Origin of the sequence: Coleofasciculus sp. FACHB-1120, from assembly GCF_014698845.1 — a bacterium.
Taxonomy (GTDB): Bacteria; Cyanobacteriota; Cyanobacteriia; order Cyanobacteriales; family FACHB-T130; genus FACHB-T130.
Map to the genome: position 1 here is coordinate 403,701 of NZ_JACJTV010000001.1, position 57,671 is coordinate 461,371.

Genomic DNA, 57,671 nt, shown 5'->3' on the forward strand with positions numbered 1-57,671 from the left:
ACTAACATCAGCAAAACTATCGGCAATGACTTGCTGCTTTTGTTGTAAACGCTCAGCAATTGGCTTTGGTAATATATTTAGTAAGAGTTTTTCTGTTTGTTCTTGAGCAAGCTTTCGCGCTGTAATATCAGAAACAGTTCCCTCGTAATAGAGAAGTTTATTTTTGGAATCGCAGACTGAACGGGCATTCTCAGAAATCCAAATAATTGTCCCATCCCGGCGGTAAACTTGAGACTCAAATCCCATGACAGCATGATTAGATTCCATTGCTTCTATAAATTCACGTCGTCGGTTTAAGTCAACATAAAGTTGCTGTTCAACATTTTTAATACTGGTTGTTAGTTCTTCTGGAGATTCATAACCATAAATCTTCGCTAGTGCTAAATTAGCGCTCAAATAACGCCCGCAAGGTGTTGTCTGATAAATGCCTTCTACTGCATTTTCAACGATGCTGTGATAGCGTTCTTGAGTAATTCTGAGAATTTCTTCAGTTTGCTTGTGATCGATTAAAGGGCCTAATTGGGTAGCTACCGCGGTCACTAAATTAATTGTATGTGAATTAATCGGAACCGAACCTTTTTTATAGAAAACCAGAATAGCTAATACTCGTTCGTTCAGAATAATGGGAACTCCAAAAGCAGATGCTGAACTAGCAGCTCTTTTTTCCTTATTTAGAATCAATGAATCTTTGGAATGTGAATCTTTGAAGGCTAGAATATCTTCTTCCCATTCTGGCTTTTTGAAAACAAAGATTTTCCCTGGCAAGCCAAGATTAGCTGCCAAGATAACTGTTCTACTTTGGTTTTTAAAATCCAAGAAACTAGAGTGGCTAGAGTACCAATTTTGACTGCATTCTAAGATATTTTTATCTTCGGCGGGCAACCAAGCTTCGCCATAATCCCATTGAATTGTCATCCCAACTAAGTGCAATACAGTCTGTAACACCGAATGAACGTCTTTTTTGCGGCTAATCGCTTGAGTGGTTACGAGTAAAAGACGGAGTTCAACTTCTGCTTGTCGCCGGGATTCTAGGTGTTTTTGCAGTAGCTTATTTTGCTCTGTCAGTTGCATTTTTAGTTCTCGAATCCGTAACTGATTCTCGATTCGAGCTAACACTTCTAAACGTTCAAAAGGTTTTGTAATATAGTCAACACCACCAACTTTAAAAGCGTTTATTTTGTTAACTGTTTGATCTAAAGCACTAATGAAGATAACCGGGATGTCGCGAGTTTTCTCTGAAGCTTTTAGATGTTGACAAACTTCATATCCATTCATGTCTGGCATATTAACATCGAGCAAAATCAAATCGGGAGGATTTGAATTGCAAGCGTTGATGGCGAGTTGACCGTTGGGTGCAACTCGCACTTTGTAATCTTGTTCAGATAATATGTGAAACAGCAGTTTTAAATTTACAGGATTATCATCAACTGCTAGGATATTAGGTCTAGCGATAGGTGATTCCATTATGATTATAAAGGCTCTACAGATTTAATCAAGGTTAACAGTTGCTCGAATTGGTATTGATTAGCTAATGCCATTAAAGCTTTTGACAAAACTTCATTTTGGGGATGCACCTGCTCAATCAGTGCAGTGATAATTTCCAAATCCCCTTCAACAAGAGCTTGATATAATTTTCTCAACCAATCCTTAGGTAAATCAGCCAGTTCGGCAGTATTTAAGGCTGGCGATTCTAGCGAGTCTTTTTCAGATGCATCACTAAGTTTCTCATAATTAAAGGAGACATTCAAATGTTTTTGGACAGCATTAAAAATATCTGCTTCTCGAAAAGGTTTACGGATAAAGTCATCGCAACCAGCTTCAATAGCAGATGCTTTATCTTCATTTAAGGAACTGGCAGTCAGAGCAATAATGATGGTACGAGAATTGGGTAGTTTATTCTGGAATGAAGGTTTCTGATGCTCCCACTTTCTAATCTGTTTAGTAGCTTCATAGCCGTCCAAGATTGGCATTTGTATATCCATCCAAACTAAATGAGGTGAATTACGTTCCCAGATTTCTAATGCCTCTTTTCCATTACAAGCTTCTAGTAATTCAAAACCAAGGGGCTGGAGAAGTTTGAGCAGCAGTTGGCGATTAGAATCGCTATCATCTGCAATCAGCATTTGATAGTGAGGTTGCTGGGACGCGAGTGCAATAACGCGGTGGTTTTGGAGGGGTATTGCAATCTCGCTGGGAGCAATAATATTTGCTTGAATGTTAAATTTAAATGTTGTTCCTTTTGCAAATAAAGCACTTGTATCGTCATTGAATTCCCTGATAGGGGTTCCGGGGGTGAAAGCTTTGCCGCCACTGATGAGGGTCATTTCACCTCCCATTAAATGGACAAATTGACGGCTAATTGTCAATCCTAAGCCAGTTCCTTCTTGCACTTGTTCCCCGGCAGACGTTTGCACGAAAGGTTTAAATACTTTGTCGAGTTCGTCATAAGCAATACCGGCTCCCGTATCGGAAACTTCAAAGATAATTGAGGAAAGGGGAGAGACAGAAGATGAGTCGGAATTTCTTATCCCCAGTTTCACTTTAACTAATACCGTTCCGGAAGCAGTAAATTTAACGGCGTTACCTAGCAGATTAATCAACACCTGACGCAATTTGACTTCATCTGTGCGGAGGTATTGGGGAATATCGACAGCACAGTCAAATTTTAGGTTTAAACCCTTTTCTCTAGCTTTCAAAGAAAACATCGCTTCGACATCCTTTAGCAAGCTGTAGAGGTCGAAGTTATTTTCATTCAGCGTCATGCATCCAGCTTCAATTTTGGAGAGGTCAAGGACTTGGTTTATCAGGGTCAACAGATGTTCTCCACTGCGACGAATGATAGTGAGATTTTCTTGCTGTTCTGTTGAAAGATTGGGGGCACGACTCATGAGGTGGGAAAAGCCTAAGATGGCGTTGAGGGGGGTTCGGAGTTCGTGACTCATGTTGGCGAGAAAGATGCTTTTGGCGCGGTTAGCAGCCTCAGCGGCTTTTTTGGCTCGTTCAAGTTCAGCTTCTACTCTTTTACGAGTGGTAATATCGACTCCGATTCCTAAAACGCAGACTTTATCGCTTGCAGGTGGATGCAGAGGAATTTTTTGCCACTGAAACCATTTATCCTGGTTATTTGCGGCTGTCACTTTTTCTTCGGGAACGAATAAGGCTTGACCTGTTTCAATGATAGAGCGGGTTTCTTGGAGGAGATGCTCAACATCCTCTAAGAATGGATGGAAGTCTACATCCCGTTTACCCATCAGTTCTTCTACAGTCGTGTTGTAGAGCTTGGCAGCAGCTTTGTTAAGCAGCACAAACCGTCCTTCCGAGTCTTTTACAAAAATGGTGTTGGGGTCATTGTCAATTACCTTTCGCAGGAACTCTTGTTGCTGCCGGAGAGCTTCTTCAGCAATTTTGCGATCGCTAATATCCAGAAGTACGCCCCGCCAAATTATGCTGCCATTAGCTTGAGATTCCGGACGAGAGCTGGCTGCTAGCCAACGAGTAATACCATCTGGGTGGAGATAGCGCCACTCATAATAGAAAGGCATTAAATTATTGAGGCTAATCTCTAAAGCGGCGTTGTAACCAGGGAGGTCTTCTGAGTGGTATCGCTCTAGTAGGAGAGATAAATTCCCCATCACCGCTTGAGCGGAAATCCCTAATAGTTCGCTACACCCTTCACTGATGTAGTCTAGAAAATGTCTGCCGTCGGCCGAGTAAGTGTAGGTGAAAACCGCGCCAGGAAGGTTATTGGCAAGGCTCCGCAAGCGAGCTTCGTTTTCCCGGAAAGCTTCTTCTATACGTTTGCGATCGCTAATATCGATAGCATGACCGACGACTCGAAGTGCTTGTCCGTCTGCATCTCGCACGACTACCCCATAATCCAAAATATGATTGTAGCCATCTTCTCGGTGATGGAACCGATATTCAAGCATATAATCATCTTCACTAGCGATCGCCTCACAAAACGTGAGCGAAACCTGCTGCAAATCCCCCGGATGGACGCGCTCAACCCACCAGTCACCCGTTAGTCCGGCTTCTTCGGGATGGTATCCGCTAGTTTCATAGAGTCCCTGCGTCCGCAGAACAATATTCTGCTTCAGATCCCAGTCGTAAACATATCCTTTAATTGCCGATGCCGCTAGCTGAAAACGTTCGTTGCTCTCTTTGAGCGCTTGCTCTGTCCGTTTGCGCTCGGTGATGTCAATCGCCACACCTCCGACAAGGCGTTCTCCAGAGAGGTTCTCCAGGGGAAACTTGTACACGAGGAAATCCCCGATTGTGCCGTCCGATCTGGGAGCTTGTTCGATCGCCTCTACTGACTGATTCGTTTGGATGACTTTCCGAATGTTTTCCAGATACTGTTGCGCGAATTCATCACGATAAAGCTGTGTAAGCGTTTTTCCAACTACATAGTCTTCTGGGATTTGGAGTATCTGGCGGTAGGTTTTGCTGAAGAAAACAATTCGCCCATATTCATCCGTGATCCAAGAAGCCGCTGGGCTGTTATCCATGAACGCATGAAACCGGGCTTCGCTTTCTTTTAATGCGAATTCTGCCTGTTTGCGAGCCGTAATATTCGCGAATGAAGATACCACTGCATACGGCAGAGATTCGCCAGCCCGAAAGAGAGGTTGGGCGTTAACAGAAATCCAGGTTAAGCTACCATCTGGCTTATAAACTCCCATCACTACATCAGAGCAAGGTTCGCCAGTTCGTAGTGTCACCATTGCTGGGTGTTCCTCCCCTAGAAAGGGTGAACCATCTTCACGAATGGTTTGCCAGCTGGGATCGAGGGAAGTTCGTCCCATCATTTGCTCGCGAGACAAGCCGAGAATTCGTTTAGCACTAGCGTTACAGGTATGGATAACCCCGTTGGCATCCTGCAAAACAATACCTTCTGCCATCGTTGTCACGACTGAACGATAGCGTTCTTCGCTTTCCTCTAAAGCAGCCGTGAAACGCTGGCGTTCTGTGATATCCCGCACGATACAAACCACTTCATCAGCACCACTTTTGACGATGCGTGCCTCGTAGTTGTGAATGCCATCGGGTTCTTCCACGTCGTATTCGTAGGTTTGTCGCTCTCCAGTTTCAACTGCTACCCGAAAATGCTCCAGCAGATCATTTTTAACCTGTTCGGGCATCGGTAAATCCCGTAAGTTTCTGCCAATTAAAGCTTCAGGCAGCATCTGCAAGGCTTCTTCGCCTGGTTTTACGTCTAAATAAGTGCCGTCTATCCGGTGCCGGAACATTGCATCGGGAATCGCGCTCAAAAGCGCCTGCATTCGTTCTTCATTCTGATGCAAGGCTGCTTCTACCTGCTTGCGTTCGGCAATCTCCTGTTCTAGCTGGGCATTGGTTTGGGCTAGTTTAGCAGTGCGCTCTTGTACTTGGCTTTCTAAAGTACGGTTGTAGTCGGCAAGCAGATGTTCTGCTTGCTTACGCCAGGTGATGTCAACGAGCAAGCCATCCCAAATAATATCGCCGTTGGGTTGTTTTTCTGGGCGGGAAGTGGCTTGCACCCATTTCAAGTGACTAGAAGGCGAGGTAATTCGACCTTCCCAGTACCAAGGCTGCAAGTCTCTAGCAGAAACCAAAATGGTTTCATTTAGCAAAGGCAGGTCATCGGGATGCACCGCATCCCAGGCAAGTTGAGGATTTTGGACGATCGCTTCTGGTTCATATCCATAGATTTCACGAGTGCCGGAACTCATGTAAGTAAACTTATGGCTACCGTCTGGATGGAGGATGTATCGGAAAATTACACCCGGTACATTTTCTGCAAGATGGCGAAACTTCGCTTCACTTTCCCGCAGCGCGGCTTCTGCTTGTTTGCGATCCCAGTTGGCTATGTGTTGGTATTCCAGGCTGCGATAAGCGATCAGCGCAACCGCAGAGCCAGTCATGCCGATTAGCGGGGCAACAACGGGTAGCCACCAGCTTGCTAAAAAAGCGAGGTAACTGCCACCCGTCAGAATTCCCCCGATTAGGCAAATGCTAACCCCATAAACGATCCATCTAGCAACAACATGATGTTTAAAGGGTTTGAAGCGAAGTAACGTCCAACTCACTCCACTGCCAATCAAACACCAAACCAAAATCCATAAGGCTTCTTTTGGTTCAGACCAAACCTGGATGAAAGGACGACCCTCTAAAGCAGCACTCAAAATTTGACTGGTTAAATTGGCATGAATGACTACGCCCGGTAATCGTTTGGGAGTTGCAAAGAGACTACTACTATAAGGGGTGAAGGAAAGGTCATTGAAGCTAGAGCCGATTGCGCCGATTAAGACAATGCGATCGCGTAAAAGATTCGGCGGGATGCGGTTCTCTAGAACATCCGTCATCGATACCGTGGAGAAATTTTCTAACATCCCCCGGTAGTTCAACAAAATCTGGTACCCACCAGAATTGGCACGAACGTAACCGCCTTCATTTCCCGTAAATGGGGCAAATACAGCTTTACCTAATCGCAATTTCTTGCCACCAGCGCTCTGGAGGGTAATCTTTTCTTTTTCCAGATACATTAAAGCCAGCTTTGCGCCTAAGCCCAGGTGGGTTTTACCATCAGATGTTTTGATAGACAGCAACCCTCGACGGACTTTGCCATCTGCATCTAACACCAAATCGGCGAGTCCCACTTGGTTCAGACGATTCAACGTTGGGGGTGGGGCAACTGCATCTCCTACCGCTTTTTCGACACCCACTAGGTTAGGCGTAGATTCAAATACTTTAACCAGTGCTTGATGACCAGGAGGGACTGGCAAATCTCGGTAAATATCTAAGCCAATGGCTCTGGGTTGCTGAACTTTCAGTTTTGCGATCGCTTCAGCTAACAGAGCATCAGAAATTGGCCATCGTCCGACCTTTTCAATATCTGATTCATCAATACTAATAATTACAATCCGCGGATCAATGGGTTCGCGAGGTCGCCAGCGAAAAAATTGATCCAATATAGCCAAATCAAATATTTGCAGTAAGCCTAAATAACTTGTAGTAATGACTGTGCCAGCCACAATCGGAGCTGTAATCAGCAGCCCGCGCCATTGGCGAATTTGCTTTTTAAGTTTTTGCACCATTAATTTATTAGCATCAAAAATAAGGGGAAGGGGAAAAGGAAAATGCTTCTTCTTTCCCCATTCCCCTTATGTATTCTGGCAATTGATTGATGCTTGAATTTAATTCGGCAGCATCCGACTCAACTCGCCTGTTTTCCGAGCTAAGTATATTTACTTAACTAATTCAATCCTTCTGTGCCCTACTCTTAAATCCTCAAAACGTTAGATTTTCCCATACCCTAGTTTAAAAGTGGCTTTGTAGCGATCGCTTGTAGCCCAATCGAATTTAACAATTCCTGCCATGTTGAAGCCAAGGTTGCTTCACTCGGCTCTAAGCGTCTAGCTTCAGCTAAACTCGCTACAGTATCGAACCAAATCCCATGTTTTCCATACAGAGCAGCACGCTCTAGTAGAGGTTGATTCTGGATCTGGCTCATTACCTCAGAGCTGAGTTGAACTCGTCGAATTTCTCCTTGTACCCCTGGGCTACCGGGTCTGAGTCCTTGCTCGCCAATGATAATAAAAGTCCACCGATACTTCTTTTCAATTTCTAGAGGTGGCGCATTACCCGGAAGTTTGAAACTAAGAACGCCTTCTTGACTCGAAATCGGAATTTTTGCTTGGTAATGAAAATTGTTATTTTCGTCTACTAATCCAAAAAATATTTCCTTAGCAGAAGTCGGAGGTACATAAACTAAGAATGTTGGATGCTCTGCTACTGTTAACTTACTTGTAGCGATTGGCACCAGCGGAGTCACACACCCACCTATAGCGATTACCGCTTGAGGACATTCATCACCACGAGATGCACCTCCTGCCGTGTCATCTGGTTGTCCACTTCCTGGAGGCTCAAAGGTTACGCGACCTATCGAAATATCAGCTAGAGTCTGAGATTGACTAGCCGACTCGGTTTGGGCGCTCACTTTAGTGAAAAAGCTAGGAGTAATAATCAGTCCTAGTGATAAAAAAAATGCGACTAACGTTTGAGTGGTAAAAGATTTTTGCTGTGCCATTTTCTTACATCCAAAAAAAAGATTTTACTGAATTTACACTTAATTATTACTGTAAAAACACGTAGATTACTTCAGTACAAATACCTGGTCGTTGTAAGAAGTTCCTCGGAGAACAGTAATCATGTTGGTTTATGGACTTTTAGCGTTTCTATCGCAAGCTGAGGATAGAAATAAGCGGCTAAAGGGTTCGTGAATGCAATATTCCGGACAACTCTTACGAAGTCCGGAATCTGAACCGATGGCTCACAGCTCTAATAAAATTGCTATCAATAGGTTCGATTAGTAGAAATACGCAATAGTTTTCGCTGCGTAGAGGCAAGGTTTATCGTGTCTCTATAATCTATCCTGTTTAAGAAATCATCTTATCCAAACCGTTTTGCGCTTGCAAGATTACCTGTGGATAACTCTCTGTTAGCCTTATAAAAAACAGAATCTCCGAAAATCGCCAAGTTAGTAGACCAAAACTCCTACCTATTTAAAGCCAACTTCCTACTAAAATGAAAGATGACCAGTAAAAAGGATGAGCATATTTTGGCTGTTTAAGCAGAGTTATCTGTGCCCGACGAAGAGCTTTAACTTTGCTTTCTCCTTGTAAGAGTTGCTGGTAAAATTCGCTCATTAGCTTAGCAGTGGATTCATCTTGGACTGACCAAAGAGTTGCTAAGGTACTGCGTGCGCCAGATCGCACGGCTACTCCTGCTAATCCTAAGACCGCTCTTTTATCGCCAGTTGCAGTTTGGCAAGCACTCAGAACTAATAGTTCAATTGAATTAAAATTACTCGAATCTCTAGAACGTAATAAATTTTCAAACTTTGTGACATTAATCCTGCTATTCCACGTCAGAATAAATGTAGAGGCTGAGCTAGAACTAAACTGACCATGAGTAGCTAGATGAACAATCGGAAAAGAATTTTTATTCAGATAGTTCTCTAGGTTTGCTTCGGTAAAATTCTGATTTAGAAATACTTTAGACGGCATTTCAGACGCGATTTGACTGACTTCAATGCCTACTCCTGGCAATGCTGCAAAACCTTGCCGAGCTTCAGTAATTCCACCTGCTAAAATTTTGGTTCGCTTTTGGGCAAGTAACTGACTTAACGACGCACTTCCCGCTTGTGGTACAACCAACTGTAAACCCGGAGACACAACAATATTGTACTTTTCAATGAGATATTGTTTGCCATCGTACAGCGCTGCCATTGGTAAATTTCGCAGCGAACCGTCTAGCACAAATACTAAAGTGGCGATATTACTTTTGGTTAATTCTGTTTCAGCAGGTTGGATTAACCAGCTATAAACTTGTTGAGACAGGAGCAAACGAGATTCACTTGAAAAAAATAGATTCAGAGATTCTAATAATTGCTCTAGCGTTTTTTCTACATCATTTTGCAGTAACTGAGTCGTGTAATGGCTGAGAGGTTTTCCGGGTAAAGATAAGATTACCTCTAAACGATTCGACAAAATAATCGGGTAGATGACTGCTGCTTGAGGATCGAGTTGATCAATTTGCTGGGGTTGAACATCTAAACAAGCTTCTCGGAAAAAATTATCTAATTCTGCTAGATGTAGCGCTTCAATGACTTCGCGAGCTTGTTTGATGTTTGTTTGACTGGGATTAGATTCTAATAGTAACTCCACCAACTCACGGTAAATGGGTTCGACGTTTTCGCGGAATGAAAGTTGAACGTCGGGATTAAGCGCAATCAAGTCGCTGCGGAGGGATTGTAAGGTATTAACAGCTTTGGTGTAAGCAGCGATCGCATTCGGAATATCGCCTTGCTGTTTGAGCAGTTTGCCGAGTTGTCCTTCCCAACGAGCCACAATACTATAAGCATTAATTTCTTGCGCGATCGCCAGTGCTTGTCTTGTCAAATCCTCAGCGGGTTCCCACTGCTGCGTTTGTTCGTAAAGGTATCCCAGTTGACCCAGTGCGTAAGATTCAGCACGGGAGTCTTTCAGCATTCTCGCTTGTTCGACAGCTTTTGCGAGTATTTGGGCAATTTCTTGAGAATTGACCATTTGCGATCGCTCTTTGGGATCTCTCAATTTCATGAGAGATCCAGCTAAGTTAACTCGACCGTAGACAGCGGCGCGGCTAGGTAAGATACTCTCTAATTGAGACTGGATTTGGGGTAATAATGCTTGGGCTGCGGCTGATTGTTCAGTTTCTACTAGAAGACTTAATCGGTTCAGTTGGGCTTTTATAACTAAAGGTTTGGGAGAATTTTCTACTATATTTTGATAGATTTCTAGCGCTTCCTTCGGTTTTTGTAAGGCTCTAAGAGTATTTGCCAAACTAAATAAACTGGAGTTAATCTCTAAAGGAAGGTTTAGCCTTTGAGCGAGAGACAAACTTTGTTCTAAAACCTCCTGAGACTGAGTTAAATCTCCGACGACTTGCAAGGTAACTCCCAAACTTCGCAATCCTGATACTTTAAGCGAGGAATCCGGCAAACTTTGCAACTGAGTTTTTAATTGTTCTAAGTTTGTCTTAGCCTGTCGGTAGAGGCCTAATGTTTGCAAAGCTTGAGCTTGATTTATCAAACTGCCCAATTTTCCAACGTTATCACCTGCCGCAGCGTAAGCTTTTTCAGCTTGTTTCCATGTATCTAAAGCCGCTTCAGTTTGCCCCATTGCTAGCTGGAGACTGCCTTGAGTATTTAAAACTTGGGCAAGAGTGGCTGCATCGGGTTGGGTTTGCAAGAAGTTGAGACTTTGAGCGATCGCGTTTTTCGCTTGCTCCCATTGTCCCAATTCTTGATAAGCGTTCGACAGATAGCTTAAAACGAGGGCAACGTGGAGGCGATCGCCCCGCGCCTCAAGGTTTTCGAGCGCTTGTTGCCAGAACGCGATCGCTTCATCAAATCGTCCTGCTTCATAAAGGGTTCTACCTTGTTCTAATACAAAGGCATCATCCTGAATTTTAAATTCTGAACGAGCATCAGAATCGGGAATATTTTTTGAAATAGAGACCGATGGTGAATCAGAATCAGAAAATTTAGGATGAGTCTGTGCTAGCGCTGGAAAAACAGTTGTTACCAAAAATAGTGTCAGCAAGGCTAGCCAAATCCAGTAATAAATTTTTTTTAAGAACCAACGAATTGTTAACATTAAAAATTTGGCAAAAATCAATGATTGTTCATATTTTTCTGATTTCATCTGCGGTTAAAAAAATCAAAAACCTTCTTATAAGAATTCTCTAACGATCTAAGGTTATTTTTAAGATTTAATGAGCCGCAAATAACGCTAAAGAAGAGAGAGGAAGATTTCCTAAATGATTGAAGATTGCTATTTTATTTATAAACGCTGCAACTAGCAATTTTATCCCAAGAACTTTGAGCCATACCATTGATAGATTTTGCGACTAACTCTACCTCACCATCAGAGTTTTTTACCCATCCAGTTGCTTCGACCATTGGAGTACGTGCAGAGGCAATCTTGGGAATGGGTGCGGGTACAGAGGCATTACCCCCGCGGGGACGTAAATCCCGCCAAACGGTACTTCCTAATAAAGTTTCATTGGGGTCTGCGGGCAAACCGCCGCGTCCGGTGACAACAAAACTATTACCCCTGGAAGCCGAACAACCTTGGGCAATTTGATCGCTAATGTCAGTTAAATTTTCTGGCAATGCGACCAACCCAGTAGAAGGGCTAACATCGGCAGTATTGATTTGGACACTGCCGCTAAACTGCATTCCAAGACTAGAAGTAGCAGTAATGTCACTTTCTGAAGTAGTTTGGCTACGAAATGTTGTTCCAAAAATGCCGCTAGCATCAATTCTTACTTGACCCCCAAAGCTTTGTTGAGCATTTGCAGTAATATCGCTATTTTCTAAAGCGACCAACGTTTTTGTCTTAATAATGATGTTGCCACCATTGGTACTGATATCATTATTGACGATCGTCTGACCCGTATCAAACAGGATGATGTTACTGGCATCAGTAGTAATTAGGCTGTTGCGTCGCAATCGCAAATCTTGGGATTCAATCGTAATATTTCCCTGTTCAGCCTGCCGCTGAGTTGCTCTAATACTTGAGTTATTATCTAGCTCAACTGTGGCAGCGCGAATATTAATGTTACCAGCATTTCCTTTCCCAAAATTAGCAACATTAATTGTTGCCCGATCCCGAAAGCTTAATCTGTCAGCAATTACGGTTACATTGCCAGCATTTCCTGTCAGAGGCGGTGGAGAACTTTCAAGATTGCTTAAGCTAGTCCGGGCATAAAAACCACTACCAATTCCCCCGGTTGCAGAAGTTCCTCGTATTTGTACTTGATTGGCTCGAACTATTATATTGCCACTTTGACCTGCGCCAAAGGTAGACACAGAAATAACCGCTCCATTTTCAAGGGATAGTTGTTTAGCATCAATAATGACATCACCGCCAACTCCAGTTGAGGCACCAGTAGGATTAGAAAAAATCCCCGTCAGACGCCCTCCATTCGCGGAAAGACCCCCCAGTTGCATATCCCTCGCTTGCACTCGTAAAGCACCAGAATTCCCAGAACTATTAGTTCCCATACCAATAGATGCTCCATCTCGCAGCAGCAACCGATTGGTTGTAATTGTTAAATCGCCGCCTTTTCCCTCACCATTCGTCTGAACAAAAAAGCCGCTACCGATTCTACCATCCGCTGTTCTACCAATCAGTTCCACCGTATCCAAAGCATTGATGCTGGCGCTTCTCCCCGGTTGAGATCCTTCGGTGAGGGATACGATGAGCGAACCTTGTTCTAGTTTCAGATTTCGGCTTTGTATCTGAAACGAACCTCCCTGTGCGCCGCTGCTATCCACTGAAGCCGCACCCGATAAATTAATATTTCCTAATTCTGCAAGTTGTTGTTCATTGTTGAAGCTGATTTGTTCGCTGCTGACTTGCATTGCCAATGAGCCACGAGTAACCGACCAAAGTTCAATTGCTCCAGACTCTGCCCTTAAATTACCGCCATCTAAGGCGATTTCTCTCCCGACTAAAGCTAAAGTTTTACCAGGTTTCACCGCTAGACCATCGGTTTTCGTATTCGGTTCTAGTCCGCCTGTCTGTCCGAACCTGAAATTGTGTCCCGATCCTTGAATGCGAATGATTCCTGCATTTGAATCGTTAAATTGTAAGCCTATTGGAATATTCATCGTTAGCAATGGGGGAGCGCTGGGATTGGTCGCGCTGAACTCAGTTTCATTGCTAAATTGAATGCTGTTAGCAGTCGAGGCGAGGAAGGAACCACCTATATTGAGGGCGGCATTTTGACCAAAAATAATGCCCTTGGGATTGAGTAGAAATAAATTAGCTGTACCGTTAGCTCGAATCAATCCATCAATATAAGAAAGATTGCCACCTGTAACGCGACTGAAGATATTTTGAGTGTCCAGCGTATTCTTAAAGAAAGCTTCAGTGTTTATGGGAATGGAAAATTCTGTAAAGCTATGAAATAGATTGCCGCCTATTTGCGTGCCGCCCTCAATGCGGATGGCGTTGCCTTCTGGGATAGCAATGGTATTATTTGGTAGCGTAGCATCCGGAATAATTTGTGCTAAGGTGCGACTAGAATTATTTAACCATAAAAGGAAAATCGTACCCATAACCCAGAGTAACCGACCAGGCTGGCTCACAGTTTTTAAACTCAAAGGTAGCGTTTGTCTACAGTATACGCGATGTACAACTTTCCCCAGGAAAAATCTCAACTTATGATTACAGAAAAAAATTGATTGTACTAGCAAAAGAGGTTATAAAAAGAGTTTTCAGACAACATTGTATCGGCTTCTTCTGCCTTAACGACCTATTTAAAAAAGTGATTTGTTATCAATGATTGCAAAAACGAGAATTTGGGCATAAATCTTCAAGCCGTGTTAATTAAAGGCTATATAGCTTTATAAAACATTTTTTCTAGTCAATAATTTGATGGTTAACTTATGTATAAATGTAGATTTAACCTCTGTTATAAAATGGGCTAAGGAGTAGCTCTTATACAGGCGTATTACGATTGAAAATGCCTAAGTGCGTCCCGGATATAAGAGCTATCGCCAGCGAGCCGAGATTACACAATTGCTCGTAGAAGCTTGTCATCAGCCCCAAGGCACTGTTGCTACGGTTAGAGTAGCCGCTGGCGCTGACAATTGCCCTGTACTAACGACTGTATCGCCAAGTAACCTGGCTGGCTGAGTCTCTGTGAACGTGAAGTCTAGATCCCGGCTTCTCTAAAGTCGGGGATCTGAAGCGCTGCCATCTCACAACTCAAATAGGATTGCTATACCTGATCGGCTGAAAGATTACCGCCAGCGATGTCGAAGCGAACCGAAGGTCATCCTTTGAAAACATCGCCCTTCTGTGTAATATGGGTGCCAGACCCATTTATGCCGTTACAAGGGAAGAAGTAAAACAAAAAAACTGCTGGATTCTAGTTACTTGTTGGCTTTGTTCGGAGTTTCAAGAGATAGCTAATTTTATGTATAGATGATTCTATATACTTTAACAGTAGGGAAAATTTATCTAGAATAATTTTTTTACTGGGAAGCTCACGATTACTTAGATAATCAGCTATCCTAGTTCAACCTTCATGTCAACCAAAATTTAGTTTCCTCAACATTTGAATTTACCATGAGCGCTAATCTGAAAGAATTTTTGGAAGCCTGTGAAAATTTAGGAACACTCCGCCTAATTGTTACTAGCAGCGCTGCTGTTTTGGAAGTACGCGGTCCACTTACCAAGCTGTTTTATGCAGAATTGCCTAAAGGTAAGTACGCTAATATGCACACCGATATATTCGAGTTTCATCTGAATATGGATGCTATCAAGCAGGTAAAATTTGAGACGGGCGAATCAAAACGGGGCAACTTTACTACCTATGCAATTCGCTTTCTGGATGAGAAAAATGAACCCGCCTTGAGTGCATTTCTCCAGTGGGGCAAACCGGGAGAATACGAACCAGGACAAGTAGAAGCATGGCAGTCTCTTCAGGAGAAATATGGAGAAGTGTGGGAACCAGTACCCGTTGACTCGGTGTAGCCGAAATGCTTGAAAACCCGGTAAATTGAGGAGCTTTCTGTGTTTAAGAGCTATCTAAACCTACAAACAAACCCACGCTTACCGTGATGCTACGAGTCTTTTGGGGTTGTTTCCTAATTTTGGGGTTGCTGCTATGGGGAGGAGAAGCGCAGGCGGGGGTTTTGGCTGACCGTTTGGCGCAGTTTCCTGACTGGGACAGTAAACCACCCGTCAGCGCCGCGAAGGGTGACTTAGTTTATCCTGACTGGATGGAAGGTACTTGGAACGTCACTAGTACGTTAGTGGATTTAGTGGCACCTTTAGCACCAGAAATTGTGACGCCTGGGTTTGAAAGCAATCGCTCCCAGCTGAATCAGCCAGTTAGTTTCCCAGTGCGATTCAAAAATCAAGACGCGATAACTGTCTCTACAAAAGGCGAAAATCAGCCGGTAGTGGCAGATCGGGCGTTTAATGGGTTGAGTATCGGGAAGGCATATTTGGGCGATCGCGCGATCCTCTCGGTCAAAGTCGATCCCAATTCTCCAAATCGTCAGGTGACTTTATTGCGAGGCGATCGCCAGCTAGTCTCAATTGTCACGAGTCGAGGCACCGAAACACTCGCCCCAGATCGCTTTATTGCCACAGAAGTGTCTCAGCAAGTTTTTCGCGGTACGCCTCAGCCGTATTTCAATATCGTAGAAACTACAACTGCTTATCACCGGATTCGTTCATCCATTGAAGCCGATCAAGTAACAGCAATTTACCTCTCGCCTCAAGATCCAGACTATTTCAAAGCCGTCGATCAACCCGTCGCACTTTATCGCTACCAACTACAACTTTTGCCAGTTGAATAGCCAGACCAGAGAAATCGCGTCTCTACGAGATTTCAGGCGTGGGTACATGGGTAGACGACTCCACAAGCAAGCTAGATAATTTCTCGCTTAATCTAGCCCTACTTCTTTGCTTTCGAGAAGTCCGCACCTAATATAAAGTAAAAAACCGTGGGAGTTGAAGTTCCACGGCTTCTGAAGGAGTCTTATCTTAAAACAATCTTATTCGGCAACAACTTGTAGAAAAGGGCTGGTAACAGTTTTTGTAACCGAATTTCCTAACGAGTAGAAGTCGCGGTTATATAGACAAAACCCGGATGATGCGCGGGTTTTAATTTCATGAGTCCGCGATGGGGAACTGAGTTTATATAGCCGCGATCTAATCGCCAAGGCAGGCGTCCCCAGAATTTACATCCGTTCCACATACCGCTTCAACTCCCGTGCCATCCGCTTGATGCCTTGCTGCTCATCATCCCGAATGAAGGGCATAAATACACGAGTCAGCACCCCTGAGAACGTGTTGCGGTGGAAGTATTTAGTTCGTCCAATGCCAATCTCCTGCAACTCGAAGACATACTCATTCTTAAAGCCAGGAATCGAGGAAACCCAAGCGAGGCAAAGTCCAGGCTGTATTCTAGTAATCAACGGCTGAAACTCTGTTTCCTCCTCGCCTGGTACGCGCCGCACAGAGAGTAAAACCTCTTCCCCCTGTTTAAATGGCACCGTTGGATCGAGGTCAAATAAAAAAGTGTTCCACTTATACCACTTTTCTTTTTTCAACAGAACCTGCCAAACTTCCTGCTTAGGAGCATTAATTTCAATTTCGGTATAGAGACTCGCCATTATTGCGGCAGCTAATCCGGTAGTGTAACTGGGTACAATTGGAAACTTGCAGCTCCTTTAGGCTAGGAGCGAACAATTTTGGATTTTGGAGGCAAGGATTTTAGATTCCCAATCCAAAATCTATCATCTTAAATCTAAAATCCTTAGTCAGCATGGTCAACCTAACACCCAACTCTAGCTTCAGTTTAACGATTCGCCTCCAGATTCCCAATCGCACTGGGATGTTAGCAAGCATCACCACTGCGATCGCTAGTGTCGGCGGTAACATAGGTCAAATTAGTTTAATCGAGCGGACTCGCAACATCGTGGTGCGAGAAATCACCGTTGATGCCGCCAGTACCGAACACACCGAACAAATCGTGCAAGCCGTGAAAGGATTGCCAGATGTCAAGGTGATTGATGTCTACGACTGCACCTTTAACTTGCACCGCGGCGGCAAAATCATGATGCAGAGTAAGATTCCGCTGAAAAGTCAAGCCGATTTAGCAATGGCTTACACTCCCGGCGTCGGTCGCATCTGTATGGCGATCGCAAATAATCCCGAACAGGTTCACACCCTCACAATTAAACAAAACACGGTTGCGATTGTTACCGATGGCAGTGCCGTACTGGGATTGGGCAACTTGGGCGCAGCCGCATCGTTGCCGGTAATGGAAGGCAAAGCGATGTTATTTAAAGAATTTGCCGGGATTGATGCCTTTCCGATTTGCCTGGAGACCCAAGACACGGAGGAAATTATCCGCACGGTAAAAAATATTGCCCCAGTCTTTGGCGGCGTTAACTTGGAAGATATTGCCGCCCCCCGTTGTTTCGAGATTGAAGCGCGACTGCGGCAGGAACTCGATATTCCGGTGTTTCATGACGATCAACATGGCACCGCAATTGTTAGCCTTGCGGCATTAATTAACGCCCTCAAGTTAGTGAAAAAATCCTTAGCGGATGTCCGAATTGTGATTAATGGCGCGGGTGCTGCTGGGGTTGCGATCGCTCGTTTGCTCAAGAAAGCGGGTGCCCAATCCATCTGGATGTGCGATTCCAAAGGCATCCTCTCTAGCCAACGCGCCGACCTCACCCCGGAAAAGCGAGAATTTGCTGTTGAAGCCAGCGGTAACTTGGCAGATGCCATGCAGCAAGCTGATGTCTTCTTAGGCGTCAGTGCGCCGGGAGTTGTAACGCCGGAAATGGTGCGTTCGATGGCAAAAGATCCGATTGTCTTTGCAATGGCGAATCCCATTCCTGAAATTCAGCCGGAATTAGTCACAGACGATGTCGCGGTCATGGCAACCGGACGCAGCGACTACCCGAATCAAATTAACAACGTCCTCGCCTTCCCCGGCGTTTTTCGTGGGGCGCTCGATTGTCGTGCAGAGACTATTACGACCACGATGTATCTAGAAGCCGCTTACGCGATCGCTTCTTTAGTCAAACCCTCCGACCTCGACCGGGAAAACATCATTCCCTCCGTGTTCGACCCGCGCGTTGTCAATGCCGTCGCCGGTGCCGTGCAAGCCGCCGCCCGTCAAGAGGGCATCGCCCGCCACTAAGCGAGAAAAGCATCTGGTTCCAGGCACAATCTATCGCGTCTGGAGTCGGGAAGTGGGGAAGCGACCAACGTCGAGTCCCCATTTTCATTTTTGAAATAGTTTGCTCTACAGATAGAGTTTCAATTTTCTAGATATTGGAAGAATGGGGGGAAATACTGCGTTCTTGCTAGGGAATAATGAGCTTTAGTTTCTTTGACCTCTTCTGGGTATTTCTGGCTGTCAGCTCGATTTTGCCCGCCTTCCAACAACGCCGCTTGGCTTTTCAGCGAGTGCAAGCTTTGCGGAATTTCGAGCGATCGCGCAATAGTCGAGTGATTTTGCTAATTCACCGGCAAGAATCGATTAGTTTCTTAGGAATTCCCATCTCGCGCTACATTAGCATTGAAGATTCAGAACAGGTGCTACGGGCAATTCGCCTCACACCTCCCGAAGTTCCCATCGATCTAATCTTGCATACCCCAGGTGGTTTGGTGCTGGCAACCGAGCAGATTGCCAGAGCATTGATTCGCCACCCTTCTAAAGTCACCGTGTTTGTACCCCACTACGCCATGAGCGGCGGCACCATGTTAGCTTTAGCATCTGATGAAATCGTCATGGATGCCAACGCCGTCTTAGGCCCAGTCGATCCCCAGTTGGGAAATATGGCAGCGGCGAGTGTCCTCAAAGTCCTCGAACAGAAGCCGATTAGCGAAATCGACGACAACACGATCATCATGGCAGACCTCTCGCGCAAAGCAATGGATCAGGTGCAGCGGTTTGTCCGAACCCTCTTGAAAGACAATATTCCCCAACCGAAAATTGCTCCCGAAAACATTGAACGGATTGTGGACGCGATCACTACAGGGCGCGTCACCCATGACTATCCGATTACGGTCGAAGAAGCCACAGAGCTGGGTATGCCGATAACGGTAGGGCTGCCAATGTCAATCTATAACCTGATGGATTTCTATCCGCAGCCCCAAGGCGGACGTCCTAGCGTGCAGTACATTCCCATGCCCTACGAACGTCCCCCAGTTTTACCCCCAGCTCCTAAGGGCAGACCCATCCCAGAGAATGCTAAGTCTTAAGCTGCCCTGAGATTGAATTTTCCCAGGAGTTAAGTCTGATAATCGTTAGTAGTGAGTAGTTATTAGTCCTTTAAATAATGACTACTCACTACTGACCAATTATCCATTGCTAACCCAGAGCGATCGCTCTGCGATTTAGACCCACAGCACCTTAAAGATTTATCAGCTTGAAGGCGATGGACTTGGACTGGGAGCCGGAGATGGACTCGGAGCTGGTGATGGACTCGGAGTCGGTCTTGGCGATGGGCTAGGACTCGGAGCCGGTCTTGGCGATGGGCTAGGACTCGGAGCCGGTCTTGGCGATGGGCTAGGACTCGGAGCTGACCTTGGCGCGGGACTCGGCGTTGGGGTGGCGCGGGGCGTTGGCGCGGGACTCGGCGTTGGCGATGGCGCTAGTGTTGGTTCTGGCGCTGATTCTGGTGTTGGTGTTGACGCTGGCGCTGGCGATTGCTGTTCAAATCCGAGGATTCTTCTTGCTTCTTGGTCGAGTCTCTGACGAACTGGTAACGTAGCAATGCCAGTTACCGGCAAATTAAATTGTCTCTGAAACTGCCTGATAGCATCTTCAGTGCGCGGGCCATAAAACTGATTACGGGGAAGGAGCGGATTTGGCTTAACGACAAGATTCAAGTTTGCCTGAAGAATTCTAACGATATTTGCGGCAAAATCTTGTGTCTTCGGGCCCGCTGTAGCATCAACAGGTGTTAGCTTATATCCCTGCTGAAACTCGCGGATAGCCCTTGTCGTGGCGTCATCCGTCAAAGTATCTCCAATCGTGACGTTATACCCAAAGCCGCGCAACAAGGAACGAAATTCCCTTGGCGTGTAATCGCGGCTGCGTTCGGCTATAGCTACTTGATAACTGACTAAGCTGGCGGTTATGGTTATCACCGCAGCTAAAGGCATTCCAAACCTATTCCACATAGCTCAATCTCCTCACTCACTCACTGATTAAGCGCGATAGCGATTTGAACAGTTACAGTTTAAGCTGAATTGGGCATTCTACCGTTTATTTTTCGCAAGCGATCGCAACAACCACCAATCGCGATCGCATCGTGTGCGCTACCGGCTTCGACCTTTGACCATGCTGATATCCAATCGAATCCTTCTGTTTTGAAGGCAACATCAGCAATTGGTGAACAATTAGTGGTATCAAATATGACTGAAGCTTCAGAGGGTCTGTCAAGCTGATAAGTGGTAATTGAAGATTGTGATGGATGCTAGGTAGTAGGTAGCAGCTTTTTCCCTATTACCTTTTTGCCATTCCCTGTTTTTCCATTACCGATTCCCGATTACCAACTACCTCATCTTTCTTTCCATGTCACCTCAAAAATTGGCAAAGACTCCCCAATCCCGACGTAACTTGTGGTTTGAGCGTGTGATGGCACTTTTGGCAGTGGCTAACTTGGGCTTAGTGCTGTTCGATTTAACTTACGTTCCCCTGCGCGATTTTTACCTGCGGGAATTTCGCACTCTTACCCGAATCTATGACCCCATCAAAGGCATTGAACCCCATCGAGAAACACAGCAATACCTAGAGACAGTAGAAGAACTCAAAGCACAGCTGCAACAGACACAAGGATTGCAGTCACCAGAGGTGGCAACTTTGCTGGAAGAACTGCGCCAACAAAGTGTGGAAATGATTGATACGAATCCGTTTGCAGAGGCGAATAAGACAGGAACTCTGGAAAAAATGAAAAATCGGATGCGTCAGCGCATTGGCAATGACTCTGCCAAAAAATCTTTTAGCATCTTTTGGAGTCTGCCTTATTTATCCCAAGCTGGCGTAGACAAAGAAATTACCTTTTATAACCAAGAAATTCAGCCTTTGATGGCAAGAAATTATTTTCGCCCAGTTGGAGAAACAGGTGATTTCGTTGACTACTTCTGGAAAATTGATTTCTGGTTTATTATTCCCTTCGGTATTGAGTTTCTACTTCGTACCTACTATATCCACCGACGTCACCATAGTCTCACTTGGCTCGAAGCAATGATGTGGCGCTGGTATGATATTTTCTTGCTGCTACCTTTATGGCGGTGGCTGCGCGTCATTCCAGTGGTCATGCGCTTACACCAAGCCAAATTATTAAATTTGGAACCAATACGAATGCAAATTAACCGAGGCTTTGCGGCAAACTTTGCGGAAGAATTGGCAGAAGTCATTGTGATCCGGGTAATCAACCAGATACAAGGGTCGATTCGCGGTGGAGAATTGACTCGGTGGTTATCAGGACGGGAGGCTCGTCCCTATGTTGACATCAACAATGTTAATGAAGTGGAAGCGATCGCTACTCTATTAATGAAAGTAACCGTCAATCAAGTTCTACCAAAAATTCAGCCAGATTTAGAAGCAATTTTACAGCACAATTTTGAAAAAATTCTCAGTCAATCCCCCCTCTATCGCGGATTCCAGCAAGTACCTGGAGTGGGTACAATCCCCACGCAGATGACCGAAAAACTGGTGAAAGAAATCTCACTCGCAGCCTACAACACCCTCACTGCCTCTCTGGAAGACGATCCGGTTGGCGCAGAACTTTCTAAACATCTGATGGAACACTTCACTGAAGCATTAGGATCGGAAGTGCAAAGGCAGCAGACTGTTCAGAAAATTCAATCTTTACTTTTCGATATGTTGGAAGAAATTAAACTCAACTACGTCCAGCGCTTGTCTGAGCAAGATTTGGAGCAAGTGTTAGAAGAAACAAGAGCCATCCGTCAAATTGTCAAGCGCTAAATTTTAATTTATCGGTCAATTGCTGATGTCAATCCCTAAGTTTAATCCTAAATAGGGATGTGACGTTAGTCCAGGCTTGTGCTACAGCGATCCTAATTCATTCATGAAATCTTGGCTCTCTCTTCTTACTCTTCCTAAGCGCGATCGCTAACACGAGGCGAATGCCAACGGGGTTTCTAAAAAAAATACAAGTAAAATGGGACTACTATAAAATAGGGGTGGGACTGTTAGCGAAGCTCAGAAAATGTTTTCAGAAGATGTTTGAAAAGTAGTATTGGCATCTCGGAAGGCATATTTTTTAGGTAAACTAAACTGTCGCCAATTCTGAGAAATTGTCGCCAAAATGAGAACCCCTCTACAGATGGAGAGTGTCATAACGAACTTCTCAGACATCCTCTACCAATCTCAGTTACTAGCACTTTTTCCAGATAGCTTCTCATCGCGATCGCGCCGCCACCCAGAATAAAAATTCTTCTTTACTGAGTCTTCTAGCCCGCGATTACAAGCGCCCACGCGAACAATACCTCAGTCCGATTTTCCTCGACCTTCAGGTACCAATGCTCGGTGCCTATCTCTTGCCTGCCTTCTTCCCTCAGCGCTCTGTTGACGACTCGCCACTGGCATACCGCTTGAGTTAAACTCAAAGTTAGGAAGGCGAATCCATGAGGATTCGTCCAGAAACTTCTTGGAATATAGTGTTCGCAGGAAGTGGGGCGGCACCCACTTTTTTTATTGGAGTTTTCCAATGACTCATCCCTTGATCCCACAAGTTATTGATTTAGCAACGCCGGTGGCAGAAGCCTTGGGCTTGGAAGTAGTCGGGGCGGTTTTTCACACCAACCAACGACCCCCCGTACTGCGCGTGGACATCCGGAATAGCGAAACTGACACAGGGCTGGATGACTGCGAACGAATGAGTCGGGCATTGGAGGCTGCTTTGGATGCGGCGGATTTCGTTCCTGATGCCTATGTCCTAGAAATTTCTAGTCCCGGTATTTCGCGCCAGTTGACGACAGATCGGGAATTCATCTCCTTCAAGGGATTTCCCGTCATTGTCACCACATCCGAACCCTACGAAGGTCAGCAAGAGTGGACGGGGCAACTGATTCGTCGGGATGAAGAGGGTGTTTACCTCAACCAAAAGGGTCGCGCGATCGCCATTCCCCGCCAAATGGTGAGCCGAGTGCATCTGGATGAGAAACGGTAATTGAGCTGTCAGCTTAGTAGTCAGTCGTCAGTGGTTAGCAAGCAAGTTTCCTCTTGACCACTGACCGATTACCAATTACCAGTTACCAATTACCAATAGCAATTAGCGAGGTTTTTTATATGTCAATGGTTAGTCTACGTGGACTTAAAGAGCTAATCGATAAAATTAGTGTAGAGCGCAATTTACCCAAAAGTTCCGTTCAAGCAGCCCTACGAGAAGCTTTATTGAAAGGATACGAGCGATATCGCCGCACCCAAAACCTCGATAAACATCATTTTGATGAAGATTATTTTCAAAACTTTGAAGTCGAACTCGATCTAGAACAAGAAGGCGAAGAAGGCTTTCGCGTCTTGGCGACCAAAACCATCGTAGAAAAGGTGAATAGTGGCGACCATGAAATCAGTCTAGAAGAAGTGCAGAAAGTCGCTCCTGAGGCAGCTGTTGGCGACACGGTGGTTTTAGATGTGACCCCCGATCAAACTGAGTTCGGTCGCATGGCAGCAATTCAGACCAAGCAAGTGCTATCGCAAAAACTGCGAGATCAGCAGCGCAAACTCGTCGCAGAAGAGTTCCAAGAACTAGAAGGAACCGTTTTGCAGGCGCGAGTACTGAGATTTGAGCGACAATCCGTGATTCTAGCTGTCACTAGTGGGTTTAGTCAGCCAGAAGTAGAAGCCGACTTACCAAAACGCGAACAGCTACCCAACGATAATTATCGTGCCAATGCAACCTTCAAGGTATTTCTCAAAAAAGTACGCGAAGGTCCAGCGCGGGGACCACAATTGCTAGTGTCTAGAGCTGCCGCAGGTTTGGTTGTTTATCTATTTGCCAACGAAGTCCCAGAGATTGAGGATGAGGTGGTGCGGATTGTTGCAGTAGCGCGGGAAGCAAATCCCCCGTCTCGTCACGTTGGCCCGCGAACGAAAATCGCGGTCGATACCCTGGAGCGCGATGTAGATCCCGTGGGAGCCTGTATTGGTGCCAGGGGATCGCGGATTCAAGTGGTGGTGAATGAATTACGCGGCGAAAAAATTGATGTAATTCGTTGGTCGCCTGACCCATCTACTTATATTTCCAATGCTCTTTCACCCGCACGAGTGGATGAGGTGCGTCTGATTAACCCAGATGCTCGTCAGGCTCATGTTTTGGTGGCGGAGGATCAATTGAGTTTGGCAATCGGTAAAGAAGGTCAGAATGTCCGGCTAGCAGCCCGCCTGACTGGTTGGAAAATAGATATTAAAGATATTGCCAAGTACGATTACGAAGCGGAATCTCGGAATATGGCAGCGATCGCAGCCGCTCGGCAAGCCCAAGAGGAAGCTGAATATGAGGAAGAATACGATGATGAGCCGGAAGAACTGGAAAGATCCGCAGCCGTTCCTAGCTGGCAGCAGAACAGTGACGATTTTGATGATGTAGAGGTAGATGAGGTAGAAACCACGGAAGTTTAGATTTTAGATTAAATTTTCACTTCCAAAATCTAAACTCCCAGTTGCTTGAGATGGAACCAAACTACCGCCGTTGTGTGAGTTGCCGCAAAGTTGCGCCAAAATCGGCGTTTTGGCGAATTGTCAGAGTCTATCCGTCCCAGCAGTTACAATTAGATCGGGGGATGGGGCGATCTGCCTATCTTTGTCCCCAAGAAAGTTGTCTGGTGGCAGCTCAAAAAAAAAATCGGCTGGGCAGAGCGCTCAAAGTACCTGTTCCAGAAGCACTGTACCAAACCCTGTGGCAGCGCTTAGCGACTAAACTTGAAGGCTGCGATCGCTCTTTGCTAAAAAGCGAATCCAGCCCTCAAGGACGTTCCCTACCATCGGCATCAGACCTGAAACAGCCGCCCGAATGAGATATTCTAGGAAAGAAGCCCAAAAAAAGCGACGTGCCCCAAATTGTAAAGATTTGTGCAAAATTAGAATAGAAGTGTTTCGCTATCCTTAGTGGATAGTTAGTTCACTTGGTGATAAACAGACTTCCATAAGTAGCTTGGATATCATTAGTAGAAGTATAGGCAGCAAGTTAAAGCTTCACATCCATTAGGCAGTAAGCAAATGATCAACAAGTTGTCGTTCAAGCAGATGGTTATGGTGTAAAAACTGGTAGGATTCGAGGGGAAAGACTGGATGAACAACGGCAAAGTAAGAATTTACGAGTTATCGCGGGAATTGGATTTGGAGAATAAGGATATTCTAGGAATTTGTGAGCGGCTGAATATTGCAGTAAAAAGCCACAGCAGCACAATCACTGAATCAGAGGCGGAGAGCATTCGCTCGGCGGCAGAAAAACAGGCAGCAGCCCGACCCGCTTCACGTGCGCGGGCTCCACTGGATCAGCGCAAAGCATCACCGCCAGCCGCTCAATCGGTGCGACCCCGGCTAGAAAACAAGCCACAAATTCTGGAGATTCGTCAGCATAAATCTGGGTCTGGTTCTAACGCACCACAACAGACGGGAGAACAGGTTGCGATTCCTCCCCAACCACCAGTAAGACAGCAGACGCCATCACCCATGAAGCCGACAAGCCTGAATAAACCAGTGCGTCATAGCCATCGGGATACTACTCCTGTAGTAGAAGCCGTAGAAAGAGTAGAAGCAGAAAAACTACAAGTAGACCCGGTAGAGGCTCCTCCTATCCCAGCTCCGAAAGCTTTTGAACCAGCTCCGCAGCTGGTTGAACCTCCCATGAGACAAGCTGGGGATCGTCCTGGACCCAGTAATGTGGAGCGACCTGTATTAAAAAGAGCCAAGGTAGAAACCGCCACTAGCTCGCCGCCAGTTGCGGCACCACAAAAAGTAGGACCGGCGATCGGGGCACCTGAAAGAAATAACGCATCGGCTCCTCCCGCCCCTGTCAGATCAGACAGATCGGAGCGACCGGCTCCTCCTGCCCCACCAAGAGTTCCAGAACTGCACTCGCCGCCGCAAAGGCCGGTGCGGCCTTCTATGCCCGTTGGCAGACGCCCAGGCGCTCCTGGTGACACGCAACTAGAACCGGGTTCCAGTCGCTCGAAGCTACTACGGGACGATAATGACGAAGGATTGGGAACGCCCGATGCGCTCGGAGAAGAGGCAAGAAAACCGAATCCTCCCCGTCTCGTCGGTCCCAACAAGCGCAAGCCTGAGTGGGAGGATGAGGAAGAAGAAAACCCAGATAAAGCAGGCAAGGCAGGTGCTAAGGCCAAGCGTCGGGTGCAACCCCTCATTGAGGATGACGAAGACTTTGAAACGGATTTAGAGGAATTGCCAGCAGCATTGCAGGTGAGTCTATCCGTGGCTCGTCCTCCCAAGCAGCAAAAGACTCGCCCACCCAGCCCAGTCGTGGTAGCAGCGGAAAGAGAGAAGCGGAAGCCTCAAATGCATCGCGGCGAGGCACAAAGCAACGATCGCGATCGCCGTCGCGAACCGGCTGCCAAGGCAGAACGTCCCGAAAACCTAGTGTTAACGGGCAGCATGACCGTTCAAGAGCTTGCGACTGCCCTAGCCGTACAGGAAACAGAGATTATCAAAACTCTGTTCTTTAAAGGCTTTGCGATTAATATCACCCAAACCCTAGATATCCCAACCATCACAATGGTGGCGAAAGAACTGGGCGTGGAAGTGGAGACGCAAGAAGAACAAGCCGCGGCGACAAAAGTAACGGAGATGGTGACAGAGGAAGATCTCGCTCACCTGCAACGCCGTCCGCCAGTGGTGACAATTATGGGTCACGTAGACCACGGGAAAACAACTCTGCTAGATTCCATCCGCAAAACTAAGGTAGCGCAGGGAGAAGCTGGGGGAATTACTCAACACATCGGCGCATACCATGTGGATGTGGACTATGAAGGAAAAACCCAGCAAGTTGTGTTCCTAGACACGCCGGGTCACGAGGCCTTCACCGCAATGCGGGCGAGGGGAACGCGAGTCACGGACATTGCCGTTCTGGTAGTTGCCGCTGATGATGGTGTCCAACCCCAGACCATTGAAGCAATCAGCCACGCGAAAGCCGCTGACGTGCCAATTGTTGTGGCGATCAACAAAGTTGATAAACCGGATGCTCAGCAAGACCGAGTGAAGCAGGAGTTGACCCAATACGGTCTGCAACCCGAAGAATGGGGCGGCGATACCATCATGGTTCCCGTGAGCGCCATCCAAGGGGAAAACTTGGATACCCTGCTGGAAATGATTTTGATCCAGGCGGAAGTTTTAGAACTCTCTGCGAACCCAGACCGCGCCGCGAAGGGTACGGTGATTGAAGCCAATCTAGATAAGTCAAGAGGCCCAGTTGCTACCTTGCTGGTGCAAAATGGAACCTTGCGAGTCGGTGATGTCCTGGTAGTTGGCTCAGTATTGGGCAAAGTTCGGGCGATGATCGATGACCGGGGAGATAGAGTAACGGCGGCAGCTCCATCGTTCGCGGTGGAAGTTCTGGGTTTGAGCGATGTCCCAGCGGCTGGCGATGAGTTCGAGGTCTATCCGAACGAAAAAGAAGGTCGCGCGATCGCAAGTGCCAGAGCCGATGAGCAACGCCAGTCACGCCTGCAACAGGTAATGGCATCCCGCCGAGTCACTTTGAATACCCTCTCAGCTCAAGCTCAAGAAGGCGACCTCAAAGAACTTAACTTGCTTCTGAAGGCAGACGTTCAAGGTTCCGTAGAAGCTCTTCTAGGTGCCCTCGGACAGCTGCCCCAAAATGAAGTACAAGTTCGGGTGCTGTTAGCGGCTCCTGGCGAAGTTACCGAGACAGACGTTGACTTAGCCGCCGCCAGTGGTGCTGTAATCGTTGGATTTAATACCACCCTTGCTAGCGGTGCCCGACAAGCAGCGGATCAAGCAGGAGTCGATGTGCGCGAATACAACATCATCTACAAACTGCTGGATGATATTCAAGGTGCAATGGAAGGTCTGCTAGAACCAGAGCAGGTAGAAGAACCCCTGGGACAAGTGGAAGTTCGGGCTGTCTTCCCAGTCGGTCGTGGCTCCGTCGCCGGTTGCTATGTGCTTTCGGGTAAAGTGGTTCGCAATTGCCGAGTGCGGGTGCGCCGCAACAGTCAGGTCGTTCATGATGGCGTCTTAGATTCCCTCAAGCGGATGAAAGAAGATACCAAGGAAGTCAACGCTGGATACGAATGCGGCATTGGCGTCGATCGTTTCAATGCTTGGGTAGAAGGCGACATTATTGAAGCCTACCAAATGGTAAGCAAGCGCCGGACTCTCTCGCCACATTAAGGCAATCAAAAGGCAAAAGTCAAAAGAAAGAAAAAAGGGAATAATCTTCTCCTTTGCCTTTCTTCTGGCTTTTGCCTTTTATTTTGCTTTTTGCATTTTGCCTTTTGACTTTTACTATGCGCTCTTTTTGGTCGGAACCGTTCTTGTGGATTCATCTTGCCGGTCTAGCAACCGTTCCGATTTGGCTGGAACTATGCTGGTTGGGTCTGGCAGTTGGCGATCCCGTGTTGCCGGTATGGTTAGAACTATTTTTGGTTGCGACTGTAGGCATTGCACCCGTGCTGTGGATGCAGTTGAGCCGTCCTTTTAACATCTTCAGCATTCTGGCAGTGGCAATGAAGCCAAGTGAACTGACGCTGAACCAGCGACGCCTGTTGTCACAGTTCAAGTCACCCGCGAACCAATTGGTAGCCGTTCTGGCAGCGGGTTTCATGCTGTGGATGTTATGGCTAATCTATCAGGCAGCACCGCTAGCGGCGGCCGTTACACCGCTTCCTCCAGAGTGGCGATTCGCTGGACTGCTCGTAGCGGCGCTGGCATTTCTGGCAAGCAATTTGTTCTTGCAGATACCGCTGAGCGTGGCGCGAGTCCTCCTGACTAACGAAGCCGCATTTTTTGCTACACAACCCTGTTCAGCAGAACAAATTCCCCAACAATTTACGATTCCGGGAGTACAGGTGAATCAAATCTTACCGCCGGAAATTTCAGAGACATCTGCTATATCGCCTAGCCTACAAGAACCAATCAATGCAGGAATAGAAGCGCCAGCGTCCTCCGACTAATCGTTCCTGGTTTTTCAGCACATTGGTGTCTAGCGATAAAAGCTTTTAGCAACTGGCGGAACCCAAAAAGTTTTGGCAGGTTGACTAGCGAGATGTTACTGATGGTACAAATCCCCCCAACCTAACTGCGTTATCCTAAGAATAGACATAGAAATTTGTTAAATAGTCATCAGCGGGCAGTCAATTTTAAAGATTAGATTTAGAGATTAGATTTTAGAGAGGGTTGTAAATCCACAATCTAAAATCAAAATCTAAAATAGAATTGCTGAAAGCTGATAGCTGAAAACTCCTTGTTCCCTTATTTAAGGTGCATATGGTCAGGTTTCCTGCTTCATCAACCAGCCAATTCTCCGGCAATACCAAAATCTGGGAAAGCCTCAAACAAGCGATCGCATCCAGTTCTGGGTTTCAGCGCTGGGAAATAGAACACCCGTTGGATAACAACCGCCTTCAGGAGTTTAATCTTGATTATCGGGTTCGCCGGTATCTGCGCGAAACTTTAGAAACCCTTGCTTATTAGTCATTTATTAGGCATCAGTCATTCGTTCGTGACTACTGAACGAATGACTAATGACCCATCGCTACCGACCAAGTCTGATTAAATCACCTAGATTGGGCAAGCCCTGTCCCAATCGCTTGAGTTTGCCAAAAACCTCAGCAAGGCGATCGCCCTCTACATGAACTTCTGAGGTTGGGTAATTTTCTAAAATTTCAATCAAGGTAATCTGATTGTCTGGAAGCGCTGAACTCATCACAGCTCCTCGTAAAGACTGAATGTTTGCGCCATTTCCGGGAGTATGAACCACGTCACTGACTTGATTCAAGACTATTTCCCCAATCTGGTTATTGAGTACCCGATCTAAAATGAGGGCATTCACCTTAACTTCTTGCGTTAGGGTTTTTCGCAAATCCTCAGGTTTTCTTCCTGCCATAGCCAAATAAGCACGTAGCGCTGGCGAAAGTTCACCCGTTTCAGCAAAAGTTGTGAGTTCGGGAACAGATACCGATTCCCTTAGAAAGCGGTACTTCAGCACGACTGTATTGGCAGCATCCGCACGAGAGGGGCTAAACAAAACACCCGTAGCGGCGGCTAAAGAGAACACGAAAGGTAGCGATCGCAGTAGTAGAGAGCGCATAAGGAACCTGAAAACAGCTTTGAGATAGCACAACTGTGCTTACTCTACTTTGACGATACTGAATGCCGATGGGTTGCATCCTCCTGCTCAAGTAACAACTGCTTTTGAAGCATTCCTCTTGCCTGGATTAGCCTAAGCCAACGCGCTTGAATTTATAAAACCCAAACCCTATAAGCATTTCAGGGTGTACATTGCCTGAATTTTTTTTGAGGATCGGCAAGTTGCCGCCTTGGGAACTGATAATATTCGCAACTTGTCATCAAAGATAATTGTGAATATTAATATTAGCGATGCGACTGCATACACCAAGTATGTATACCTTCCAGCGTAAAAAAATATCCCAATTGGTGAGTCTCTAAGTTACTAAATCGTACAGTTAATAATGCACATCAAAAGCATCAAACGTATGACACCTCAGGGTTTTCCCGATCGTTCCTCCCATTCTTCTAGCATCCGTTTTGCCAAACGTTTCGCTGGTGTCGTACCCGTCCGGGCGTCCCTGCTAAGCGCTTTATTACTTTCGTCTGGTGGGGTCATGGCACTTCCTGCGGCTGCTCTTACCCCGCCATCAACGCAGATAGCTCAACTTCCTGCCAGCGCGAACGTTGTCTACGTCAACCAATCCACGGGCAATGATACTGCCAGTGCTGGCACCAGTGAAAACACACCCTATCGCACTATCACCTACGCCCTCCAGCAAGCCCGCTCTGGCACAGTCGTACAATTAGCTCCAGGTTCCTACACGGCTGATACGGGTGAAGTTTTCCCCCTCCTTGTCAAACAAGGCGTCATTTTGCGCGGCGATGAGCAAAGCAAAGGGCAGACTGTAGCGATTATTGGCGGCGGCGGCTATGTTAGTCCTACCTTTTCCGGTCAGAACATTGCAATACGAGCAGAGAAAGACAGTGAAGTCAGAGGATTGACCATCACTAACCCGAATCGTCGGGGAACTGGACTGTGGATTGAATCTACCAATGCAACAGTCAGCAACAACACCTTTTCGAGCAACGACCGGGAAGGAGTTTTCGTCACCGGGACAGCTACCCCCAAAATTGAAAGCAATATCTTTACCAGAAATAAGGGGAATGGCATTTCAGTCGCTAAGACAGCGCAAGGAGAAGTCCGCAACAATCTGTTTCAAGAGACGGGGAATGGGATTGTCCTAACTGAGACGGCATCGCCTTTGCTCGCAGACAACCGCATTGTCCAAAACGTTGATGGAATCGTCGCCTCCAACTCCGCTGCCCCAGTCCTGCGTAACAACATTATTGAGGCAAACACGCGGTATGGAGTCGTAGCAAGCGGAGATGCCCAGCCCAATTTAGGGACTCAAGAGAATCCTGGGCAAAATCGGATTCGCAATAATGTTCGATTCGATGTTGCTAACCTAACCCGCACGAATACTATCATCGCGGTCGGCAACGATATTGATTCTAAGAAAATTTCCGGGCGCGTGGATTTTGTGGCGACGTCGATACCTAGCGGTGGTTTTGCCGATGTTCAAGGGAACTGGGCGCAAGCCTATATCGAAGCTTTAGTTGCTAAAGATGTAATTGCCGGTTTCCCTGATGGGACTTTCCGCCCCAACGAACCTGTCACCCGCGCTCAGTTTGCCGCGATTATTAACAAAGCTTTTTCACCAGCACAGATACAGCCTGGAATTAATTTCGTCGATGTCAAAACTAATTATTGGGCTTATCAAGCGATTCAAAGCGCTTATCGGGGAGGCTTCTTGTCTGGTTATCCGGGTCAAGTCTTTAGAGCTGAACAGCGCATTCCCAGAGTGCAGGTTTTAGTTTCTTTAGCGAGTGGCTTGAAGTTGCGCTCTGAGGATACAAATGTGCTGTCTGTTTACAACGATGCCACCCAGATTCCTAGCTGGGCCAGCACAGCGATCGCTGGCGCAACTCAGAAACAGCTGGTAGTGAATTATCCGACGCTGACTCAGCTCAATCCTAGTCGTGACGCCACCCGCGCTGAAGTCGCCGCTTTTGTTTACCAGGCGCTGGTGAATGCCGGTCGTGCTGAGGCGATTTCTTCACCCTATCTAGTCCAGGCTCCATAATCGTGACTCAACGTTAAGATGGATCGCGCCAGTTTTCCAACTACTGGATGCTGGCGCTCGATCAGTCGTATAATAAACGTTAACCATCAGTAGACTACTGATAGTTAACCTCAAAATGCGGGTATAGTTCAGTGGTAGAACGTCACCTTCCCAAGGTGAATGTCGTCGGTTCGAGTCCGATTACCCGCTCTTCTAGACAGTGAGTCATTAAATGTCATCGTTGATAGATGAATGTCGCTTTGACAATTTTGGATGTCGTTAAAGCGAAATCATCCAATTTGCCGAAAGGATGTGCAGTGGCTTGGGCAGTTGCGGCAGTGGCAGGCATTTTTACAAGGCTACTTGGAATATCGAAAAAACCTCAATTGGGATTCAAGTTTTCTGACGCCGTTGGCTGAAAGTGGAATTTCTATGTGAGGGTTGGTAACTTCCTACAGAGACTTAGGGAGAAAAGTGAGAGTAGAGGCTAGCGATCGCGCACAATAACAAAGCTTCTGTCCACTCTACAACTGCCCCGTAGGTATCGCCGGTATGACCGCCTAGCTGGCGGTGAAACCAGGCTCCTGTTAAAAACGCGAACGCGCATCCTGCGGCGGCTGTCCCCACCGCTGCCAGCCACCGAGTCGGCGATAGGACGATCTGTAATCCCATCAGAGCAAATAGCAACAACAATCCCAGCAGGATGTCTTGAGGCATCCGAATGGATTCTTTATGGAAGGCACCTTTACCCTCCGCTTTGAGGTAAGGATAGTAAGCGATCGCCACCACTTGCCCCCAGCGCCCCCATCCTGCCGATATCATTAGCGCCAGCCACCGATCGGATTCTAAGTCACTCAGGGCAGATGTTTTTAATAGCAGCAGCGCGATCGCTGCCATCGCTCCAAAGGCACCCGTGACGCTATCTGCCATCACCTTTAGACGCCGCTGCCGTTCGCGTAACTTGTCCGAAGAAAAATCCTGCACTGCCAGTCCATCTGCTGTATCCATAGCCCCATCCAGATGCAGACCCCCGGTGAGGGCAATCCAAGCAACAACGACCATTGCAGAGCGAGTTAGCACTGGGACACCCAGCAGTTGAAAACAAGTATCTAGAAGCGCGAGCAACCCCCCAATAAATAAACCCACCGAAGGTGCCCAACGCGCAATCCCTCGAAATTCTAATGCCCATCCAGACGGAATCGGGATACAGGTGTAAAACGCGATCGCACCCAGAAATCCTTTCCAAAATGAGAAAATTTGCACCACAAACAAACTTAATGACTTTTCGATAACAAATTCAGCAGATTAGCGTATGAACAGGGGAGAAATGTTGGGCTAAGATTGTCTCGTAGCAGTTCCGATTGCCATAGGCGTATGCCGTTAGGCTCCTCGCACTTTGCTGAGTGTTCGCATTCGCCATAACCGTTGAATGCGTATGCCGTAAGGATTCGGATTCTTGCCCAAAGCGCGTATACCATTAGGTTATGAAAGCTACCTACTTCTCTAAGTAGTGTATATTGCATTATTCTGTTGCATCTACGCAGCGACCAGGCAAGATCGGGCTTGTTTGAACCAGAGGCTGTTCCCATGACTTATGACCAATCTCCGCCCCACTTACCGGCTCCATGTATTATTGACAGCGGCATAATTCTTAATAAACAAGATATGCGGCGATTGCTGACCGATCTAGGTCGCGTTCGTTACATCCACACCCTCGATGGCAAAGTTCAGAGCGAGGGCGAAGGATGCGTACTGGACGTATTTGCTGAGCCACAGCGGTCTACGATGATTGCTAACCAGGCAATCTATCTTAACGTCCATAGTTTTGATTATCTGCAACTGCACCAGTCGAGCGAACAGGAATCTTATTTTGACTTGATTCAAGATCATCGTCAGTTACGTTTGATACCGCTTTCTAGCCCATTCCAAGAGCAAAGCACGCCGATCATTAACGCCGCCGCTTTAGAAGCAATGGTGACACAAGTTCTGTCTGCTAAGTGGGATGTCCAACTTGACGACGACGATTGCTTATTCTAAGTAATCTTTGTTAGGAAGTCGTTAGTCATGAGTCATTAGTCAATGAAAATCGGCTAATCATCTAAAAACTAAAGGCTAAAGACTAAAGACTATTGTTAGTAGGACTCGCAGCTAAAGATCAGTGGGATTTTCGTTTCAATGTCAGGCGCGTTGTCGCCATACGCAGGCACGAGCCGGGACTTTTTTGACACCGCACGGTGTAGTAGAAACACCTAAGTTTATGCCGGTAGGGACGCTGGCGACTGTCAAATCTCTGACAATCGATCAGCTGGAGGCAACAGGTGCCCAAATGGTTCTGGCGAATACTTTTCACCTGCACTTGCAACCAGGAGAAGCAATTGTGGCAGGTGCGGGTGGGCTGCACCGCTTTATGGGCTGGAAGAAACCGATGCTGACAGATTCTGGAGGCTTCCAGGTTTTTAGCTTGAGCGAGTTGCGGAAAATTAGTGAAGACGGGGTAACATTTCGCTCTCCCCGTGATGGGCGGATGATTCATCTAACGCCGGAGCGGTCAATCCAAATTCAGAAGGAACTGGGAGCAGATGTCATCATGGCATTTGATGAGTGTCCGCCCTACCCAGCGGAGCGCTCAGAAGTCGTGGCGGCAACAGAGCGGACTTATCGGTGGCTGGAACGATGTATAGATGCTCACCAAAGTCTGGACAAACAAGCTTTATTTGGGATTGTTCAAGGTGGCGTTTACCTGGATTTACGAGTTGCGGCTGCTGAGTCATTAGCAGGGTTAGATTTGCCAGGCTACGCGATTGGTGGCGTTAGTGTGGGAGAACCGCCGGAACTGATTCACCAGATTGTGCGGGCGACTGCGCCAGTGTTACCCGCCGAAAAGCCTCGTTACCTTATGGGTGTGGGCACTTATCGAGAAATGGCACAAGCGATCGCTGCCGGTATCGATTTATTTGACTGTGTGATTCCCACCCGCTGGGCGCGTCACGGGACTGTGATGGTACAGGGAGAACGCTGGAATCTGAAAAACGCCCAGTACAGAGAAGATTTCACTTCCCTGGATGCGAGTTGTCCTTGCTACACCTGCCAGAACTTCAGTCGCGCTTACTTGTGTCATTTAGTGCGAACGCGGGAAATCCTCGGTTACACCTTACTCTCAATTCACAACGTTACTGAATTGATTCGCTTTACCCAACGAATCCGAGAGGCAATTTTAGGCGATCGCTTTGTCGCAGAATTTGGGCATTGGCTAGACGTTTGAGGGCTTTTCGACTCTGCGAAAGACAAATCCAAAAGACAAAATTTATCTAGCTTTAGTCCGCCTCTTTTTGGGTTAAAGCGCGATCGCGTTTTTCAGATTTTTGTGTAGCAATGTATCTATATTTTTAGTTTAAACAAATACGATTTTTTGGTCAGCTAAAAAAAAAAGTTGCAAAAGTGTTTGCCACGAACAGAATTCTAACGGAAACCATGATTATATCCATTAGCTGCCTTGCTTCGTAGTGATGATCGTTAATAACTAATGAGTTAGATAAAATGTCCCTTTCTAACGGGATTAGTCTCGAAAGCAGAATCCTCTTATCTCGAATCGCCTTAATTTGTATTGCAACTATCTTGATTATTCTGGTAATCCGCAGGAAACGCCAGACGCAACACATCATTAAGGAGTTTTTCACCGCAACAACAAATCCGATCAACTTAGCAGTATTTCGGATTGTAATTTTTGGGACTATATTTAGTTTTGATATGTCGGAAACAGTCATGTTTAGCCAGTTTCCGGCGGAACTGATTGTCCCGCCGAGAGGGCTTGAGTGGCTATTAAATTATTTACCGATTAATGAAACATTAGCAACCATCTCTGGAACTTTGTTTCGTGGGTTTGCTTTTACAGCAATGATCGGTCTTTTTTCTCGTACCTCCGCCTTGCTGACTGCGGTCATTGGGTTCTATGCGCTTGGCATTCCCCAATTTTTTGGAAAGGTAGATCACAATCATCACCTTTTATGGTTTTCAGCAATTTTAGCAGCTAGTCGGTGTGGAGATTATTTTTCATGGGATGCTATTTTTGCTGCTTGGAAACGCGCTGCGCGTGGTATTGTTGAACCCCCAAGCTCTTCCAGCATCTATGCTTTACCCTTACGGTTTGTATGGCTCTTATTAGGCATTATCTACTTCTTTCCAGGCTTTTGGAAATTTTGGACGGGTGGAATTGATTGGACTGAAAGCTTTAAATATCATTTATATGCAAAGTGGCAGTCACTTAATTGGATACCATTTTTTAGGATCGATCAATATGCATTTTTGTATCAACCGTCGGCTCTTTTAGCAATCGTTTTTGAAATTTCTTTTATTATTCTAATATTTTTTCCAAGATGGCGGATTTGGGCTGCTATAGCAGGACTAATGTTCCATCAGGGAATTGACATATTTATGCGGATATCTTTCTGGACTCTTGAAATTGCTTACGTTACTTTCTTCGATTGGTATATTATCTTTCATCGGCTTGGACGCTGGTTATACCGACAAAAGATGTATGTTGTCTATGACGGAAACTGTAAGCTTTGTCGTCAAACAATCGCCTCATTGAGGATGTTTGATATCTTCGGTCGGGTCACTTATGTCAATGCACTCAATCGAGAGGCACTAGCAGAGCATGGGCTACTTTGGCTGGATTCTACGGCTATTTTGGCTGATATGCACGCAGTTAGCCAAAAGAAGACTTGGATTGGTTTCTCGGCTTACAGAGCGATCGCTAGCTACATTCCGATCTTATGGCCGGTGCTGCCATTCCTGTACGTGTGGCCTATCCCAAAACTTGGCAAGCGTATCTATCGATATGTCGCAGATAGGCGAACATGTAGTATCGCGGAGGTGCCACTGCTGGAGGCTGAAAATTACCCGGAAAATCCACAGTCTTCTTTGCGGACAGTCACAACGATTGGTGTTTTCTTAGCCTTGGTCAATAGCCTCTTTGGAACCCAGGAAGCAACTACGTCTTGGCCTTTTGCTTGCTATCCAACCTTTGCGAACAATATAGGGGTAAAAGCAAGAGTTACTCGTGTCGTTGCCCTTTCGTCCACAGGAGAGACAATTTCTTTGAATGAAGACGCAGTCAAACAAAAATTCTCTACAGGTCGATATATGGGGTTAATGCGTCACACGCTCAAAGTCGAAAAAAATCCTGAGAAACTCCGCAGCCGTCTCCAAGCTATCTGGCTACTGTTGGTGCAGCAAGACCCGAACCTTCAACGAGCAGTTTCTGTACGATTTTATAAAGATACGCTATCGACGATTCCCGAAAGGCAAAGAGAGAATCCTCTCAAGCGAGAGTTACTGTACGAGTTGAAATTGTAGGTTTTCGATAGGGTTTTCTGGCAGAGATAGCCAAAAAGAGGCAGTAAAGGTTAAGGCACGGCGACAAGCGTGTGAAAATTGAGTTGGCTAGTTTTAGGGAGAGCGATCGCAATTTTGGAGAATTTTAGCGGTGGCGATCGCTCTAGAGCGATCGCCACCGCTGAGTAAAAGTAAATTTCCATATAGGCTGAAATCGCGTCCAGCTAACAGCCGAGTCATGTTAAGATACTTGTCAATTCTTAAAACTGTGTTGGAAAGGTGGATTTAAATTATGGAAGCAGCACTGCTGTTGGCAAAACTGCCGGAAGCTTACTCCTTCTTTGACCCCCTGGTAGACGTTCTCCCGGTCATCCCTGTGTTCTTCTTGTTGTTGGCTTTCGTTTGGCAAGCATCTGTGGGTTTCCGCTAAACCTGAACTGCCAAAAAATTGAAAGGGCACCCGCGTGGGTGCCCTTTCGTGATTTAGGGTAGGCAAAAAGCTAATCCCTAAAACTTGTTTAACGCTATCCCATCGCTTTCTGAAAAGCAGAACGTTTTGAGAGTCGCTGGATATAGGTGACAACTGCTGGATATTCGCTCAGGTCGAGCTTCAGCATCATGGGTATATAAGCCAGAATCGACCCTACCGCTACATCGACAACCGTGAGTTCCTCGCCTAATAGGAACGGTTGCCGTTCCAAAATTTCATTCAGCGGTGTCAACAACTTAGGCGTTTCACGTTCCCGACTCGCTTCCACAAAAATCCCTGGTCCCAAAGTGGCATTGCCAAATATTACCCACTGGATGATTTGTGCTTGTTCCTCCAGAGTGGCTGGCATCTTGCCATACTTTTGGGCGAGATACAGCAGAATTGCTCCTGACTCCCAGAGCTGAAAATCCCCATCGACAATTGCCGGGACTTTTCCCATCGGGTTAATTGCCAGAAACTCTGGTTGCTGATGAGCGCCTGATTGCATATCAAGCTGGATGAATTCGTAAGGAACGCTCAACTCTTCGAGATACCACTTGACAATAGATGCCCGACTACGGGCACCGCCATACAATTTCAACATCACAGATAGCCTAAAGAACTTTATGGGTGTGGGAGTGTTGTTTCACGTTGTCTTCTTTGCGGATAACGCGCTGAGCATTTAGCACTCGCTTGCGTTCGACGGAATAGTTAAAGTCATTGCGGCTAGTACCCAGAGGAATATGGGATTTAGCTTCTGGTTTGTTCTTATAGGTGCGAACAGATGCGATCGCCCGAAAAGCAAACTCATCGCTAAATTGCGCCTCTTCTGGGAAATCTGCTGGCTTGTGGAGGTTATCACCGACGAGAACTGCACCCATTGTGGTTGCAACAGCCATCTTGTAAGAGGTCGGAATCCCTTTAAGAATTGCTTCCAGAGCAGCTGAGGGGATGGGTTCAATAATGTTGACTTCTTGGACTTCGCCATCTTCCTTGAAGAAACAAGTGGCTAAGCCAAGGAGCAGGTAGTCATCTTCGCTGAGATCGGGAGCATTGGGATAAGAAGTTGCAGTTGTCATAGGACGGTTTTATTGAACGATTGCCAAACACCGACGAGAGCGCCTGAGTATCGCGTAAGTATCGCTTGCATTCTACCAGCATCTATTGAGTTGGGGCAGTGGGCGAGAAGTGCCGTCGGGAGCATCGCTGGAAATTTTCCCTTGACCTTTTGCACGTTTGCATCGTCGTAGGATTTTCACCCCTCCCATCCCCCACAGAAAATCCATAACTTTTGCCTATGCCAATCCTGCAAGCTTCACAGTCGTTAGTTCTCCCAAACGAGTAGATGCGAGATTTCGGGAGTCGCTATACATGGTTTCAGTAATGCTCTGGATTGGGGCTGTAGATTTCATTAAGGACATCCAAACCGAATTGAAGGTATAGGCGATCGCTCCCGTGCTGCAAGACGCTTTATGCAGTGACACAGAACACCCCGGCAACGAATAGGAAGCCGCTAAAGTGATTTCAGATAGATAAGTCCAAGGTACCCTTGAGGATGATTATGAACGCTCGCGCAATCAATTTTCAAGACCAGGCAAGACACCAACACGGTTCGCCGGTTTCATCGACCACCGGCGCAGTTCCAAGGCGTTTTAATCTAGTCACCTCAATATCTGGAGGACGCCAGAACCAATCCGTTCGCTCTCTACGCGCCTTAGCACAGGAAAAAGCTCAACACGGTGATCGCAATGGCGCGATCGCTATCCTGACGACCCTCATCGAACTGAACCCCACCAGTGCGGCTGACTATAACAACCGGGGGTTGATTTATTTCCAGAACGGTCAAAAGGAGCAAGCGATCGCCGACTATAACACGGCTTTGGAACTCGATCCCAACTTAGACAGTGTTTATAACAATCGCGCTAACTACTACGCTTCCCTAGGACAGTTGGCAGAAGCGATCGCCGACTACGAAATGACCCTGGATCTCAACCCTGGCAACGTTCGGGCTTGGATTAACCAAGGGATCACCTTTCGGGATCTGGGACTTTACGACTTGGCGTTAGAAAATTTTGACCTAGTGCTGAGATTAGGTCAGCTACAAGGGAATATCTACGCAGAGCGGGGTCGTACCCATCATCTGCACGGCGACTGGAACTGCGCGATCGCTGATTATCAGAATGCTCTGGCTGTGCTGGCTCCTTTTGGTTCTGCCGGACGCTTGCGCTTGCAAGTCGAAAATTGGATGAACCAACTGCTGAAACCTATCAGCGCTTGAGTAACCATTCAAAATTCAAAATTTAAAATATTTTGAATTTTTATTCATCACTTGTTACTCATCACTCGTATTATTATCCAGCCACACAACTTGACGCTGAGAGGGGTCTACTCGATGGCTTTGTTCCTGCATCACGCTTTTGGCTTGCTGGGGATCAAAGTAGCGGCTGAAGTTATTACTTAAACGATTGACACGTTTTTCTGTGCGCTTCACTTCTTCTCGGATTTCTCCCAGCTTTGTTTGCTGAGAAAGATGGTAAGGCAAAAGTTGTGCGAGAGCCGCGATCGCTGCCGCTGAAAGCACTACATTTACCGCTAATTTAGCTGTCGTTTCTATTGCGATCGCCCGGTTAGGATGGCGTCGCGGTTGTCGCCGCGTCCGAGGAACTACCCGGCTGTTTGGTGCCGGTTGCTGATGAGGTTGTAAGGGTTCAATAGCATTCATGGTGTCAGGATACCACTCTAGACGCAAGCGCCACTATGTCTGTCGATAGATGTCAAAGGCTTTAAGGGAGGTACACCTGCCTAGAGTTGCTGCAAGTGTATTCAGAAAGTAGAGAATGGGTGCTAAGGACTAGAAACGAGGGGAAGAGGGAGCGGGAGAAGGGGAGTCGATGTGTACTGAAGCCCTTTCATCCCCTCACTCTCTCTTGCCATCAGCGGCTAGTCCCTAGCAAGGGGTGACATCTACTTGTACAGTTCCGTTGATAGCCGGAATGCCATGATGCCAGCAAACAGCGCCACAACTAAAGCAATATACACTTGGGTATCGGATATCGACATCGTTTACCAACTCCTTATTTCAGGTTTATAGTTCAACAATTTCGGCTAAATTATGCCCAATCTAACCATCTTGTAACAAGATGCAACACAGCTGCGTAAAAATTCTAGCTCTACCATTTGGCTTCCTTAATGGAATTTCCGACTAATTTTTCCCGACAAAGGTTAAGCTTAGTTAAGACAGCAATCATTTTGGCACAATTTAGCCAGTTAATTTTTGCTTTTAGTTTGATAGTTCCAGTTTGAAGCTTGCGTGAATGCTAGACCAAATCCTGAACTCTCCGCTCAATCCGGGACTTGAAGCTCCCCTTGTACTGCTTGTTCTAGTTGTATTAGAGGCAGTGCTGTCAGCGGATAACGCGATCGCCCTAGCAGCTATTGCCCAAGGCTTAGAAGACAGCGCGCTCCAGCGTCGCGCCCTCAATTTCGGATTAGCAGTTGCCTACATCCTCCGAATCACTTTGATTCTGACAGCAACCTGGGTGGTTCAGTTCTGGCAGTTTGAGTTATTGGGGGCACTCTATCTGCTTTGGCTGGTGTTTCAGTATTTTACTTCCGACGAAGAGGAAGATCGGGAACATCATGGGCCGCGATTTGCTTCTCTATGGCAGGCAATTCCGATAATCGCCGTCACCGATTTAGCTTTTTCCCTTGATAGCGTCACTACAGCGATCGCAATTTCTAAAGATACCTGGCTGGTTCTCACCGGAGGTACGATTGGAGTGATTACGCTACGGTTTATGGCTGGCTTATTCATCCGTTGGCTCGATGAATTTGTCCATCTTCAGGATGCTGGCTATATCACCGTTGCCCTTGTAGGATTACGATTGCTTTGCAAAGCAATTCAACCAGATTTGGTGCCGCCAGAGTGGTTAACCATTGCCTGTATTGGGGTGATATTCGCTTGGGGATTTTCTCAGCGCGTCCCCGGTGAGCAAACCGCAGAGATTCAGCAGAAGGAAGAGCAAAAGCGTTAGGCAAAATAAAAGCGTTGGGAATGGCTAATCGCCGATAGCAGATTATTTAAGAACCGTGTTTAAGAGCCGTTCTTACGAGCCGTCCGCGATTAGCCATTCACTACTTACTCGTAGATCCAGGAAGTCAAGCTCGGCTTCCAGCTCACCAGTTCTTCATCTTTAAACCACAGAGCAATCTCGCGCTGCGCGGTTTCGATAGCGTCGGAACCGTGGATGAGGTTGCGACCAATACTAACTCCATAATCGCCGCGAATTGTACCCGGTTCAGCGGTCAGGGGGTTGGTCGCCCCAATTATTTTTCTAGCGGCTGCGACCACTCCATCGGCTTCCCATACCGTCGCGACTACTGGACCAGAGGTGATAAACTCGACCAAACCCGCAAAAAACGGTCTTTCTCGGTGTACGTCATAGTGCTGCTCTGCCAGTTCCCGGCTCACACTCATCAACTTTAAGCCAACCAGAGTAAAACCTTTGGCTTCAAAGCGCCGGATGACCTCACCCGCGAGGTTGCGCTGTACACCATCAGGCTTGACCATGACAAATGTCCGTTCCAAGTTTATCTCCTTTAGATTTTACAAACTGATACAAAACACAGATTAGACTAGAAGGCTTTTTAACGCAAAGGGCGCAAAGGTTTACGCAAAAGGACACGAAGATCAACTTTAAGTAAATTCCCACCGCGTTGACACTCCCAAATTGAGCATCTCACCCAAATCTCCTTTGGCTACCTTTGCGGTTTCCTTCGCGTACCTTTGCGTTAAAAGTTTAAATGAATTGCCGCCAATCTACCCGTTATGACGTTCTAAGGCTAGTTGGATCAGTTGATCGACTAATTCTGGGAAAGCAACACCCGTCGCCCGCCAAAGTTGGGGATACATACTCGTTGCCGTAAAACCTGGCATCGTATTGATTTCATTAATCAATACTTCTCCTGTCGCTTCAACATAGAAAAAATCCACCCGTCCTAAACCAGCTCCATCAACTGCTGCAAACGCTTGGAGAGCCATTTCTTGGATTTGAGTAGAGACGGCATCTGGCACACTTGCCGGGATTGCTAAATCCGCTCGTCCCTGGGTGTACTTCGTTTCGTAGTCGTAAAAATCACTGTCAAAGGTAATTTCTCCAACGACAGAAGCCTTAGGATTATCATTCCCTAAAACGGCACATTCTAACTCCCGCGCCACCACACCTGCTTCCACAATCAGGCGACGGTCGTAGCTGGCGGCGTTATCGAGGGCCGTTTCTAACTCAGCACGCGATCGCACTTTGGAAATTCCCACCGATGAACCTAAATTCGCCGGTTTCACAAAACAGGGATAGTCGAGTGTCGCTTCAATTTCTTCGCAAAGCTTGGGGAAAACACAAGGATTTGACCACACTTGCGATCGGTTAACGGTGATATATTTCACTTGAGGCAATCCCGCATGGGCAAATGCCATTTTCATGGCAATTTTGTCCATTCCTACCGCGGAACCTAAAACCCCAGTCCCGATAAAAGGCACCTGCATTAATTTAATCATCCCCTGAACGGTGCCATCTTCCCCATTCGGGCCGTGGAGGATGGGAAACCAGACATCTACCTCAGCCGCTTGGGGGGGAAATTGCCAGCGAGTTGCATTTTCGAGGCTGGGTAAAGGTTGCTGAGAGTTTCCTGAGGCGAGTGCGGATTCTGGCGGTTTTCCAGAGGCTAAAACTTGTTGAGCCAGTTCCCCGGCTTGCCAACGTCCATCCTTGTGGATGTAGAAAGGCAGGAGTTCGTACTTAGCGCTGTTTTGCTCGGCACTCAAAGCTTGCGCGATCGCCCGTGCCGAACTTAGCGAAACTTCATGTTCTCCCGAACAACCCCCAAACAGCAATCCCACCCGCATTTTATTCATTTCGGATACTCCTGACACTGCACACCGCCGATAGTTTACTACAGCCGAGAGGCGTAGAGACGAACTCCGATACGGGAACTCTCTCAACCCTCTTTCTTATGATGCCAGTGTTATTTGCCTCGCTCAGGAGCGGACAACGAGTTTCCAGGGACGTTGGACAGTCATCGCCTCTTCCGGCTCCAGCACGGCAATCCGCCATCCTCTGCCCCAAGGTCGTGCCAGGACGACCCGATCGGGATTCGCCGCTTTGACCTTTTGAGCCGCCGTAGTTGTCAACTCGCTAAGTGCGATTTTTTCCACGGCTGGAGGTGCGCTAGCGACTGGTGTCAGGTCTGGGGGAGTCTGAAGGGTGGGTGTTGCCGTGGGGGCTGGCGTCGTGGCGGTGGAAGCCTGGAGGCTTGGTTTGGCAGTGGGGAGGGGTGCCTTAGCGGTGGAAGTTTGAATCGCCTGAACCGGGGGTTTTTTACCCTTGAGCTGAAGCGGTTCCTGTTTAGGAAGAATCAGTTGACGAGTGCTAACACCGAGTAAGTAAGTAAAGCGGCAAGTCAACCAAGCAATGCTTCCCGTAGCAATTGCCGTCCAATACACCAATATCAGCGCGTTGTATAAAGTGTAAGCAATGCGAGGGGGAAGATAAACCGCTTCTTGTAAGTCTCGCCGGAGGAGTGGGAGGCGAGAGCTTACTTCAAGTTTCCACAAGGTGATAAATGTTTTCATAGCAGATGCTAGCAGCGCGAAATCCTCTGAGCCACCTAAAAATCTTATACCGGCACTGGCTGATGCACTTCCAATGCTTCTCCAGTCAAACTAAACGCGCGAATTTCGGTGATTTTGACTTTCACCACTTGACCTTTGAGTTCGGCAATGTTGCCGGTAAAGAAGGTGAGACGGTTACCCCGCGTGCGTCCCATTACCTGAGTGGGATCTTTGATATTTTGCTCTTCAACCAAGACTTCTTCGATGCGACCGAAGTAACGCTGGGACGCTTGAGCCGCTTTAATTGAAACTAAGTGATTGAGACGTTGAAGGCGATCGCTTTTTACCTGTTCGCTCAGCTGATTCTCCCACAGGGCTGCGGGTGTCCCCGGACGAGGAGAATAAGCAGCCGTATTTAACAGGTCAAAACCAATTTCTTCCACTAAGCGCAGCGTATTCTCAAACTGTTCCTCGGTTTCTCCAGGGAACCCGACAATCGCATCCGCACTAATTGAGGCATCTGGCATATACCGACGAATCGTGTCAATGATGCGGCGATATTTCTCATGAGTGTAACCCCGTGCCATTGCCTTCAAAATGTCGTTATCTCCCGACTGGAAGGGAATGTGGAAATGTTCGCACACGTTGGGCAATTCGGCACAAGCTCGAATTAACCGTTCGGTGAAATAGCGAGGATGGCTGGTTGCAAACCGAATTCGGTCAATCCCCGGCACATCATGAACGTAATAAAGCAAGTCTGTCAGCGTATTCTGGTGTCGCCCTTCTGCCGTGATTCCGGGCAAATCCCGTCCGTAGGCGTCGATATTTTGCCCCAGTAGGGTGATTTCCTTATATCCTTGACGCGCTATTTCCTCCATTTCGGCGCGAATCGCTTCTGGAGTCCGTGATTGCTCGACGCCGCGAACGCTGGGAACCACGCAGTAAGTACAGCGTTCATTGCAGCCGTAAATTACATTCACCCAAGCTGTCACTTTACTGTCGCGGCGCGGCCTGGTGATGTCTTCAATGATATGAACTGCCTCAGTCGCCACCACCTGATTGCCGTTGAATACCTGTTCCAGCAAATCTTGGAGGCGATTGGCGTGTTGCGGCCCCATGACTAAGTCTAATTCTGGCACCCGCCGCAACAGTGCTTCCCCTTCCTGCTGAGCGACACAACCCGCAACTACCAGTGTTAAATCTGGTTGTTCGTGCTTGCGCTTCGCCTGTCTGCCTAGGTAGGAATAAACTTTTTGCTCAGCGTTATCCCGAATGGTGCAGGTGTTGTACAGGATCAGGTTTGCATTTTCAGGTTCCTCTGACCATTCAAAGCCCATATTTTCCAGGATGCCAGCCATACGCTCTGAGTCGGCTTTGTTCATCTGGCAGCCAAAGGTGGTGATGTGATACCGGCGGGGAGAAGTGGTCATGGACGGCTACAACAAATCAATGAAAGTAATCGGAACTGTATATCTATAGTACCTATCTGGAGAATACAGCTATCGCGTCTTTACATCGAAAACTTCCAAAATTGCCCGTGAGCGTTGCCAAAGTTCGAGAGCGATCGCTCTCACGGTAGCCAAGCACCTATATCCAAGCATCTATAACCCCAGCAGCGGTGAGTCGGCGTTCTTACCCCTTCAGGCAAGCCTATATTTTCTGACGCTTGTAAAAAATTGCGGGAACAAAGTAGGGCGTTTATTCTACGAATTCAGCAAGAAATTACTGCATTTTAAACTCAGTTATTCAGATTGTTTTGCAATTTTATCCTGATTATGCATCAGAGAGTCCGAATCAGGCAATAGAAGCTCTGACGAGACATCTACTATGCGCCTTTACAGCTCCCTCTTCTTATCAAGCCTGTTAGTTACTGGTTTTGCGGTGAATTTACCAAACGTTCGGGATCTCTCGGAAAATTTGCAGCAAACAGATTCAGCTCAAAAACACTTATTCACCCATGATTCAAGGCATGACAGTGCCCATCGCGGTAGCGGACGAAGAGGAAGAGGAAATTCTGAAGCCGCTTTGAGGGCGTCGCTTCATCTTGATTTGACATAGAAGTCAACCCAGGCTCGCCCAGTTCCACAGGTCGGTTTTTCTATTTTCTGTGAGGATTAAAACAGTCAACATTAGCCAAATAATCACCAAATTCTAAAAGCCCGTTTTCTTGAAGAAAACGGGCTTTTTGTATGAGCCTTTTGGATTGGCTTATTTCACCTTGTTTTAAGAAAAATAGATAATTTTTTAGCCAAAAAATTGTAGATAAATTCTCTATTAGATGCAATACATTAGTATGGGGTATGGCATTGCCCTGCCCCCTACTGAACGTTAGAATCGCAATATATTTCACCCAGCAGAGAAACCCCAATAGAGAAACGCCATAGATGTAACCTTGGAAATTAGCGAAGAAGGCGATCGCTCTCTGGGTTGATGAAGGTCTGGTTTAATGAAGGAGTCGCCCGAGGATAGAGAAAGGCGAGATTTCGAGCCTTGAGGGTCTGTAGAGGCACTCTTGCTTGCGCCCCTACAGAAGATTCAACGAGACTTCAAAACAACATTGATAGGCTCCTAGGCTGGTTTCCAGGTGCCGTGGAAGCTAGGGGGGATCGTACTGGGTAATCCCAAACGACACGCAGGTTGCTCCGAAAGGCGATCGCTATTCATAACCCAGACTTCGCTAGTATCGGTGTTGCCGTCATACACCACCGTTAACGCCCAACCCTGTTCGGGATTTAGAGCATCAGGGGCATAGATGGGTTCTGAGGGATAACGATTCTCACCCAAATCGGCTTCTTCTAGAGTGTCAGTTTTAGAGTCAAAACGAGCGATCGCGCCAAATTGTTCTTGGCTAATCTCTACACCCTGCCGATGTACCGATAGATAAGTATGGGGCGAAGCTTGACCAACCAGATGCTGTGGCACAACCGGGAACTCACAGTGCCGATCTAAGACTTCTTGGATGCTTGTTACCTGACTCCTTGCCGGGTTGAGATGAATTTGCCACAGGGTACTCTTGACACGAGTCCGGGTTTCACCCGTCGCGACTTCTTTGAGATACTGATTGGTCTGAAAGTCTTCGTAGCGGACAACATCCACAATTACCGATCCGCTGGCATCTACATAGCCATTCGCAAAGTGCCACTGATACCAGGGTTCAGTTTCGCCACGACTTACCAACGACAGGGTTTCGCGGTCAAAAACCAAAAACTGAGTTCCCAGCTTTGGTTGCCACTCCAGCGCATCGCTATAGCTGCTGATGCCTGTTAGCAATGGCAGCGCGTTCACTCGCACTGGCGGCACGAAAAAGACTAAATACTGCCCAGCGAGGACAAAATCATGCACCATTGGGATGCCATCTAGTTGAACTGCCGTCTTTTGGAGAATCTTGCCTGTGGAGTCACTTTTATAAATATTCAGGGTTGCATTCCGTCCGGGTGAAACCCCAAAGTTAAAAATTTCCCCAGTCTGGGCGTCGCGCTTGGGATGAGCGGAATAAGATAATCCGTCACCCAATCCCGATAAATTATCTAATCCCCAAGTTTCCAGGGTTTGCAGGTCGAGGGCGTGGGGTTTGCCGCCTTCCCACAGTGCCAGCAGTTTATCCGGCAAAGCCAGTACCGAGGTATTGGCGGCATTTTTAATCGGTTTGAACCATTGATTCCAGATGGGGCCTGGTGCGGTCATGCCATAGTTGCCATAGAGCAATTGATTTGCTTTGGCTTCCTCTTGGTATCCCTCTGATTGAACGTAGCGATAGACACCAGAGGCACCAGCATCACTGAAATGCACCCCTAGAATCGCACCATCCCCATCAAACCAGTGTCCCACCCGGATGCCGCCACGTTCTAAGCGGGCTGGGCCGTTGCGGTAGAGGGTGCCGCGCAACCCTTCCGGGATTTTGCCAGAAAGGAGCGGGAGGGGAGTCAGAGGAAATTCTTGTGCAGGTTGGGCGATCGCATTTGCCCAAGCTTTACGGGTTGACGGTTTCGTGGCTGTGGTCATAGTTCAGAAATAGAACGCAACAGAATGGGGATAAAATTAAGTAATGTTAAGCAAGGTCTTTCTTGAGTGTGAACGATCTTGCGGGCGTGCTGCTATATGAGAGGAAGTGCGATCGCAAAACGCCGACGTGTCGGTTCGCATCCTATGATTTACAGGGAAGGGATCGCGATCGCTAGAGTAAAAATTGGCTTTATATGAAGAAACTGATTAGAGGGCTGCGTGAGTTTCAAAGCAACTACTTCAGCGAACACCAGGAATTGTTCGAGCAACTCGCTCACGGTCAGAAACCGAGGGTGCTGTTCATCGCCTGCTCTGATTCTCGCATCGATCCGAATTTGATTACTCAGGCGGCTGTCGGCGAACTGTTTGTCATCCGCAATGCTGGCAACCTGATTCCGCCGTTTGGTGCAACGAATGGCGGCGAAGGTGCAACCGTTGAATATGCTGTTCATGCTTTAGATATCCAGCAAATTGTTGTCTGCGGTCACTCCCACTGCGGCGCGATGAAAGGGCTGTTAAAGTTGGAGGGTTTGGAGGCAGAAATGCCGTTGGTTTACGAGTGGTTAAAACACGCAGAAGCGACACGTCGGCTGATTAGAGAGAACTACACGGGGCTTTCTGGCGAAGAACTTTTGGAAGCCACGATTGCTGAGAACGTACTAACGCAAATCGAAAATCTGCGGACTTATCCAGTGATTCGCGCTAAACTTCACCGAGGCAAACTGTCTCTCCACGCCTGGATTTATCACATTGAAACGGGAGATGTTTGGGGGTACGATACTATCCGTCAGGAGTACCTACCACTCTACAGCCAGCTTTCCACCAATCACGATGAATCTGTAGAGCCTAAACCTGAGCGAATCGCCTCAATGCTGTTATCTCCGGAGCAAGCAGAACGCATTTACAGAGGTTCTACCGCGCGATAAAAGTGTACGTTATTAAGCGTTTATCTGCTGGTACCTGCAATTTCAGTTATTAGGAGCCAGCAGCATTCTTTCCTCTATCTCTTCCCATGTTTTGGGCGACACTCGCACCGCTGCTTGTTTGCACTGCAATACCAGGTAATTGGCATAGAGATAATTGTTGTATGCCTTTATTTCTTCTTTAGTTAAATTGACCATTTCTAAGCTGAGATTGAAAGCATTGAGCAAGGTTTGCAGGAGACGATTGTTAAATTCCCGCCACGCTAACCCTGATTGTTCATAGTCAGGAATTTTTGCTTTGAGTGCTTGCAGTCGGGCAATCAGCACAGTAAAATTTACATTCTTAAAGATTTTTAGTTTTTCAATTTCACCAGTGTTTCTGATAGCAATGGTGATGGCGTCGGCGTCGGGGAAGGCGATGGCGATGGCGATGGCGTTAGTGTCGGTGTCGGCGTAGGCGTAGGCGATGGCATTGGCGACGCTGACAGCGTTGGAGAAGGTGCCGATGTTGACATTGGCGATGACGTTGGCGATGGCGATGGCGATGGTGTTGGCGATCGCCCTTTTACCCACGGGTTTAATATTACTTTCAGATCCCGTCGTTGCTTGTTCTGCCCAATTAAGTAAAGCTTGTAACTTGGATGTTCGGAATCGAAATGGAAATTTACGGGGGTTGATATACTTTTTAGCTTCTTTTTCCATCAGCAACAGCAATTCATCTGCACCACCACGCATTAACCCAGCTATCAGCAAAAAGACCTCTTGCCATCGTTGATCTGTGAGGTGTTCGGTAACTAGCTTCTCGATTTGCCGATGATCGTCAATATACTGAGCAGTTAAATATTCCTGTAACGTCAAATGAGAGAAAGAAAATATATCCTCCGCTCGCTCTACTAAGATACCTTGTTGAATAGCAATCGCATTCAGAACCGCTTCGCCGTCTAGATGTTGAGGCGCATTCAAATTACTCGCCAAAAAGGTTTTGATTTGCTCAACAACCTCTCGCTGCGAGAAAAATAATCGATCTGCCTCGAAACCTTTGTAGGCAATCTCAGATAGAAGTATCTCTTCTAGCTCTGTATGCAGTCCTTGATAAATTTCATCTTGCAAAATTCGCTTTTCTGATGCCCATTCCTCTAATAATATCCGCAACGCTTTGCGATACAGAACGCTACGATTATCAGGAAAACTTTGGGAACGGTCATATACCAGACAGAGAAACGTTAACAATAAGGGTGTCTGAGCTAATTCTTTGGCAGCTTTATGTTCTGGTTTTTGCAGGATCTCCCAGCATTTTGGTGCTGTTCCCGTCTGTTTATCGGCCTCTGACTGAAACCAGTTATTAATAAACTGCTCAATCTGAATATCATCAAAATCTGCCATTGCCACATCGCTAAACCGACGGAACCCACTGCGATAGGCAGCAGTGCGACAGGAGGCAATGAAGCGATTTTTATCATGTTGGTCAACAAAGTCCTGGATTTGACCAATTGCCTCATTCAAATTCTTTGTCGGCACTTCATCTAAACCATCCAGCAAAATTAGCAACTTGCCATTTTTTAATAATTCTTTGGTAGATTCTTCAGGTGAAGGGAAACCACAAGTGCGAAACTCATCACTGATGGCTTTCTCAATATTGATGTCACCATCGCTAAATCTTTTGAGTTCGATGAAAACGGGGATACAGGAGTGCTTAAATTCTCCCTTGTTGATCTTGAGTGCTTCCAGTCCCATGCGCCGCAAAAATGTGGATTTTCCCGCTCCTGGGCCACCCAGTACCATTAGATACTGCTTTTCTTTAGCAACCTTCATTCCGTCTTGCTTTGGACAGTCTTTATTCTGATAACTGCGCCTTTGTGCTTCGCGGAAAGCTGTTTCTAAGCTATCAATTGTTTCAAACTGCCGAATATTCCTATCATCTAAAAACTGAACCCCTGTATAGACTGACTCTAAAGCTATAGGCTCTCGCATTTCCAAAACTTTTACTTTTAGAATGCCATGACGCTTAGTATAATTTTTGAGATATTGGTGCGATGCGTCATAAATTAGCTGCTGAGTTTTCTCATTTAGACTTCCGCCTACCCGGCTTAAAGCTTTACCTCCACCGTCCCAAACCGTTTTAATCACAACGCCAGCTAGACCTTTGATTGCTGCATCTGCAACTACGGGTTCAAATCCTGTCATAGGGGTAGGGATAAGTTGGTTTTAGTTATTTCTACAAGTTAGCCGTTGCTTTTTCCAGACGGCTAATCCTAATTCAATAGGTTTTGATGTGGCTCCTTTGATCGAGTCTAGCCCGTTGAAAAAAGCACCATTCTCAATCGGGCGGTTGAAACCGCAGCTACACAAACAAAACCTGCCTACGCAGGTTTCAAAACCCGGAATTTTCCTCAGTCCGCGTTAGCGTAGCGTGCGCGTAAGCGCATAGGCGGACTTGGTTTGTATAGCCGCGAATTCCATTCGCCAGGGCTGGTCACTTCTTAGGAAGGATGGAGCAAAAACCTACCGACTTGCTGCTTCAGCCGTTTCCTGCTTTTGGGCAGATCCCTGAGTTCCTAGCTGAATAAGCTCAATCTTGTAGCCATTCGGGTCTTCCACAAAAGCAATCACCGTGGAACCGTGCTTCATTGGCCCCGGTTCCCGCGACACCTTGCCGCCACGAGCCTTAATTTCATTACAGGTGGCGTAAATATCATCAACGCCAAGAGCTATATGACCGTAGGCATCTCCCAGGTTATACTGCTCTACGCCCCAGTTGTAGGTTAATTCCACAACTGTATGGTCAGATTCGTCACCGTAACCCACAAATGCCAGCGTGAACTTCCCATCCGGATAATCTTTGCGGCGCAGTAACTTCATGCCCAGCACGTCGCAGTAAAATTTCAAAGACTCTTCTAGGTTGCCGACTCGCAACATCGTATGTAGCATTCGCATCGTTTTGATCCCGAATTCCTTTTTAATATGACGTTTGAGTGTCCGCTCAGGACGTATTCTATTTCAATCCCCGATCGGGATCTTTACACAACAACCCACGCCACCATAGAAACCATATTACATTCAGCCACGCTAGGTGTTTTCGACAAGGGATGACCACCGCTATAACCAGCTGGCTAAAAAGCCTATCTAAGGTTTGCTGATGTGTGAGACACTTGCAATTTTGCTACTGAAGGGTGAAACGGAATGATTAACACGCCAGATACTGCCATCGACGCCATTGTGGCTCGTGAAATTCTCGACTCGCGGGGGCGTCCCACAGTGGAAGCCGAAGTCTATCTGATCAACGGTGTGATGGGATTGGCTCAAGTTCCCAGCGGCGCTTCTACAGGGACTTTTGAAGCCCACGAACTGCGGGATGAGGATGCCAGCCGCTACGGTGGCAAAGGCGTCCTCCAAGCCGTCCAGAATGTCGAGGAGAAAATTGCTCCTGAGTTGTTGGAGATGGATGCGCTCGATCAGGTTTTGGTTGACCGCACGATGATTGAGCTGGATGGCTCGGAAAATAAATCGAATTTGGGAGCCAATGCTATTCTCGCCGTCTCCCTGGCAACTGCAAAAGCGGGTGCAGCGGCTCTGGAATTACCGCTCTATCGCTATCTCGGTAGTCCCTTATCGAATGTGCTGCCGGTGCCGTTGATGAACGTTATCAACGGCGGTGCCCACGCGGATAATAACGTGGATTTCCAAGAATTTATGATTGTGCCGGTCGGGGCATCTTCGTTTAAGGAAGCGCTGCGTTGGGGTGCCGAGGTGTTTGCGGCTCTCAGCAAAGTTTTAAAGGACAAAAACTTGCTGACTGGCGTTGGCGATGAAGGCGGTTTTGCTCCTAATTTAGAGTCCAATCAAGCGGCTTTGGAACTATTAGTGGCGGCGATTGAAAAGGCTGGCTATAAACCCGGAGAAGACGTGGCACTGGCGCTAGATGTTGCTGCCAGTGAGTTCTATAAAGAAGGGCAGTATGTCTACGATGGCTCATCTCACTCCCCGGCTGACTTTATTGAGTATCTAGGTAAATTGGTGGGACAGTATCCAATTGTCTCAATTGAGGACGGACTGCACGAAGAAGACTGGGAAAACTGGAAACTATTAACCGAGAAAATGGGCGATCGCGTTCAACTCATCGGCGACGATCTCTTTGTCACGAACCCCATCCGCCTGCAAAAAGGCATTGAGCAAGCCGCCGCTAACTCGATCCTGATTAAACTCAACCAAATTGGTTCTCTTACGGAAACTCTGGAAACGATTGAACTGGCTACCCGCAACGGATTCCGGTCAATCATCAGCCATCGCTCCGGTGAAACTGAAGACACCACGATTGCCGATTTAGCCGTAGCCACGAGAGCCGGACAAATCAAAACAGGTTCGCTTTGTCGCAGCGAACGGGTGGCGAAATACAACCGACTGCTGCGAATTGAAGATGAATTGGGCGATCGCGCAGTTTATGCGGCTACGATTGGGCTAGGCCCCCGCTAAAGCGGATTAATTCGGGCAGTTTGTGCCAGATGATCGGGTGGCTCGTTCAGGAATTCAGTCAATTTGTCTGTTGTCTATAAAAGGATTGACCGACTTTTGCACAACTCAAGATGAAACTAAAAATCCTAGCGATCGCCACCCTATTTGCTCCCCTGTCTGTGTCAGCAGCCGTCCGAGCCGAAGCAGTCAGACCGTTCCCTCAAATTCAACCCTGTAATAACTGTCAGCTCATCAGCGCTACTGAAACGATTCCAGCCACTCAAGAGGATTGGCAGGAGTTTTCTTCCTCTGATGGAGGCTTTGTGGTGCTAATGCCGGAAAGCCCAGAGGAAGAAACCTATACCGAGGAAGCTGAAGAGGGCAACGTTGAACAGCATTTGTTTACAGCCGATACGTCGGATGGTGTGTTTTTAGTCTCCTATGCTGACTTTGCCAAAGAGATCGAAGAGCTAGAGGCTGAAGAACTCTTGGATGCGGCGACTGAGGGTTATATAACCGAGGGTGCGAAGTTAATCGCTCAGCGCCCAATTTCACTGCATGGAAGTCCTGGCAGAGAAATTAAGTACAAAGATGCTGACGGTTCTATTGGTCAATCTCGGATTTTTCTGGTGAACAAGCGGCTGTACCAAGTCAGCACGCTTGGTTCAAACGCTAAAGATGTTCAAAAGTTTTTCGGCTCATTTCAATTGATGCCGTAATCAAAGTATTTGGACTATTTTTTCACATAAACTCATTCACATTCTGTAGGGGCGTGTTTGTGCCATGCGTCTACACCAGGAATTAGGGGTGAATAAATACTACAACCTGCGATCGCTCTTTGCCAGCCAATTATTTTAGATACCCGTTTTCTAGACTAGAAAACGGGTTTTTGGTATGCCTCTAGCGATGCAATATTTTATTCAGCGGCGATTGAGTTGCGCGATCGCGTCAAATTTTTTCCCGCCGCAGCTAACTTCAGGAAGTCCCTCTGATTGCCAATACCAGCCGCTGATTCGACGACTCCGAAAAACCGATCCCTCAGCCATCCAACTCAACACCCAAAATCTGAAAGTAGATCGTTATGGATAAAAACTGAGTTGAGGTAAGCCAAGGGTTTCTTCCATACCCAGCATCAAGTTAAGACACTGGAGAGCTTGACCAGCTTGACCTTTGATTAAATTATCAATCGCTGACATGACAATGACCCGATCGGTGCGGGGATCAACTTCGATGCCGATATAGCAAAGATTAGTCCCGCAAGCCCATTTCGTTTGGGGGTAGATGCCGCCTGGTAATATTTTGACAAAAGGCGAAGCACGGTAGAAGGCTGAAAAGATGGTAATCAAGTCTTCTCTCACTAACCCCGGATCGCGCAAGTTGGCATAAACGGTTGCTAGAATCCCGCGCACCATTGGAATCAGGTGAGGGGTAAACTGTACCGTAACTTCGTGACCGGCGAGATCGCTACAAACTTGCTCAATTTCGGGGGTATGTCGGTGCCGTCCACCAACACCATAAGCTCCTAGCGTATTATCTGCCTCAGCCAGCAACAAATTAGTTTTCGCTTGCCGTCCGCCCCCGGAGGTGCCAGATTTAGCGTCGATAATCGCAGTTTCTGGCAAGACTAAGCCTTGCTTGAGTAGCGGCGAGAGTGCTAGCAAACTGGCGGTGGGATAGCAACCAGCGCAACCCACTAACTGAGCGTCAGCAATGCGATCGCGGTATAGTTCCGGTAAGCCGTAAACCGCTGTAGTTGCGAGTTCTCTGTCTTGACGTTCTCCACCGTACCAAGCTTGATAGGTTTCCGGGTTGGAAAATCGGTAATCGGCGGATAAATCCAGCACTTTGCACCCCTTCGCCACTAGCGTCGGTGCCATCTGATAGGCAAGACCGTTGGGCAAAGAGAGAAAAACAGCTTGACAGCGATTGGCAATGGTATCTAAATCAAGCGGTTCTATCTTTAAGTCAACGCGATGACCTAAATGGGGGTAAAGGTCGGAAAATGACTTTCCAGCGCTACTCTCGCCGCCTAGGTAAACCAGTTCGACTCCTGGATGCTCCATCAAGAGTCGTACAAGTTGCACACCACCATAGCCTGACGCGCCAACAATTCCAACAGGCACGCGCCCTAAATCACCCATGATGCTTGTTCCCTAAAAAGTTTAAATTTTAAACGCTCAGCGGTCAGCAAAGCGCAGTCAACCAAAGTCAGTACTGAGCGATCAGCATACGGCATTGCCATGTCCCCAATGGTTGCTGAATAGAATTTCTTTGTCATTGCTTATTCCTCAGTCCTGCTAAAAGCTGATGGCTGAAAGCGACTTTTGCTGCATTGTAGTATTAAAACTAAGATTTGGTGGTAGAAATATCAGCGTCATCATTTAGGGTTACAAGGTTAGCTGCGGCGAATTCAAGGTTGGCTAGAGCAACTGTTCGGGGAGTGACCGACTCTTTTGGGAATTTATCCTTATAGAAAAGCACCGCTCCAATTGATATTTTGGGCGGTGCTGCGTGGTCTAATTAGCGTTATAAATCAACATCATGACACACTTGACAAAACGTTTTCTATTGTGAACACTATAAGTATCATTGAATTGAATATTTTTGTGGCGGCATCTTATGTTTTCGACTGAGGTGACTAGACTTTTGGGCAAACCGTACTTTCAGGCTCCAAACTGCCTGATTTATAACATTGATTGTTTGGAAGCAATGCAAAAATTGCCAAAGGAATGCATTGCTTTAACAGTCACAAGCCCGCCCTATAACATTGGGAAAGAGTATGAAAAACCGCTACCACTAGATGAATATTTAAATTGGTGTGAAAAGTGGATAGTTAAGGTTCACCATATTACATCGTCAAGTGGTGCCTTTTGGCTAAACTTGGGCTATTTGTCCATTCCAACTCGTGCTAAAGCGATTCCTATTTCATATCTTCTTTGGAATAGGATTCCCTTCTATTTAATTCAAGAAGTTGTTTGGAACTATGGTGCTGGAGTGGCAGGAACTAAGTTTTTTTCACCAAGAAACGAGAAATTTTTGTGGTATGTCAAGAATCCCGATAAATATACTTTTAATCTTGATGATGTTAGAGATCCAAATGTAAAATATCCAAATCAAAAAAAGAACGGTAAAATTAAAGTAAATGTTTTAGGTAAAAATCCTACTGATGTATGGGAATTTCCTAAAGTTACATCTGGTCAAAATAGAGCCTCAAAAGAACGCACTTCTCATCCAGCGCAATTTCCAATTGCTGTAATTGAGCGAATAATAAAGTCTGCATCCAATTTAAACGAGATTGTTTTAGATCCATTTATGGGATCGGGTACTACTGCCGTTACTGCTTTAAGTTTACAACGCCCCGTTATTGGTTTCGAGATTCAAAAAGAATACTGTGAAGTTGCTGCCAATAGGATTGATAATTTTCTAACTAGAAATCAAGCCAG

49 protein-coding genes and 1 tRNA gene (2 of these 50 cut by a window edge) are annotated in these 57,671 nt (G+C 46.8%); 25 read left to right on the top strand and 25 right to left on the bottom strand.

What is annotated here, in order from left to right:
* The 5 genes from H6H02_RS01710 to H6H02_RS01730 all read right to left on the bottom strand — a co-directional run.
* Nucleotides 1-1,464 carry the 5' portion of an adenylate/guanylate cyclase domain-containing protein gene (locus H6H02_RS01710; protein ID WP_190813995.1) on the bottom strand. Its footprint begins 525 nt before the window's first position, so the window shows 1,464 of its 1,989 coding nt (coding positions 1-1,464); its start codon is at nt 1,462-1,464; the stop codon falls past the left edge of the window.
* A 5-nt stretch (nt 1,465-1,469) separates the two neighbouring features.
* The gene (locus H6H02_RS01715) at nt 1,470-7,076 is read right to left on the bottom strand and encodes a PAS domain S-box protein (RefSeq protein ID WP_190813997.1); all 5,607 of its coding nucleotides are present in this window, start codon (nt 7,074-7,076) and stop codon (nt 1,470-1,472) included.
* Between the two features lie 218 nt (nt 7,077-7,294).
* The gene (locus H6H02_RS01720) at nt 7,295-8,068 is read right to left on the bottom strand and encodes a DUF928 domain-containing protein (RefSeq protein WP_190813999.1); all 774 of its coding nucleotides are present in this window, start codon (nt 8,066-8,068) and stop codon (nt 7,295-7,297) included.
* 475 nt (nt 8,069-8,543) lie between these two features.
* Nucleotides 8,544-11,228: a CHAT domain-containing protein gene (locus H6H02_RS01725; RefSeq protein ID WP_242040500.1), complete on the bottom strand. Its 2,685-nt coding sequence runs from the start codon at nt 11,226-11,228 to the stop codon at nt 8,544-8,546.
* A 134-nt stretch (nt 11,229-11,362) separates the two neighbouring features.
* A complete protein-coding gene (locus H6H02_RS01730; RefSeq protein WP_190814001.1) occupies nt 11,363-13,681 on the bottom strand; it encodes a filamentous hemagglutinin N-terminal domain-containing protein in 2,319 nt (772 codons plus the stop codon).
* Nucleotides 13,682-14,666: 985 nt separating this feature from the next.
* Between H6H02_RS01730 and H6H02_RS01735 the strand changes: the two genes are divergently transcribed.
* Together H6H02_RS01735 and H6H02_RS01740 are read left to right on the top strand one after the other, a co-directional pair.
* Complete coding sequence (locus H6H02_RS01735; protein ID WP_190814003.1) at nt 14,667-15,074, top strand: ChuX/HutX family heme-like substrate-binding protein; 408 nt, start codon at nt 14,667-14,669, stop codon at nt 15,072-15,074.
* 86 nt (nt 15,075-15,160) lie between these two features.
* A complete protein-coding gene (locus H6H02_RS01740) occupies nt 15,161-15,907 on the top strand; it encodes a DUF6816 family protein (RefSeq protein ID WP_190814004.1) in 747 nt (248 codons plus the stop codon).
* A gap of 384 nt (nt 15,908-16,291) precedes the next feature.
* Here H6H02_RS01740 and H6H02_RS01745 read toward each other — a convergent pair whose 3' ends face one another.
* Complete coding sequence (locus tag H6H02_RS01745; RefSeq protein ID WP_190814005.1) at nt 16,292-16,726, bottom strand: SRPBCC domain-containing protein; 435 nt, start codon at nt 16,724-16,726, stop codon at nt 16,292-16,294.
* A 152-nt stretch (nt 16,727-16,878) separates the two neighbouring features.
* Here H6H02_RS01745 and H6H02_RS01750 point away from each other — a divergent pair, with 152 nt between their 5' ends.
* On the top strand, nt 16,879-18,270 hold the full coding sequence (locus tag H6H02_RS01750) for a malic enzyme-like NAD(P)-binding protein (protein WP_190814006.1): 1,392 nt from the start codon (nt 16,879-16,881) through the stop codon (nt 18,268-18,270).
* Nucleotides 18,271-18,446: 176 nt separating this feature from the next.
* Nucleotides 18,447-19,337 (top strand): hypothetical protein, encoded by an 891-nt coding sequence (locus H6H02_RS01755; protein ID WP_190814007.1) that lies wholly within the window; start codon nt 18,447-18,449, stop codon nt 19,335-19,337.
* A 162-nt stretch (nt 19,338-19,499) separates the two neighbouring features.
* Here H6H02_RS01755 and H6H02_RS01760 read toward each other — a convergent pair whose 3' ends face one another.
* Entirely contained in the window at nt 19,500-20,261 is a 762-nt protein-coding gene (locus H6H02_RS01760) for a peptidoglycan-binding protein (RefSeq protein ID WP_190814009.1), read from the bottom strand.
* 69 nt (nt 20,262-20,330) lie between these two features.
* Between H6H02_RS01760 and H6H02_RS01765 the strand changes: the two genes are divergently transcribed.
* The 3 genes from H6H02_RS01765 to H6H02_RS27460 all read left to right on the top strand — a co-directional run bounded on the left by H6H02_RS01765 (nt 20,331) and on the right by H6H02_RS27460 (nt 22,537).
* Nucleotides 20,331-20,528: a hypothetical protein gene (locus H6H02_RS01765; RefSeq protein WP_190814011.1), complete on the top strand. Its 198-nt coding sequence runs from the start codon at nt 20,331-20,333 to the stop codon at nt 20,526-20,528.
* Between the two features lie 127 nt (nt 20,529-20,655).
* On the top strand, nt 20,656-22,071 hold the full coding sequence (locus tag H6H02_RS01770; protein ID WP_190814013.1) for a hypothetical protein: 1,416 nt from the start codon (nt 20,656-20,658) through the stop codon (nt 22,069-22,071).
* A 343-nt stretch (nt 22,072-22,414) separates the two neighbouring features.
* Nucleotides 22,415-22,537 carry a hypothetical protein gene (locus tag H6H02_RS27460; RefSeq protein ID WP_277922493.1) on the top strand — a complete coding sequence of 41 codons (123 nt, stop codon included), beginning with the start codon at nt 22,415-22,417 and terminating at the stop codon, nt 22,535-22,537.
* 22 nt (nt 22,538-22,559) lie between these two features.
* Here the strand turns inward: H6H02_RS27460 and H6H02_RS01775 are convergent, their stop codons facing one another.
* Nucleotides 22,560-22,817, bottom strand: a complete 258-nt coding sequence (locus H6H02_RS01775; RefSeq protein ID WP_190814015.1) for a hypothetical protein — start codon at nt 22,815-22,817, stop codon at nt 22,560-22,562.
* Between H6H02_RS01775 and rimP the strand changes: the two genes are divergently transcribed.
* The 6 genes from rimP (at nt 22,817) to H6H02_RS01805 (ending at nt 29,784) form a co-directional block, all read left to right on the top strand.
* Nucleotides 22,817-23,278: a ribosome maturation factor RimP gene (rimP, locus tag H6H02_RS01780; protein ID WP_190814017.1), complete on the top strand. Its 462-nt coding sequence runs from the start codon at nt 22,817-22,819 to the stop codon at nt 23,276-23,278. The two genes, H6H02_RS01775 and rimP, sit on opposite strands and share 1 nt — an antisense overlap.
* 119 nt (nt 23,279-23,397) lie before the next feature.
* On the top strand, nt 23,398-24,729 hold the full coding sequence (nusA, locus tag H6H02_RS01785; protein ID WP_190814019.1) for a transcription termination factor NusA: 1,332 nt from the start codon (nt 23,398-23,400) through the stop codon (nt 24,727-24,729).
* Nucleotides 24,730-24,779: 50 nt separating this feature from the next.
* On the top strand, nt 24,780-25,124 hold the full coding sequence (locus tag H6H02_RS01790; RefSeq protein ID WP_190814021.1) for a YlxR family protein: 345 nt from the start codon (nt 24,780-24,782) through the stop codon (nt 25,122-25,124).
* A gap of 274 nt (nt 25,125-25,398) precedes the next feature.
* Nucleotides 25,399-28,482: a translation initiation factor IF-2 gene (gene infB / locus H6H02_RS01795; protein WP_190814023.1), complete on the top strand. Its 3,084-nt coding sequence runs from the start codon at nt 25,399-25,401 to the stop codon at nt 28,480-28,482.
* 116 nt (nt 28,483-28,598) lie between these two features.
* Nucleotides 28,599-29,264 (top strand): low-complexity tail membrane protein, encoded by a 666-nt coding sequence (locus H6H02_RS01800; RefSeq protein ID WP_190814243.1) that lies wholly within the window; start codon nt 28,599-28,601, stop codon nt 29,262-29,264.
* Nucleotides 29,265-29,577: 313 nt separating this feature from the next.
* The gene (locus tag H6H02_RS01805) at nt 29,578-29,784 is read left to right on the top strand and encodes a hypothetical protein (protein WP_190814025.1); all 207 of its coding nucleotides are present in this window, start codon (nt 29,578-29,580) and stop codon (nt 29,782-29,784) included.
* Nucleotides 29,785-29,845: 61 nt separating this feature from the next.
* On the opposite strand, the gene H6H02_RS01810 is transcribed toward H6H02_RS01805, so the two are convergent.
* Nucleotides 29,846-30,400: an alpha/beta hydrolase gene (locus H6H02_RS01810; RefSeq protein WP_190814027.1), complete on the bottom strand. Its 555-nt coding sequence runs from the start codon at nt 30,398-30,400 to the stop codon at nt 29,846-29,848.
* A 406-nt stretch (nt 30,401-30,806) separates the two neighbouring features.
* On the opposite strand from H6H02_RS01810, the gene H6H02_RS01815 reads away from it, so the two are divergent.
* Nucleotides 30,807-32,465: a DUF1565 domain-containing protein gene (locus H6H02_RS01815; RefSeq protein ID WP_190814029.1), complete on the top strand. Its 1,659-nt coding sequence runs from the start codon at nt 30,807-30,809 to the stop codon at nt 32,463-32,465.
* A gap of 117 nt (nt 32,466-32,582) precedes the next feature.
* Nucleotides 32,583-32,654: transfer RNA gene (locus H6H02_RS01820), tRNA-Gly, on the top strand.
* Between the two features lie 252 nt (nt 32,655-32,906).
* On the opposite strand, the gene cobS is transcribed toward H6H02_RS01820, so the two are convergent.
* Entirely contained in the window at nt 32,907-33,707 is an 801-nt protein-coding gene (gene cobS / locus H6H02_RS01825) for an adenosylcobinamide-GDP ribazoletransferase (RefSeq protein WP_347342556.1), read from the bottom strand.
* A 324-nt stretch (nt 33,708-34,031) separates the two neighbouring features.
* Between cobS and H6H02_RS01830 the strand changes: the two genes are divergently transcribed.
* The 3 genes from H6H02_RS01830 to H6H02_RS01840 all read left to right on the top strand — a co-directional run bounded on the left by H6H02_RS01830 (nt 34,032) and on the right by H6H02_RS01840 (nt 37,799).
* Nucleotides 34,032-34,481: a hypothetical protein gene (locus H6H02_RS01830; protein ID WP_190814031.1), complete on the top strand. Its 450-nt coding sequence runs from the start codon at nt 34,032-34,034 to the stop codon at nt 34,479-34,481.
* A gap of 121 nt (nt 34,482-34,602) precedes the next feature.
* Nucleotides 34,603-35,706, top strand: coding sequence for a tRNA guanosine(34) transglycosylase Tgt (tgt, locus tag H6H02_RS01835; RefSeq protein ID WP_190814033.1), 1,104 nt, complete (start codon nt 34,603-34,605; stop codon nt 35,704-35,706).
* A 275-nt stretch (nt 35,707-35,981) separates the two neighbouring features.
* A complete protein-coding gene (locus tag H6H02_RS01840; protein WP_190814035.1) occupies nt 35,982-37,799 on the top strand; it encodes a DCC1-like thiol-disulfide oxidoreductase family protein in 1,818 nt (605 codons plus the stop codon).
* A gap of 93 nt (nt 37,800-37,892) precedes the next feature.
* Here H6H02_RS01840 and H6H02_RS27465 read toward each other — a convergent pair whose 3' ends face one another.
* Entirely contained in the window at nt 37,893-38,018 is a 126-nt protein-coding gene (locus tag H6H02_RS27465) for a hypothetical protein (protein ID WP_277922494.1), read from the bottom strand.
* A gap of 52 nt (nt 38,019-38,070) precedes the next feature.
* Between H6H02_RS27465 and H6H02_RS01845 the strand changes: the two genes are divergently transcribed.
* Entirely contained in the window at nt 38,071-38,208 is a 138-nt protein-coding gene (locus H6H02_RS01845; protein ID WP_190814037.1) for a photosystem II reaction center protein K, read from the top strand.
* Nucleotides 38,209-38,302: 94 nt separating this feature from the next.
* On the opposite strand, the gene H6H02_RS01850 is transcribed toward H6H02_RS01845, so the two are convergent.
* The 3 genes from H6H02_RS01850 to H6H02_RS01860 all read right to left on the bottom strand — a co-directional run bounded on the left by H6H02_RS01850 (nt 38,303) and on the right by H6H02_RS01860 (nt 39,731).
* On the bottom strand, nt 38,303-38,851 hold the full coding sequence (locus H6H02_RS01850) for a glutathione S-transferase family protein (protein ID WP_190814039.1): 549 nt from the start codon (nt 38,849-38,851) through the stop codon (nt 38,303-38,305).
* Nucleotides 38,852-38,861: 10 nt separating this feature from the next.
* Nucleotides 38,862-39,326: a hypothetical protein gene (locus H6H02_RS01855; RefSeq protein ID WP_190814041.1), complete on the bottom strand. Its 465-nt coding sequence runs from the start codon at nt 39,324-39,326 to the stop codon at nt 38,862-38,864.
* A 216-nt stretch (nt 39,327-39,542) separates the two neighbouring features.
* Nucleotides 39,543-39,731 carry a hypothetical protein gene (locus H6H02_RS01860; RefSeq protein WP_190814043.1) on the bottom strand — a complete coding sequence of 63 codons (189 nt, stop codon included), beginning with the start codon at nt 39,729-39,731 and terminating at the stop codon, nt 39,543-39,545.
* 77 nt (nt 39,732-39,808) lie between these two features.
* Between H6H02_RS01860 and H6H02_RS01865 the strand changes: the two genes are divergently transcribed.
* Complete coding sequence (locus tag H6H02_RS01865) at nt 39,809-40,525, top strand: tetratricopeptide repeat protein (RefSeq protein ID WP_190814045.1); 717 nt, start codon at nt 39,809-39,811, stop codon at nt 40,523-40,525.
* Between the two features lie 54 nt (nt 40,526-40,579).
* Here H6H02_RS01865 and H6H02_RS01870 read toward each other — a convergent pair whose 3' ends face one another.
* Entirely contained in the window at nt 40,580-40,969 is a 390-nt protein-coding gene (locus tag H6H02_RS01870) for a hypothetical protein (RefSeq protein WP_190814047.1), read from the bottom strand.
* 242 nt (nt 40,970-41,211) lie between these two features.
* The gene (gene psaM / locus H6H02_RS01875) at nt 41,212-41,307 is read right to left on the bottom strand and encodes a photosystem I reaction center subunit XII (RefSeq protein WP_190413318.1); all 96 of its coding nucleotides are present in this window, start codon (nt 41,305-41,307) and stop codon (nt 41,212-41,214) included.
* Between the two features lie 254 nt (nt 41,308-41,561).
* Here psaM and H6H02_RS01880 point away from each other — a divergent pair, with 254 nt between their 5' ends.
* Complete coding sequence (locus tag H6H02_RS01880; RefSeq protein WP_190814049.1) at nt 41,562-42,281, top strand: TerC family protein; 720 nt, start codon at nt 41,562-41,564, stop codon at nt 42,279-42,281.
* 104 nt (nt 42,282-42,385) lie between these two features.
* Here H6H02_RS01880 and ndk read toward each other — a convergent pair whose 3' ends face one another.
* From ndk to H6H02_RS01905, 5 genes are all read right to left on the bottom strand, one after another.
* Entirely contained in the window at nt 42,386-42,835 is a 450-nt protein-coding gene (gene ndk / locus H6H02_RS01885) for a nucleoside-diphosphate kinase (protein ID WP_190814051.1), read from the bottom strand.
* A 231-nt stretch (nt 42,836-43,066) separates the two neighbouring features.
* Nucleotides 43,067-44,158 (bottom strand): D-alanine--D-alanine ligase family protein, encoded by a 1,092-nt coding sequence (locus H6H02_RS01890; protein ID WP_190814052.1) that lies wholly within the window; start codon nt 44,156-44,158, stop codon nt 43,067-43,069.
* 123 nt (nt 44,159-44,281) lie between these two features.
* On the bottom strand, nt 44,282-44,875 hold the full coding sequence (locus H6H02_RS01895) for a hypothetical protein (RefSeq protein WP_190814054.1): 594 nt from the start codon (nt 44,873-44,875) through the stop codon (nt 44,282-44,284).
* Nucleotides 44,876-44,919: 44 nt separating this feature from the next.
* Nucleotides 44,920-46,284, bottom strand: coding sequence for a tRNA (N6-isopentenyl adenosine(37)-C2)-methylthiotransferase MiaB (gene miaB, locus H6H02_RS01900; RefSeq protein ID WP_190814055.1), 1,365 nt, complete (start codon nt 46,282-46,284; stop codon nt 44,920-44,922).
* Between the two features lie 1,138 nt (nt 46,285-47,422).
* Nucleotides 47,423-48,856: a carotenoid oxygenase family protein gene (locus H6H02_RS01905; protein ID WP_190814057.1), complete on the bottom strand. Its 1,434-nt coding sequence runs from the start codon at nt 48,854-48,856 to the stop codon at nt 47,423-47,425.
* Nucleotides 48,857-49,050: 194 nt separating this feature from the next.
* Here H6H02_RS01905 and H6H02_RS01910 point away from each other — a divergent pair, with 194 nt between their 5' ends.
* Entirely contained in the window at nt 49,051-49,782 is a 732-nt protein-coding gene (locus H6H02_RS01910; protein WP_190814060.1) for a carbonic anhydrase, read from the top strand.
* A gap of 42 nt (nt 49,783-49,824) precedes the next feature.
* On the opposite strand, the gene H6H02_RS01915 is transcribed toward H6H02_RS01910, so the two are convergent.
* Nucleotides 49,825-51,963, bottom strand: a complete 2,139-nt coding sequence (locus H6H02_RS01915; RefSeq protein WP_190814062.1) for an NACHT domain-containing protein — start codon at nt 51,961-51,963, stop codon at nt 49,825-49,827.
* 318 nt (nt 51,964-52,281) lie between these two features.
* Nucleotides 52,282-52,713 carry a lactoylglutathione lyase gene (gene gloA, locus H6H02_RS01920; protein WP_190432239.1) on the bottom strand — a complete coding sequence of 144 codons (432 nt, stop codon included), beginning with the start codon at nt 52,711-52,713 and terminating at the stop codon, nt 52,282-52,284.
* 246 nt (nt 52,714-52,959) lie between these two features.
* On the opposite strand from gloA, the gene eno reads away from it, so the two are divergent.
* Both eno and H6H02_RS01930 read left to right on the top strand, forming a co-directional pair.
* On the top strand, nt 52,960-54,249 hold the full coding sequence (gene eno, locus H6H02_RS01925) for a phosphopyruvate hydratase (protein WP_190432237.1): 1,290 nt from the start codon (nt 52,960-52,962) through the stop codon (nt 54,247-54,249).
* 110 nt (nt 54,250-54,359) lie between these two features.
* The gene (locus H6H02_RS01930) at nt 54,360-54,947 is read left to right on the top strand and encodes a hypothetical protein (protein WP_190814064.1); all 588 of its coding nucleotides are present in this window, start codon (nt 54,360-54,362) and stop codon (nt 54,945-54,947) included.
* Between the two features lie 201 nt (nt 54,948-55,148).
* On the opposite strand, the gene H6H02_RS27470 is transcribed toward H6H02_RS01930, so the two are convergent.
* Nucleotides 55,149-55,274 carry a hypothetical protein gene (locus tag H6H02_RS27470; protein ID WP_277922495.1) on the bottom strand — a complete coding sequence of 42 codons (126 nt, stop codon included), beginning with the start codon at nt 55,272-55,274 and terminating at the stop codon, nt 55,149-55,151.
* A gap of 33 nt (nt 55,275-55,307) precedes the next feature.
* A complete protein-coding gene (gene argC / locus H6H02_RS01935) occupies nt 55,308-56,369 on the bottom strand; it encodes an N-acetyl-gamma-glutamyl-phosphate reductase (protein WP_190814066.1) in 1,062 nt (353 codons plus the stop codon).
* A gap of 478 nt (nt 56,370-56,847) precedes the next feature.
* On the opposite strand from argC, the gene H6H02_RS01940 reads away from it, so the two are divergent.
* Nucleotides 56,848-57,671, top strand: partial view of a site-specific DNA-methyltransferase gene (locus tag H6H02_RS01940; RefSeq protein WP_190814068.1) — the 5' portion only. The gene runs 76 nt beyond the window's last position; the window shows 824 of its 900 coding nt (coding positions 1-824); its start codon is at nt 56,848-56,850; its stop codon lies off the right edge, out of view.

Coding starts and splice junctions, on each gene's coding strand:
- H6H02_RS01850 (WP_190814039.1), bottom strand. CDS start 38,851: ATGTTGAAATTGTATGGCGGTGCCCGTAGTCGGGCATCTATTGTCAAG.
- H6H02_RS01880 (WP_190814049.1), top strand. CDS start 41,562: ATGCTAGACCAAATCCTGAACTCTCCGCTCAATCCGGGACTTGAAGCT.
- H6H02_RS01760 (WP_190814009.1), bottom strand. CDS start 20,261: ATGTGGAATAGGTTTGGAATGCCTTTAGCTGCGGTGATAACCATAACC.
- H6H02_RS01770 (WP_190814013.1), top strand. CDS start 20,656: ATGTCACCTCAAAAATTGGCAAAGACTCCCCAATCCCGACGTAACTTG.
- H6H02_RS01895 (WP_190814054.1), bottom strand. CDS start 44,875: ATGAAAACATTTATCACCTTGTGGAAACTTGAAGTAAGCTCTCGCCTC.
- H6H02_RS27470 (WP_277922495.1), bottom strand. CDS start 55,274: ATGGCTGAGGGATCGGTTTTTCGGAGTCGTCGAATCAGCGGCTGGTAT.
- H6H02_RS01855 (WP_190814041.1), bottom strand. CDS start 39,326: ATGACAACTGCAACTTCTTATCCCAATGCTCCCGATCTCAGCGAAGAT.
- H6H02_RS01905 (WP_190814057.1), bottom strand. CDS start 48,856: ATGACCACAGCCACGAAACCGTCAACCCGTAAAGCTTGGGCAAATGCG.
- H6H02_RS27460 (WP_277922493.1), top strand. CDS start 22,415: ATGAGAACCCCTCTACAGATGGAGAGTGTCATAACGAACTTCTCAGAC.
- H6H02_RS01755 (WP_190814007.1), top strand. CDS start 18,447: ATGAGCTTTAGTTTCTTTGACCTCTTCTGGGTATTTCTGGCTGTCAGC.
- H6H02_RS01790 (WP_190814021.1), top strand. CDS start 24,780: ATGGAACCAAACTACCGCCGTTGTGTGAGTTGCCGCAAAGTTGCGCCA.
- H6H02_RS01815 (WP_190814029.1), top strand. CDS start 30,807: ATGACACCTCAGGGTTTTCCCGATCGTTCCTCCCATTCTTCTAGCATC.
- H6H02_RS01845 (WP_190814037.1), top strand. CDS start 38,071: ATGGAAGCAGCACTGCTGTTGGCAAAACTGCCGGAAGCTTACTCCTTC.
- H6H02_RS01805 (WP_190814025.1), top strand. CDS start 29,578: ATGGTCAGGTTTCCTGCTTCATCAACCAGCCAATTCTCCGGCAATACC.
- H6H02_RS01870 (WP_190814047.1), bottom strand. CDS start 40,969: ATGAATGCTATTGAACCCTTACAACCTCATCAGCAACCGGCACCAAAC.
- infB (WP_190814023.1), top strand. CDS start 25,399: ATGAACAACGGCAAAGTAAGAATTTACGAGTTATCGCGGGAATTGGAT.
- H6H02_RS01720 (WP_190813999.1), bottom strand. CDS start 8,068: ATGGCACAGCAAAAATCTTTTACCACTCAAACGTTAGTCGCATTTTTT.
- rimP (WP_190814017.1), top strand. CDS start 22,817: ATGACTCATCCCTTGATCCCACAAGTTATTGATTTAGCAACGCCGGTG.
- H6H02_RS01750 (WP_190814006.1), top strand. CDS start 16,879: ATGGTCAACCTAACACCCAACTCTAGCTTCAGTTTAACGATTCGCCTC.
- H6H02_RS01810 (WP_190814027.1), bottom strand. CDS start 30,400: ATGCGCTCTCTACTACTGCGATCGCTACCTTTCGTGTTCTCTTTAGCC.
- H6H02_RS01740 (WP_190814004.1), top strand. CDS start 15,161: ATGCTACGAGTCTTTTGGGGTTGTTTCCTAATTTTGGGGTTGCTGCTA.
- H6H02_RS27465 (WP_277922494.1), bottom strand. CDS start 38,018: ATGACTCGGCTGTTAGCTGGACGCGATTTCAGCCTATATGGAAATTTA.
- H6H02_RS01890 (WP_190814052.1), bottom strand. CDS start 44,158: ATGAATAAAATGCGGGTGGGATTGCTGTTTGGGGGTTGTTCGGGAGAA.
- H6H02_RS01910 (WP_190814060.1), top strand. CDS start 49,051: ATGAAGAAACTGATTAGAGGGCTGCGTGAGTTTCAAAGCAACTACTTC.
- H6H02_RS01745 (WP_190814005.1), bottom strand. CDS start 16,726: ATGGCGAGTCTCTATACCGAAATTGAAATTAATGCTCCTAAGCAGGAA.
- H6H02_RS01830 (WP_190814031.1), top strand. CDS start 34,032: ATGACTTATGACCAATCTCCGCCCCACTTACCGGCTCCATGTATTATT.
- H6H02_RS01800 (WP_190814243.1), top strand. CDS start 28,599: ATGCGCTCTTTTTGGTCGGAACCGTTCTTGTGGATTCATCTTGCCGGT.
- argC (WP_190814066.1), bottom strand. CDS start 56,369: ATGGGTGATTTAGGGCGCGTGCCTGTTGGAATTGTTGGCGCGTCAGGC.
- nusA (WP_190814019.1), top strand. CDS start 23,398: ATGTCAATGGTTAGTCTACGTGGACTTAAAGAGCTAATCGATAAAATT.
- H6H02_RS01930 (WP_190814064.1), top strand. CDS start 54,360: ATGAAACTAAAAATCCTAGCGATCGCCACCCTATTTGCTCCCCTGTCT.
- miaB (WP_190814055.1), bottom strand. CDS start 46,284: ATGACCACTTCTCCCCGCCGGTATCACATCACCACCTTTGGCTGCCAG.
- H6H02_RS01865 (WP_190814045.1), top strand. CDS start 39,809: ATGAACGCTCGCGCAATCAATTTTCAAGACCAGGCAAGACACCAACAC.
- H6H02_RS01735 (WP_190814003.1), top strand. CDS start 14,667: ATGAGCGCTAATCTGAAAGAATTTTTGGAAGCCTGTGAAAATTTAGGA.
- H6H02_RS01725 (WP_242040500.1), bottom strand. CDS start 11,228: ATGAAATCAGAAAAATATGAACAATCATTGATTTTTGCCAAATTTTTA.
- gloA (WP_190432239.1), bottom strand. CDS start 52,713: ATGCGAATGCTACATACGATGTTGCGAGTCGGCAACCTAGAAGAGTCT.
- H6H02_RS01715 (WP_190813997.1), bottom strand. CDS start 7,076: ATGGTGCAAAAACTTAAAAAGCAAATTCGCCAATGGCGCGGGCTGCTG.
- H6H02_RS01915 (WP_190814062.1), bottom strand. CDS start 51,963: ATGACAGGATTTGAACCCGTAGTTGCAGATGCAGCAATCAAAGGTCTA.
- eno (WP_190432237.1), top strand. CDS start 52,960: ATGATTAACACGCCAGATACTGCCATCGACGCCATTGTGGCTCGTGAA.
- psaM (WP_190413318.1), bottom strand. CDS start 41,307: ATGTCGATATCCGATACCCAAGTGTATATTGCTTTAGTTGTGGCGCTG.
- H6H02_RS01840 (WP_190814035.1), top strand. CDS start 35,982: ATGTCCCTTTCTAACGGGATTAGTCTCGAAAGCAGAATCCTCTTATCT.